The organism is Geomonas sp. Red276 (assembly GCF_054784495.1).
In genome coordinates this window covers 1-57,671 of the sequence record NZ_BLXW01000011.1, presented here as the reverse complement: position 1 = coordinate 57,671, position 57,671 = coordinate 1, and the positions used below count along the sequence as shown (strand labels likewise).

Below are 57,671 nucleotides of genomic sequence, written 5' to 3'. Positions count from 1 at the left end.
CGGCTCGACCTGCGGGTTGTCTCCGATGATCGACCAGGAGTCGTAGGTGGTGCCGTTCCACCAGTAGAGCCCGCCGCCTACCGTGCCCGCGTTGATGGCGTCGGCAAGGGACACCCCGTCGAGCTTCCAGACCGCGCCCAGATTGGAGAGGTTCTGCTGGGTCGGGTTGGAGATCATGGTCCATCCCGGCAGCAGGTTCACCGAAACCGGGGTGGAGACCGGGTTGCCGCTGTAGGCGAGCATGGTGCTGCCGTTGTTGGCCTTGACGAAGTAGCCGTTACCCGGCGCGAGCGAGGTGACGGTCCGGTAGGAGCCGAGGACGCTGTTGCTGCTCTCGGCGCTCGCCCCGGTGGGGATCCACTGGTAGACGGCGCTCACCGGGGTGGCGAAGACGCTGGCGGCGGTGACACCGCTCGTGTCGAAGGGGACGCCGACCACGTTCCACCCGTTGTAGAGCGGGGTGCGGATGGTGAGCAGGGGCGCGTCGCCACCGGTATCGGAGGAGACCGAGTAGGTGTAGGTGGTGTTGGGTTTCAGGGTGCCGCTGTCCACGAAACTGGTCTGGCTCCCGCTGTAGACCGAAACCGGGGCGCTACCTCCCTCGGAACGGGAGACGGTGAAGGTGGTGCCGGAGACCAGGCCGGCGAAGCTTGCGGCCGGCTGGCCCGTCAGGGCGGCGGTATAGGTGGCGCTCTTCACCTGCTCGGTCGCCGTGCCGTCCTGGGCGAAGTACTTGAGGGTGACGTTTCCGGAGACCGGGATGGGGGCCAAGTACCGCCTGGAAGCGGTGGACGGGGTGCTCCCGTCGGTCGTGTAGTAGACGTTGGCGCTCCGGTCACCGTTGACGAGCTGCACGAGCAGGGTCCCCCCCGCGTAGGTCCCGCCGGCGGGGCGGGCGACGGTGGTGAGGGTCACCGTCCCGGTCACGGTCGGGTCGGGGGTAAAGGTGGCGCTGACCGTGCAGTTGGCGGTCACCGCGGCGGTGGTGTAGACGTTGCCGGAAAGGGTGCCGCCGCAGCCGGTGACGGATCCCACCTGGTAGCCGAACTGCGGGGTGACCGCCAGGGCCAGCTGGTAGCCGCCGTAGATGGTCTGGGTGGCGGGAGAGAGGCTCCCCCCTGCCCCGGCCGAGGTGGAGACGGTGTAGCTCACCGGGGTGAGCCCTGCCAGGGTGAGCGCCTTGAGCGACCCCTGGGCAGAATTGCCGAAACTGTCGGTGGAGCCCGGGACGAGGTAGTAGGTGGTCCCCGGGACCAGGTTGTAGAGCGTCACCGCGTGGGTGGTGGTGAGGCCGGCCACCGAGGCCTGGGCGGTGAGGGCGCCGGCGTTGGTTCCGTAGTTGAGCAAGGTGGTGGCCGGCTCGTCGGTGGTCCAGGTGACCAGGATCTGGCTGGAGGTGACCGCCGAGGCGGAGATCGCGGTGATCACCGGAGGCGCCGTGCGGGCAGCACTCGCGGTGGTGAAGGTGTAGGTGGAGGAGACCACCGTGTTGTTGGACGGGTCGGTGGACTGGACCTTGAACTCGTAGGCGGTGTTGGGAGCGAGGTTGGTGAGCGCCACCGAGTGGCCGGTCACCTGCACGATGTCACCCGCCGTCTTCGGGGTGTTCTGTCCCGGCAGGCCGTAGAAGACCTGGGAGTCGGCGATCTTGTCGGTCGACCAGGTGATGTAGGCCATGGAGGTGGTGACGGCGGTGGCGGCCGGTGTCACCGTGATCACCGGCGGGGTGGTGTCCGGCTGGGAGGCGGTGGTGAAACCGAGGCTCCCGGTACTCCCCACCACCACGTCGCTCAAGACGTGGGCGAAGTTGAAGGCCATCATGGTGGAGGGCTTGCCCGCCGAGGCCACCACGGTGTTCCCGGCCATGTCGGTGCAGGAGACCTGGACGCTGTAGGAGGTGTTGGCGGTCAGGTTGGTGAGGGCGACCTGGTGGTCGGTGACCTTGTCGGAGTTGGAGGCGCGGTTGGCGGTCGACCCGTTGGGGCCGTACTCGACCACGGTGTTGCACGGCTCGTCGGTGGAGAAGGCGACCGTGGCGGTGGTGTCGGAGGAGTAGACGATCTCCCCGGACCTGGTGATCACCGGCGGTGCCGTGCGCGGGATGACGTCGGTGGTGAAGGAAGCGGTCTTCGAGTAGCTGTAGTTCCCCGCCGCGTCGGTCGCCTTCACCCTGAAGTAGTAGGTGGTCCCGGGGAGAAGCCCGGTCAGCGGGCGGTTGTGCTTGGTGATGAGTGCGGCCTTGGAGTCGCTCTGGCCGAGGTCACTGCCGGTGCCGTACTCGATGGAGCAGCTGGAGGGCTCGTCGGTCACCCAGTAGAGGTCCGCCGACTGATGGGTGGTGTTCTTCACGATCGGCACCTGGGTGAAGACCGGTGCCGTGGTATCGGCGGCCTGATCGGTGGTGAAGCTCTTGGCCGCGCTCAGGGTCGGCCCGTTACCCACCGCGTCGGTGCTGGAGACCACATAGCTGTAGGCGGTGGAGGGGGTGAGCTTGGAGATCACCACCGAGTGGCTGGTGGTGAGGGTCGTGTCCGTGTAGACGATGTAGTTGGTCCCGTCGTTGAGCGACACGCCGCTGGTGGCGGGCTCGTCGGTGATCCAGGTGATGGTGACCGAGGTGTCGGTGGTGCTCGTCCGCATCGGGCCGTTGGTGATCACCGGGGCCTTGGTGTCGGGAGCCTCCAGGGTGGTGAAGTAAATCACCGAGCTGTCGGTGGAGGGATTGCCGAGGTTGTCGGTGGCGGTGACCTTGAAGTACTGCTTGGTCGCGGCGTCGAGGCCGGTGACGGTGACGGTGTGCGAGGTGGAAAGGGTGGTGTCGCTCGCCGTCTTGCCGAAGAACGGGGTGGTTCCGTAGGAGATCACGCCGGTAGTCGGCTCGTCAGTGGTCCAGGTGATGGTGGCGCCGTTCTGGGTGATGGAGGTGACGTCGGGCCCCACGGTGAAGACCGGCGGCAGGGTCCTTTTGGTCTGCTCGGTGGTGAAGGAAACCACCTCGCTCGCCGCTGCCTCGTTGCCGGCGGCATCTTTTCCATAGACGCTCAGGTAGTAAAGCGTATTGGCGGAGAGCCCGGAGAGTATTGCCGAGTGGTTGGTCACGTAGCCGCTCTCCTCCAAGGTGGAGGTCGGGGGGTTGGCGGTCCCGTACTTCACCCCCCCCTGGGTTGGCTTGTCGGTCTGCCACTGGACCACCGCCCCGGAGCTGGTGATGGAGGAGGCGGTCGGCCCGGAGATGATTTTGGGGGCCGTGGTGTTCCGGTAGGGGAGGATGATGTTCTGCAGCGTGTTCCTGGTCACGCTGATGCCGCTGAGGATGGTCTGGGCGAAGCTCGCCGATGGGGGGGTGATCGTTTCCGAATACCCGCTCCCCGCGATGAGCGACATGCTGTAGTTCCCCGAGGCGTCCGACTTGACGGGGGAACTGCTGCTGTCGTTGTAGACGTTAAAGGAGCCGTTCGAGGTGGAGATGGAGCCGGATTGGGAAACGAGGACATTGGCGATTCCCACCCCGTTTGCGTCGGTGGTCTTGCCGCTGAGGGTCACGATGGGGAGGGTCATGTTTTGCGTGGTGTCCGCCGTCACCGTCAGGTTGCGCACGACATAGTAGCCGTAAAAGGTCTGCGGCGCCGGCACGTTCGGTGCGCACTGGGTGTAGCTGCCGTCGGTCCCGCAGTACCCCCAATACAGGCTCCCCCCGTACAGGTTGATGTAGTAGGTCCCCCCGCTCCCCACCTGGTAGGAGTAGTGGCCGTCGGCATCGGAGAAGCCTTGCGCCACCGTGGTGCCGCTCGCCTGGTCGCTGACCTGGACCAGGACGTTCTTCACGCCGGTGCCATCGGCGAGGGCCACCTTTCCGGAGAGGGTGACCAGCGACTTGAGCACCAGGTCCCTGGTGGTGTCGGTGGGGGCGTTTATCCCGCTCACGGCGGTAAGACCGACGCCTGCCCCGGAAGGGGGAGTAAGGGTCATCGAGTAGCCGTTGCCGCCGATGAGCGACATGCTGTAGTTGCCCGAGGCGTCGGACTTGACCGGGTAGGTGCTGCTGTTGTTGTAGACGTTGTAGGAGCCGGCCGAGGTGCTGATGGAACCGGCCTGGGCGATGACCACGTTGCCTACCGGAGCTCCGCCACCGCCGGTGGTTTTGCCGCTCAGGGTGACGATGGGAATGGTGATGTCTTGCGTGGTGTTGCCGGTCACCGTCAGGTTGCGGACCAGGTTGTACCCGTAGAAGGTCTGCGGGGCGGGTACGTTGGGAACACACTGCTGGTAAGTGGAGTTAGCCCCGCAGTATCCGTAGTACAGGCTCCCGCCGTACACGTTGATGGCATAGGTGCTCCCGCTGCCGACCGCGAAGGAGTAGTTGCCATTGGCATCGGTGAACCCCTGGGAGACCGTCCTGCCGGTAGCCTGATCGTTGAGTTGCACCAGCAGGTTCTGGATTCCGGTCCCGCCCGAGGTTGACACCTTGCCGGAGAGGTTGACCAGGGGATTGAGCGCAAGGTCCCTCGTGGTATCGGCGGTGACGCTGATACCGCTGAGGACGGTCAGGCCGACGCCGTTGCCGGCGGGAGGGGTCAGGGTCATGGAGTAGCCGTTTCCGGCGATCAGCGACATGCTGTAATTGCCGGAGGCGTCGGACTTGACGGGGTAGCTGCTGCTGTTGTTGTAAACCGTGTAGGAGCCGGAGGTGGCGCTTATCGAACTGGACTGGGCGATAACCACGTTCCCCAGCGGGTTTCCGCCGCCGTCGACCGTTTTGCCGCTCAGGGTCACGATCGGGATGGTGATGTTCTTGGTCGTGTCGGAGGCGACCGCGAGGTTGTACACGAGGTTGTATCCGTAGAAACTTTGGGGGGTCGGGACGTTGGGGACGCACTGGGTGTAGCTGCCGTCCGCCCCGCAGTACCCCGTGTACAGGCTCCCGCCGTACACGTTGATGGAGTAGGTGGCCGCGCTGACCGGGAAGGAATAGCCGCCGTTGGCGTCCGTGTAGACCTGGGCGACCGTCCTGCCGCTTGCCTGGTCGTTGAGCTGCACCAGCAGGTTCTGGATCCCCGTCCCTGTCGAGGTGACGACCTTGCCGGAGAGAAGGATGGCGTCGGAAACCAGCACCACGTTCTGGGTGACATCCGCACCGGCCACCGAAATCGCTTTCACCAGCGACTGGCCGAAGCTCGACCCCGAGGGGGGGGCGATGCTCAGGTCGTAGGTGCCGTCGCCGACCGTAAAGCTGTAAAACCCGTTGGCGTCGGTGGTGACCGATCCCACTTGGGCCGCGGTGCTCTCATTGCTGAGGGTAACGGTGGCATTGGGGAGCGCCCTGCTGCCACCGTAGACGGTACCGCTCAAGGTCGATGCCAACGCGGCACTGCCGGTGCCGAACGTCAGCAGAAAAAAGGCGACCGCCGCCAGAATCCCCCTCCCGAAAAATAACCTCATCACAGGCTCCTTATCGCATCAGGTAATGTATCGAAGTGATCACTTCTTGCGCTGCAACACCACCGCCACCTCGCCCCCTTGGAAAGCCTTCACGGGCAAGGTAACCGTCGAATAATCCTGGCCGTTGGGGGCCTTTATCTGGATCTGCGCGTGGGTAAGAGACTGATCGGCGAAGCTGAACCTTCCGTCGGCATCACACACGGCCACCACCTTCCCCTTCCCTCTGGGCTGGCGGTGGGGGGCTGCCGACTGGCCGGGCCCCCTGCCGTTGTCGATCGCGGACTGCTGGAACAGATCGAGTCCGGGGCCGTTCCCCGGGGAGGCGCTGTCATCGGCGTGGAGCATGATGATCCGGACTCTCGCCCCCACCGCCGGGGTACCGTCGGGGTAGCTCACCTTGCCGCCGAAGGCGAGGCAGGCGACCGGAAGCAGTAAAAGTAAAAAGAGCGCGGCTGCCGATACCGCTCCAATTCCGTATTTCCTCATGACGATTCTCCTTGGAATGTAAGGCGCCTCAACCGCTACCTGCGGCTTTTCCAGTACCCGTAGGCGGCCACGGCCGCGACGGTGAGGGCGGAAACTTCGGGGCCGCCCAGCGGGGTGACCGGGACCTGGGCGTTCACGACCGGGGGGGCGGGAGGGCCGGCCCAGACGGCGGCGGCCAGCGCGGTGACCGCCAGGGCGGCGATGGCTGCGATTTCGGCGATACGGATCAGTCTCTTTTTCATCGGTACTCTCCTTGTTGTTTCGATGTAGCTGATAGTTTTTCGCCCCGTTCCCGGCCGGGCATGAGGCGGTAATTGGCAATGATGTGGGGCGCCCCGGAGGTCCCGGAGCCCCCCCCCTCCCCTACTGGATGGTCAGCGTGTGGTCGACCGAGTCGAGGTTGAGTATCCAGTACCCCTTCCACGGCTCGATCACCGGGTCGCTCGCCACCGTCCAGGAATCGTAGGTGGTCCCGTTCCACCAGTAGACGCTCCCCCCCACCAGGTTCGCCGAGATGGCGTCGGCAAGCGGCATGCCGTCCACGAGCCAGCTCGACCCGATGCCGCTTCGCGTGGCGGCGTTGGGGTCGGCCACCATGGTCCACCCCGGCTTGAGCAGCACGGTGGCGCTCGCCGGACCCGCCTGGCCGCTGTAGGTCATGAGCGTGCTGCCGGTGGAGGCCTTCACGAAGTACCCGTACCCCGGGGTGAGCCCATTGACGGTCCGGTAGGAGCCGAGCACGGTGCTGCTCGACTCGGCGGTGGCGCCGGCCGGCACCCACTGGTAGATGGAGCCGACCGGGGTGGCGAAGAAGGCCGCCGGGTTGACCCCGGCCGTCTGGTACGGCACCGCCACGATGTTCCAGCCGTTGTAGAGCGGGGTGTGGACGGTCATGAACTCGGTCTGGGTCGGGTCGGTATCGGAGGAGACCGCGTACCGGTAGATGGTGTTCGGCTTCAGGGACGAGGTGTCGGTGAAGCTCGTGCTGCCGCGGTTGGCGAGTAGGGTCTGGTACGGGTTCCCACCCTCGGAGCGGAAGACCGTGAAACTGGTCCCGCTCTTCACCCCGGCCCAGCTCCCGCCGGGCTGCGAGGAGCTCGTCACCATGTAGAGCGCCGAGTTCACGCTCTCGCTGTTGTTGCTGGAGTCCTTGGCGAAGTACTTCACGGTCACCGCGCTCCCGCTGTTGATGAGGATCGGGGAGGAGTAGACCGCCGAGGACGCGGTCGGTGTCGAGCCGTCGGTCGTGTAGTAGATGACGGCGTTGTTGGTGGTGGCCAGGGTCACGAGCAGCGAGGTGCCGGTGTAGTTACCCGGGGCCGGGGTGGCCGTGGTGACCGGCGGTGCCGTGTAGGCTAACTTCGCGGCCTGGCATGCCGCGGCGCTCCCGCCGTTGGCCCCCGCGCAGCTCCAGCTCCACGGCCCGGTGCCGGACACCGCCGAGGCGGCCCCGGCCGAGCAGAGGTAGCTCTCCGGCATGGAGGTGAAGGTCCCGCCGTTGGCGCTTCCGCAGGCCCCGTCGGTCGGGGTGAGCGCCTCCACCTGCATGAAGGGGGAGAAGGAGGGTGTGTTGCCGCAGACCTTCCCGGTGTCGTTGGCGGCGTCGAAGAGCACCCGGGTGGTGATGTCCACCCATGACGCCACCGCCGAATCGAAGTGCATGATCTTCATGTTGTTCGGGTTGGCCACCGCGCTCGGACGGAAGGCCAGGCAGACCTCGGCGGTGCCGGCGAACGATACGCCGGGGGCCTGGATCTCGTACACCTGGCTGTTGTAGACCGTCACGTTCTGCGGGGGCGGAGGGGGGGTCACGGCGGCGGTGACCCGCACCCCGGCGGTCCCGGAGGTCGCCACCACCGACTGGAAGGTGACGTTCATCGAGGCGTCGGCGGTCGGCGTGACGCTCACCGAGGCGGTGCTCTCGGCCGGGGCGGTGACCGCGGTGAAGAGCTGCGGCTGCACGGTGATGGATGCCTTCACCGTCGAGGAGATGATCCCCAGCGAGTTCTTGAACTGGATGTAGACGTAGTTCACCCCGCTGGTCCCCGCGAGCTGCCACCCCGCCTTGGTGGTGGCGTACGGCTCCCAGGCGCTCCAGTTCCGGTCGTCGTTACTAAAGCGCATGGCGGTGAGCGAACCGGCGTTGGTCTGCCCGAAGAGGGAGAGGTTGACCACGTTCCCCACCGTGGTGGCGGCGCCGGCGTTGATGGTGGCGGTGCCGTTGGGGATGGAGGCGGGCAGGAAGGCCTCGATCCGGTTGTTGCCGGTGTCGGCCACGTAGACGGTGCCGTGGGGGCCGACCGCGAGCCCCTGGGCGTTTCTCATGCTCCCGTCGAGGACCGCCGACTTGTTACCCCAGTTGGTGACCAGGTTCCCCAGCGGATCGAACTTGTTGATCATCCCGGTGTTGTTCTCGTAGACGTACAGGTAGCCGGAGTTGTCCACCGCGATTGCGGACATGGTCCCGAGCTGCTGGTTGGCGACTACCCCGAGATAGTTCCCGGCGGCGTCGAACTTCAGCACCCTCCTAAAGCCGGTGTCCATCACGTAGAGGATGTCGCTTCCCTGGCTGCGGCTGTCGATGGCGATGGACCCCATCGAGACGTACTGGTTGAGATCGGCGACCAGGTTGGCGATGCGGGCCACGAACCGGCCGTTGCCGTCGAACTTGGTGATCTGCCCCGGCTGGCCGACGTAGAGGTTGCCGTTGCGGTCGAGGGCGAGCCGGCGGGGGTTGGAGAGGATGCCGGCGGGGTCGCCCGCCGCGTCACCGGCGGCCCCGAAGACGGCGGTCACCTGGCCGGTCGCCATCGCTATCTTCTGGACCCGGTTGTTGCCGCCGTCGAGCACGAAGAGGTTGCCGGCACCGTCGGCCACCGCGTCGAGCGGGGTGGCGAACTGGCCGGCGGCGCTCCCGGAGCCTCCCCAGCTCTGGAGCAGCGCCCCGCTCGTGCTGTAGCGGACCACCCGGTCGTTTTGCTGGTCGGTGACGAGGAGCGTACCGTCGGCCGGGCTGACCGCCACGCTGACCGGGAGGTTCATCCCGTCGGCGAGGATGCGCCCCACCGTGGCCGAGGGGGTCGCGGCGAAGCTCGGCCCGGCCACCTTGATAAGCCGCTCGTTGCCGGTATCGGCGATGTACATGTTCCCGGAGGCGTCGAAGGCGACCGACTGCGGACGCTTCAGCTGGCCGTCCCCGGCCCCGTAGCTCCCCCAGGTCGCCACCTGGGCGGCCCCCGCGCCGGTCTCGGAGCTCGGCAGCGAGTAGAAACGGATGGTATGGGCGGAGGCGTCGGCGATGGCGAGGGTCCCGGTGGCTTCGTCGAAACCGAAGCCGGAGAAGGTCGCCTGCCCCGACACGTTGTAGCTGTACGGGATGGGCCAGCTCCCGATCAGGGCGCCGTCGTTGTACTGGTAGACCTGCCCCCCGCTTCTCACGTAGACGCTCTTCAGGCTGTCCACCGCGAGCCCGGTTCCCTGGTAGGGCACCGCCCACTGGTCGATGAAGCTCCCGTTGTCGTCGAAGCGCTGCACGAGTCCGCCGCCGGAGAGGTAGACGATGTCGTCCCGGTCGATCGCGATGTCGTTGATCTGGCTCCCCACCCCGCTCCACCGGGCGACGAAGGCCCCGTCGGGGGCGAACTTCTGCACCCGGTTACCGATGTCGGCGACGAAGACGTTGCCGTGGCTGTCGGTGGCAAGCCCCCTCATGCTGATGAACTGGCCGTCGCCGGAGCCGCACCCGCCCCACTTCCCGGCGAACTTCAGGTTCTCGTCGAACTTCTCGATGCGGCAGTTGCCGGCGTCCCCCACGTAGATGGCGCCGTCGCTCTTCGACCAGGCGATGAGCGCCGGGAGGAAGAAGCTGCCGTCGCCCTGGTCGGCGCCCCCCCACTTCTGGTCGAAGAGGTAGGAGCCGGAGGGCTGGGTGGTGCCGGTCAGCACCACGTTGTTGAAGTAGGTGTTCCCCGGCACCCCGTTGGCGTCGAGGAAGTTGACGTAGACGGTCTTCAGCCCGTCGCCGGCGGGGAGCATCCAGCTCTTGGTGGTGGCGAACGGCTCGGGGGCGCTCCAGACCAGGTTGTCGTTGGAGAACTGCATCTGGGCGCACTTCTCCCCGAGGCTGCAGCCGAGGCTCAGGGTCACCGCGCTGCTCCCGGTGGTCGCCGCCCCGCCGTTGACCACCACGAAGGTGGTGGCGGAGTTGACCAGCGTGCCGGTCACCGTGATGGAGAAGGGGGCCAGCGAGGCGGTCAGCCCGTTGGCGGTGGCCGAGATAACGATGTTGCCGTAGGTCCCGACGTTCGCGGCCGCCGGTGTCCCGGAGAGGGTCCCGGTGGCGGAGTTGAACGAGGCCCAGGAGGGCTTGTTGGCGATGCTGTAGGTGATGGTGCCGCTGGAGACCGAGCCGGCCGGGGTGAAGCTGTAGATCACCCCGCTGATCGCCGAGGTGAGCGGGCTCCCCGAGATGGCGGGAGCGTTGTCGAAGGTGTAGACGAGGCTCTGTGGCCGGCTCATGTTGCCGCCGCCGTCGGTGGCGAAGAACCGGAGCGTGGTGGTGCTGGAAACCGGCACCTGCACCTGGCTCGCGTTGGGAGCCGCCTTGTGGGTCGGCAGCCAGGGATCGCTCCCGTCGGTCGTGTAGAAGATGATGTTGTTGGCCGCCCCGGAGTAGGAGAGGGTGACGGTCACCGGGGAGGTGAAGCTCCCCCCTGCCGGGGTCGCGGTCACGGTGGGGGGGACGAGGTCGGTGACGTTCACCCGCGGGGTGGTCGGGTAGATGAAGTCGCTCGTGTTGTGGACCCCGAGCTGCCGGGTGTTGTTGGCCCCCCAGCCGATGACCGAGCCGTCGCTCCTCAGGGCCAGCGAGAAACCGTCACCGGCCGCGATGGCGATGACGCCGGTGAGCGCGGAGCCGTCGATGTTTCTCACCTGCACCGGCACCGCGGAGTCGAGCTTTCTCGGGTCGTCGTTGCCGAGCTGGCCGCGGTAGCCGGCGCCCCAGGCCCACACGGTCCCGTCCCTTTTCAGGGCGAGGCTGTGGTCGTTGCCGGCGGCGATGGCGACCACCTGGGAGAGGCCGCTGACGGTGACCGGAAGGACCTCGTCCTGGGTGCTGCCGTCGCCCAACTGGCCGTGGCTGTTGCTCCCCCAGGCACTGACGCTGCCGTCTGGCATCAGGGCGAGGCTGTGGTAGCCCCCCGCCGCGACCGCATCCGCCCGCCCGGGAAGAAGAACGGGGGCCGGGGCGGAGACGGTGGTGATGCTGCGATCCAGGGTGAGCTGGCCGCTGCCGTTACTCCCCCACCCCATGACCGTGCCGTTTTCCAAAAGGGCCAGCACGTGGGCGTCACCGGCGGAGGCCGCCACCACCGGGGTGCCCCCCGGGATGGCGACCGGCTGCGGCGCGGAGTACGCTCCGGAGACCATCCCGAGGCCGAGCTCGCCGTTGTAGTTGGTCCCCCAGGACCAGACGTTGCCGCTGATGTCGAGGGCCAGGCTGTAGCCGTGGCCGGCGGCCACCTTGGTGAAGAAGGAGCCGGCCGGGGTCTGCACGGTGACCGGGGCGAAGCTCGAGACGGCGACGCCGTTGCCGAGGTCGCCGGTCGACCCTTCGCCCCAGGCCAAGAGCGAGCCGGTGCGGGTTACGGCCAGCACGTGCTTGGCTCCCGCCGCGACCCCGGTCATGCCGGAGAGGACCGAGTGCGGAGTGACCGGCTCGGGGTCGGTGGTCGCCTGGGCCCCGTAGGTGTTGTTCCCCCAGCTCCAGAGCGAGCCGTCGGTCTTGACCGCCTCGCCGTGGGAGCCCCCCGCCGCGATGGTGGGCGCGGTGGCGAGCACGTGCTCCATGGTAGTAGCGTTGAACAGTGCAAAGACCGGCCCGGTGAAGACGCCGGCCACCGTGCCGGACCCCCAGTAGGTCACCTCGTAACCCGGCTGGCCGGAAGCGGTATGGTAGCTTCCCGCCGCGAAGCCGTCGGTGACCCCGTCGATGGTGGTGGTGACCAGCGGGCTCCCCAGGGTAAGGGTCTCGTTGTCGTAACCGCTGAGGGCGACGGTGGCGCTCCGGTTGGTGGTGGTCACCGGTACCGCCGGGAGGGAGACCATGCTCCCCGGCGAGCCGGCGGTGGTGAAGAGCTGGTACTCGCCCGGGGTGGCGGCCCCGTCCATGCTGGTGACGTAGAGGCGGCGGCTCGAGTGGCCGGGCCCCTCCATGATGCTCACCGCATGGAGATCCCCCACCAGCGTCTCCCAGATCCGGTTGTCGTGCTTCAGCACGTAGACGATCCCCTGCTTGCCGGAGAAGTTGTAGGTACCGGTGCCGTAGGACCACCCGGCCCATTGCCCGGAGCCGATGGCGACGCTCCGGGTGATGGTCATGGTGTTGGGGCCGGGAAGCGCGCCGTAGCCTGAGAGGGTGATGGTCCTCCCCGTGGTGACCGTCACCTGGGCGGTCTCGGTGATGGAGGACTGGTTGCTGCTCGAGAAGACCTGCGACGACTGGTAGGCCGGGTTGGCGGCCTGCTGGTAGGTGATGTCGTAGTTCTGCACCGCCACCGCGCTGGCCGGGTTCGCCGGGCTCACCGCGTAGTACCTGAGGGCGGTGGAGGACGCGATGGATACCTGCCCGCTCGTGTTGAGGCTTTTGCGGGTGGCGCTTGTGGTCGGGTCGCTGCCGTCGGTGGTGTAGTAGATGGTGGCGCCCTTGTCGGCGGAGAGGGTCACCTGCTGGGCGGAGACGTAGGTTCCACCCGGCGGGTTGGCGCTCACCAAGGGGGCCTGGTTGTCGACCGCGGAGGCCACCACCTTGCGGATGCGGCCGTTGCCGGCATCGGAGAGGTAGAGGTTACCCTGCCGGTCGACGGCGATGCCGCGGATGCGGGAGAAGGTGGCGTTGAGCGCCGGGCCGCCGTCGCCGGAGAAGCCGTTGGCCCCGGTGCCCGCCACGGTGGTGACGATCCCGGTGACGGCGTCGATCCTGCGGGCGAGCTTGGGCGCGAGGCTGTTCCCGCCGCCGCTCACCACGAAGATGTTGTCCTGGGAGTCGATGGCCACGCCGCGGACCCCGATGACGGCCTGGAGGGCAGGCCCGCCGTCGCCGCTGGCGCCGGAACCGCCGTTGCCGGCCACCGTGGTGATGATCCCGGTGGCGGGGTCGATCTTGCGGACCCTTCCCGCGTCGAGGTCGCCTATGTAGAGGTTGTCGTGGCTGTCGACCTTGATGGACCACGGCCTGGAGAGGGTGGCGGCGGTGGCGGGGCCGCCGTCGCCGGAGAAGCCGTTGACCCCGGTGCCTGCGTAGGTGGTGATGATCCCGGTGGCGGCGTCCACCCTCCTGATCTGGTGGTAGCTGTTGTCGCCGATGAAGAGGTTCCCGGCGCTGTCGAAGGCGATGGCGCTCGCGAAGAGGGTGGCGCCGGTAGCCGGCCCGCCGTCGCCGCGGTTGGGGGTGTAGGAACCGCCCCCCGCCACCGTGGTGATGATGCCGGTGGCGGCCTCCACCTTGCGGACCCGGTTGGAGGAGGCGATATAGAGGTTGCCGTTTCGGTCGAAGGCCAGGTCGGTGGCGTTGCCGATCGCCGCGTTCACCGCCGGCCCGCCGTCCCCGTACACCTGGTTGGTCACCCCGTTACCGGCCACCGTGGTGATGATCCCGGTCGCGGGGTCGATCCTGCGGACCCGGCCGTTGTTGCCGTCGGCAAAGTAGACTACACCCGCATCGTCGACGATGATCCCGGAGGGGTCGGAAAGGCTCGCGCTGGTGGCGGGGCCGCCGTCCCCTGCCCCGCCGTCCCCCACCACCGTCGAGATGGTGCCGGAGGGGGAGACCATCCGCACCCGGCGGTTGCCGGAGTCGAAGATGTAGACGTTCCCCGCCCCATCGACGGTGAGGTCGTAGGGGAAGCTGAGGCTTGCGGAAGTGGCCGGGCCGCCGTCGCCGGAGAAGCCGATCATGTTGTTGCCGGCGATGAGGGTCGGTGCGGCGGTGGCGGCGTCGAAGCGCATCACCTGGCTCGTGCAGGACTGGCTCGCATAGAGGTTACCGGCCGCGTCGCTGCGCAGCGAAGAGGGGCAGTTCACCCCGGTGGCAAAGGCGGAGATGATCTGGGTGGTGAGATCCACCTTCCAGATCCGGGAAGCATCGGCGACGAACATGGAATTGCCGTGGAAGGCGACCCCGTAGGCGGATCCGAAATAGGCGCCGGTGGCCGGCCCCCCGTCGCCCAGGTTCGCCGTGTAATTGCCTCCCCCGGCCACCGTGGTGATGGTGCCGCCGGAGTCAACCCTCCTCACCCGGGAATACTCCACAATGTAGAGGTTGCCGGCGGCGTCGACGGCGATGTCTCTCGGGTTGGAGAGCGAGGCGTAGATGGCGGGCCCGCCGTCCCCGGTAGAGGCGTTCAGGCCGTTGCCGGCCACCGTGGTGATGACACCGCTGGCCGAGACCTTGCGGATCCGGTAGTTGTTGGCGTCGATTATGTAGAGGTTGCCCGCCCCGTCGAGGGCGAGCCCCTGCGGCTGGCTCAGGTTGGCGTTGGCCGCGGGGCCGCCGTCGCCGGAGTACCCCCAGGTGCCGTTGCCGGCGAAGGTGGTGATGATCCCGCTGGGATCGACCTTGCGGACCACGTTGTGGATGCTGTCGGAGACGTAGAGGTTGCCGAGGGCATCCTTCACGATCCCCTTGGCCCCGGAGGGGGCGGCGAGGTGGGCGGAGACGGCCGGGCCGTGGTCGCCGATGTTCTGGCCGGCCAGCGTGTAGACGTAGCCCGACTGCGCGGCGTAGGAGGGAGCCGAGGCTGCACTGGTGCCGGCCGCGTTGGTGGCGGTCACCGTGAAGCTCGCCGAACCGCTGACGCCGACCACGGTGTGGGTAAGCGAGGCCGATCCGGCGTCGAGGTCGATCCCCCCGGCCGGGACGGTGGCCACCGTGTAGCCGGTGATCGGGCTCCCCCCGTCGTTGGACGGAGCCGTGATGGTGACCGTCGCGGTGTAGCCCGAGACGGTCACCTGGCCGATGGAGGGGGCGTCCGGTTGAACGACGGTTACCGGGTGGAAGGTCGCGCTGTAGACGGCGCTCGGGGAGAGCGGCAGGGTGAGGCAGGCGTTCAGGGCGCCAGTGGCCGGTCCGGTCACTATCTCGTACTGGCAGCTTTGCCCGGTGGCGCCGGCGATCCCAACCACGGGGTCCAGGCCGGTGACGTAGCCTGACACCTCGCCCCCCTGCTGGTCGAGGGTGTAGGTACCCACCAGGAAGCCGTCCTGTCCCACGGCGGGGTCACCGAGCAGGACAAGCCGGTAGGACTCGGCGAAGGAACCGTTGGCAGTCCCCTGGAGCCGCCCGGAGAGCAGCAGCGGAGACTGGGTGCCCCTCACGATCAGCGGCGAGCCCTGGAAGAAGGTGGACTGGCCGGGGGTCTGCCCGGTGTAACGGAAATCGATCACCCCGGAGGAATTGGACCCGCGGATGCTGCTGACCAGAAGCCGTCCGGTCCCCTTCGAGCGTTCGAAGGTCATGGTGCCGTTGATATCCCCGATCCAGGTGGCGCGCGAGGCGGTCGGGGATTCGACGGTATAGGAGGTGCCGTTGTAATCGCCGAGCCGGTAGCTCCCCACGCTCAAGCGCCACCCGGTGAATTCTCCGCTGCCGATCACCACCTCGCGGGAGGTGGCGAGGGTGGAGCTCCCGTTGACCAGGCCGGAAACGGTGAACTGGGACGTGCTCCCCTGGTTGAGGGTGAGATCGGCGTTCTCGGTTACCTGCGCCGCCCCGGTGTGGGCAGGCTGTACGAGAGTGGAGATGTTCGCGGGGGTGGCCATATCCAGGTGGGCGGTGATGGGGCTTCCCGCGGCGGTCGGGACCACGTGGCTCTCCATCCAGGTGCCGAACAGCGGGCCGTCGATCATCCCGAAGCCGCTGGTGGCACTTTGCCCGTTCATGCTGTAGTGGACGAAGCTGCCGCTCCCCCAGTCGGACTGGTAGGTTCCCGTGGTGAAGCCGTCGCGCAGGCTGCCGTTGAGCCGGACCGTCTTGACGTTCCTGGTGATCTTCCCGCTGTAGAAGCCGGTCGCCTGCTCGGTCTGGGTGGCGACGTAGACGTTGACCTGCTGTCCGGTAAGTGTCGTGGTGACGCCGGGATCGGTCACCACGGCGCCGGTGAGGTCGACCACGCCGGAGGCCCTGACGCCACGGATGCTGGTGAGCTGCAACTGGGACTTCCCGGTCGCCAGGTCGCGGGTGTAGACCCCGTTGATGTCCCCGAAGTAGCTTCCCCACCACTTGGTCGGGCTGGTGACGATGTAGAGGGTCCCCTTGAGGTCTCCCAGCTGGTAGGTTCCCCACCGGGCCCCCCAACCCTGGTACGAACCGCTGGTGAAGGTGATGATCCTGTTGGCGTTGAAGGTCTGGGTGCCTTGCAGGGCGCCGGAGGCGCTGAGCTGGACGGTATGGTAGCCGATGGAGACGTCGGCAAGCTCACTGCCGGCGGTGGATTTGGCATCGTAGCTTCCCGCCACGTCCGACTCGTGGTCGCGGTCGGCAGCCACGATGGGGACCGCGGAGAAGGTGACGTCGCTCATGGAGGTGATGGTGACCGCCCCCATGGTGGTCGGCAGGTCGCTGATGCCGCCCAGGGAAAGGTTGCCGGAGACTGGCCCGATGGGGGATTTGAGGTCCCATCCCATCAGAGCCCCCTCCTCGAGCTTGAAGAGTGAGCCCGGGTTGGGGTGCAGGTGGAAGTTGACGATGTCATAGTTGATGGCGACCCCCACCATGGTCCCGGGGGTGGTGGGAACCACGACGCCGCTGCCGATGCCGCCGACCGAAATGGTCGAGGTCGCGTCGAGGAAGTAGGTACCGCTGGCCTGGTTGAAGCCGACCGAGGCCGGGTTTCCGGCGGTGGAGATGGTGAAGCGGGCATTGTTGAAGGAAGTGCCGTTGACCGAGCCCGAGGCGGTGCCGGTGAAGGTGTACAGCATGGTCGGAGCCGGGGGCGGCGAGACCGCGGTGGAGGAGGCGCTGCTGCCCACCGCGTTGGCTGCGGTTACCGTGAAGCTATAGGAGGTGCCGCCGGCAAGCCCGGTGACGACGTGGGTGAGCGAAGTGGAGCCGGCGTTCTGGTCGATCCCCCCGGCGGGGACGGTGGTAACCGTATAGCCGGTGACAGGATTGCCGCCGTCGAAGGAGGGGGGGGCTATGGTGACCACCGCCATCCCGTTAGAGACCGTCACCTGGGAGACCGACGGCGCCGCCGGCACCACAGCATCCCTGCTCCAAAACGAAGAAGGCGTGGTGGTCTGGAAGCTTGCCTCGATCATGTCGACCATCACGCCGTTGTCGTCGGGATGCCCGAGGACGTCGTTCACGAAGATCCTGCCATCGGTGGTGGTCTCGTTGTAGGAGGCAACGTACTGGGAGCCGGAAACACCAGGGAGGTATTTTTTCATTATGATGTTCCAGCTATTAGGGAGCCCGTTGACATCGAACCCAGTAATCGAGACGCTACTGATCAGGTTGTAATCGTTGTCGATCCCGTTGCCGCCGATGATGGTGAATTTGCCGGTATCGCACCCAAGGGCGTTGCAGGCCTGCGGCAGTGGCACGGTGCTGGCTATCGTGAAGGCCGCATAGTTGGCCCCTGAGTAGAGGGTGCCAAGGGATTGGCTCGGATCGAAGTTGCCTCCCCGGTACCGGTAGACGTAACGGGCGGTGGCAAAGACCTGCACCCGGCCATTGCCCGTGTCGGCGACGTAGAGGTTACCCAAGGCGTCGACCGCGACCCCTTGCGGGGATGAGAAGTGCCCGTTATCGGTGCCAAGTACCCCTGTGACCCCCAGGGTGCCCAGGTAGGCGCCGCCGGCGTCGAAGATCTGGACGCGGTGGTTGCCGGTGTCGGCCACGTAGACCAAACCGGCGGCGTCGACCGTTACCCCCTCCGGACTGCAGAAGTGATCGTTGTCGGAGCCGGGAACACCGCTCACCCCGAGGGTGCGAAGATAGGCGCCGTCCGCACCGAAGACCTGGACCCGGGCGTTGGCTGAATCGACAATGTAGAGCCGTCCTGCCCCGTCCACCGCGGCACTCCACGGTTTATAGAAATGGGCGTTGTCCCCCCCCGGTTCGTCGCTCACGCCGAGGGTGGCGAGATAGGCCCCGCTCGCGGAGAACTTCTGAACCCGTTGGTTGAAGGTGTCGCAGACGTAGATATTGCCGCCAGCATCGGTGGCAACACCGAAGGGGGAGGCGAGATGGTCGTTGTCGCTCCCCCAGACGCCGAATACGCCGATGGTGGAGAGATAGGCGCCGCCGGAGTTGAACTTCTGTACGCGGTTGCCTCCCGTGTCGGCCACGTACATGTTCCCCGCCGGGTCGACGGCTATCCCCTGCGGAGCATGGAGACTGCTGTAGGAAACGAAGCCCGCCCCGAATCCGCCGCTGTAGGTTCCATTGGCGTTAAAGCGCTGAACCACGTTTTGCTGGCTATCTACAACCAGCGTGTACCCTGCGCTGTCGATAGCCACCCCGGCTGGAGTGCTAAAGTACCCGCCACCAGCAAGTGTCCGCAGGTAGACCGGCGAAGTTCCGGCGTACGCCATCGTTGAACAGAGGATCGCCAGCACCAACCCGAAAACTGCGAGTACAATTCTTCGACTCATTCAGATCCCTCCACTATCAATTCAATGCAAAAAAAGTCAGCAATCCTCTCACGCAACCGGCACGGCGGCAGCGAAATCATGCGCCGGGGCCGCGAGGAAGGCCCGGCCGGGAGAAAACAAAAACGCCCGCTTCCGGATAACCGAAAACGGGCGTGCCGCCACAGGATACACCGGTAGCGGTCAAGGTCCCTCTTCGGCGGCTCGGCTGTCCGCCTGACGGACCCGTTGCTCTGCGTCCCTGGATCACTCCAGGTTTGCTCTTTTCGAAGATGCTTTGAGGAGAAGCGCCATTCCGACTGCGCTTTTGACTTAGATTAGAGGAGGGGTTCTACACATTTCGTGCCAAATAACTGGTAGGATGGAATCGACCACAAAACCGGGCCTTTACCTTATATTGGCGGTGATACACTCTTTCATCTTGCGTCATATGACTATAAGGACGCAGTGAAATAACGCAAAGACTGTTTGAAACGTTATCTGTACTGTTTGAGTCGAATTGTTGGTTTAGTATCTAGCCCAGATCTTTCATTAGAGACAATTTCCGGTGCTTGTAGATCATAGACAACAACCGAGGCAGATGCAGAGAGGAATGGCTAGGATGCTAATGGTTCCCATGATAACTTCCACGAGGCAGGGGTTAGGTCACCCAAGCCCCTGTCCCTCCCGTTCAAAGAGAGGGACAGGGTGAGGATGGGGCTTTAGGCAGGCTTCACCTTCGGGATGAAGATCTGCTCGGGATCGAGGACATTGTGGATCAGGTGGAGTTCCTCCCGGGTAGGAGGGAGCGTTTCGCCGGAGACGCGGCTCACGTCGAGGTCGAAGTGGCACATCTCGCGGATCTCCTCCGGGCTCTTGCCGGGATGGCAGGTATCGAGGTAGATCCGCCCCGTCTCATCGTCGAAGCGGAAGACCCCGGCGGTGCTGATCACGGCGGAGGGGCCGCCGCGGTAGGCGGAGCCGTAGAGCTCGCGGCGATGGACGAACTCCCCTTCCGGCCACTTCTTGACCCGCCATCCGGGGCTCGTGATGTAGCTCACCCGCGGGGTGAAACGGCGCTTCTCGTGGACCATGATGAAGACCGTCCTCTTCGCGAAGGAGTTGATGTCGGGATTGCCGCCGCTCCCGGTCAGTCTCAGCTCCGGGTTCAGGTAATCGCCGATGCAGGTGGTGTTGACGTTGCCGTACTCATCCACCTCCGCTCCCCCGAGGAAACCGAGGTCCACGTAACCGCGCTGGGCGATGCTGAAGGCGTCGCTCAACCCCGAGGCGCGGGAGGCCCCCATCTCGCAGCGGGCATCCCCCACCGAAGTCGGGATCTGGGGCGGCCGGCCGTCCAGGGTCCCCGCCTCGAAGATCAGCTTCAGGTTCGGTGCGTGGGTCTTCTGGGCCAGCATGATGGCCACCATGGGAAGCCCCGTCCCGGCGAAGACTATCTCGTTGTCCTGAACCTCGCGGGCGGCCGCGCAGCAGAGAAGATCCGCCAGCCCGAACTCTTCCGGTTTCGCATATTCCCTGGTCATCTCACGCCCCCCTCTTCACGCTGGTGGAGTAGTTGACGGCGGTGTTGGCCTTCAGGTTCAACATCCGCGGCCACCCCAGTTTCTCCAGGTAGCTCATGTGGTCCTGGCCGTAGATCCACTCCTTGGCGAAGGCGTCGAAACCTTCCTGGGTGCGGGTCTTGCCGTAGAAATCCTTGAGGAAGGCGCCGTCCACGTCGTAGCGCCCGAACATCCCGGTGGGATGGGCGCCGAACGGGACCTCGACGATGTGATCGACCTCGAAGCTCGTGATGGTGTTGCGGTCGGCTTCCCGCCGGAGATACTCCTCCGGTACGATCTCCTCAGCCATGACGATGGTGATGTCGGCGGCCCGCGCCGCTTCGGGATCGGAGTAGTACTGGCCGGCGACCCGGACGGTCCCCTCCTCCCCCACCTGCTGGACGCACATCACCGCCACGTCCACCTTGGCGGCGGGGACCAGCACCTGGGGACCGGCGTCGAAGAAGGGGTCGTGGGAAAAGACGTACTTTTGCTTGGGGAACCTCTTCCCGTCCCTGAGTCCCGCCCTGCCGAGGGTGTCGTATTCCGGGTTGTGGATGTCGGTCCCGAGCGAAGTCTGGGTCACCGCGTAGGGAGCGCCCGAGGCCGCCGCGGTGAAGCGGAAGAGCATCTCGGCGTGGCTGTAATCCTCCACCAGGATCTCCTTGTTCCCCACCTTGCGCGAGAGATTGGCGCCGTACTTCCCGTAGAGCTCATGCCCCACCCAGCACGACTCCCAGATGTCCACGCAGCCGGCACCGACCAGGAACTCGGTCTGGGGGCCGCCGTTCACCTCGATGAGGTGCAGCCCCTTGCGGTGCTGGCGGATCAGCTCGTAGATGATGGCGAAAGGGCGGCGCCAGATGGTGAAGCCGGAGAAGGTGAGGCTCGAGCCGTCCTTGATGATCTCCGCCGCCTGTTGCAGGGTAATGCGCTTGCTGTTGCCCATCGTGTCCCTCCTGTCTAGGACCAAAAGTGACAATATCCCCTCGCCCCTTCAGGGGAGAGGGGCAGGGGTGAGGGAGGTTCTAAAATCTTCCCTCACCCGGCCTTCGGCCACCCTCTCCCCCAAGGGGGGCGAGGGTATATGAAAAGGCATCCGCTCACCGTCTTCAATTAGTTGAAGTTTCTCAAAATCTCCCGGGAGATGATCACCCTTTGGATCTCGTTGGTCCCCTCGTAGATCGCGGTGATGCGGGCGTCGCGGGCGTAGCGCTCGACCGGGAAGTCGGCCGTGTAGCCGTACCCCCCGAGCATCTGGATCGCCTTGTAGCACGCCTTGTTGGCCGCCTCGGTGGCGAACATCTTGGCCATGGAGGCCTCCTTGGCGAAGGACTTCCCGCTCTGCTTGCGGAAGGCGGCATTCATCAAGAGGAACCGTGCGGCCTCCAGTTCGGTGTAGCCATCGGCGACCATCCACTGGATCGCCTGGAAATTGCTGATCTTCTGTCCGAACTGGGCGCGCTCGGTGGAGTACTTGGTGGCGTAGTCCATGGCTGCGAGCCCGACCCCCAGGGCAAGCGAGCCGATGCCGATCCTTCCGCCGGCAAGCTCGGCCACCGCCGTTCGGAAGCCGTCGTTCGGTTTCCCCATCATGGCGCTCTTCGGTATCCGGCAGTCCTGGAAGATCACCTCGTTGGTGGCCGAGGCGTGCTGCCCCATCTTCTTCTCCTCCTTGCCGATCACGAGCCCCGGGGTCCCCGCCTCGACGAGGAAGCAGCTGATCCCTTTTCCTTTGGGCGCCTCGCGGTCGGTGACCGCCCAGACGATGAAGACGCCTGCGTAGGGGGCCGACGTGATGAAGATCTTGGAGCCGTTGAGGATGTAGGAATCGCCGTCATCGATCGCCTGGGTGCACATGCCGGCGGGATCGGACCCGGCGCAGTTTTCGGTCAGGGCGAAGCTTGCGGCGGCGAACTCGCCGGAACAGATCTTGGGGATGTAGGCGTTTTTCTGGGCCTCGCTTCCGATTGCCTGGATCACCTCGGCGGCCATGTTGTTGACCGAGACGGTGACCGCGGTAGAAGCGCAGGCGCGGGCGATCTCGGTCATGGCGACGCTGAAGGCGACCGTGCCGGCTTGCGTGCCTCCGAACTCCTCCCGCACGTTCAACCCCATGAAGCCGAGCTCGGCCAGCTTCTTGAGGTTGGACAGCATGAGAGACCTGTCCCCCCCCTCGTCCAGTTGTGCCGCCACCGGTTCGAGCTCGCATCGAGCGAAGTCGCGGGCGGTATCCTGGATCAGTTTCTGCTCCTCGTTGAGTTCAAGATGCATCGTCCCCTCCGTAGTAGTTCGTGCGACTAATTCCGTCCCCCATCGCATTGGCAGTGGATTTATATCCCCTCGCCCCTTTAGGGGAGAGGGTGCAGGGGTGAGGGAAGATTTCAGCAGCCACGAAAACCGCCCTCACCCGGCCTTCGGCCACCCTCTCCCCCAATGGGGGCGAGGGTATATTGGAGTACGCCTATGGCCACCCTCTCCCCCAATGGGGGCGAGGGTATAAATGGTCAAACGGTCCCCGCCACCGCCACGATCGGTATATCCCGCTCCTGCGCCCAGGCCTCCCATTCCTTCGAGCTCCTGGCGCGGAAGGCCTCGCGGTAGTCGGCCGCACCGGTTGCCGAAAGCTCAACGTCGAGCCGTGACTTGAAGTGCGGCTCCAGGGCCGCCACGGCTACCCATCCCTCCCGGGTCTCATAGATGTTGTACTCGGGAATCCCCCCACCGAGGAGCGCACCGGCGGCGGTGGCCCCGTAACGAAGCGGCTCCGCCATGCGGGCAGCCGCCTCGGAAAGCGCCACTTCCGCGTACCCTGCCCCCAGCCCGCGCTCGCGCGCCAGAAGCAGCGACAGCGCCGCGGAAATCGTCTCCTCAGCCCCCGCCATATCGGCCATCAGGGTGCGCGGCATCTGGGGCGGCGCGATCAGGCCGAGGTTTGCCTGGTAGGTCAGGTCGTGCCCGGCCTCGTTCTCGCGCGGTGCGGGGAAGCCGACGATGGCCACCTGGCAAAGCTGCGGGAAGCGCCGGTGCAGGGTTTCCCAGTCGAGGGAAAGCCGGGCGAGCGCGGCGGGACGGTTGGCGGTGATCAGCAGATCGCATCCGGCCAGGACTTCGTCCAGAGCGCTGCGCCCCCCTTCACTCTTCAGGTCGATGGTCACCACGGCCTGCCCCTCGGCCATATCCCGGTACCAACCTTCGTGGTAGCTTCGCATCGGGTCCCCGGCGGGAGGCTCCACCTTGATGACTTCAGCGCCCAGCTCGTGGAACCGCCGGGCAGCTGCCGGTCCGGGCAGGTTCAAGGCGAGGTTGACGACACGCAGGGCGGCGAGCGGCTTCTTGAAGAGATCAGTCATGGCTACTCCTTTTCCTCACATTTCGATGCCGACCCGGGCCGGGACCCCCTGGCGGAAGTAATGTTTCACCTCCCGCATCTCGGTCACCAGGTCGGCGGCGTCCATCACCCGCTCGTCGGCGCTTCGGCCGGTCAGCACCAGCTCCACCCCGGCAGGCTTGGCGGCGATGAGGGAGAGGATCTCGTCGACGGTGACCAGGCCGAACCAGGCGGCGCCGTTGATCTCGTCCACGATCACCAGGTCGTACCGCCCGCAGGCGAGCGCCTTATGTGCGAGATCGAGCGCCAGCCGGGCCTGCGAGAGGTCCTCAGGATGGGGATCCCCCTTTCTGACCCAGCCGTCACGGCCGGTCCGGTGGATGGTGAGGTTCGGGAAGAGCCTTTCGGCAGCCACGTGCTCACCGTAATCGCCGCTCCCTTTCATGAACTGGACCACGCAGACCTGCAGGTCCCTTCCCACCGCGCGCAGGGCAAGCCCCAGCGAAGCCGTGGTTTTCCCCTTGCCGTTTCCGGTGTAAACCTGCACCTGCCCACCGACCTCTCTCATGGCCTTCCCTCCAGGCTGTCGATCACTTCCATGCCACCAGATCTTCTTTGAGCACTCCAGAATTTACCCTCGCCCCTTTAGGGGAGAGGGTGGCCGAAGGCCGGGTGAGGGCAGGTCGGACGAGGGGGACAGGTACCTGGCGGAGCCAGTCCCCTTTTCACCTCCACTTACCCCGCCGCCCGCACCGGCTGTCTTTCTGCTTCACCCTCCGCCGGCGGCTCGGCCGGCCGGTGCGGCAGGTGGATGACCGCGATCCGTTCGGCCACCACTTCCGCGAGGTCCCGCACGACAATCCCCCCTTCGAACCCGCCGGTCTTGATCCCATCCTCGAACATGGTGAGACAGAACGGGCAGTTGGAGATGAGAACCGGGGCGCCCGTGTCGGTGGCCATCTGCACCCTTTCCACGTTGATCCTCCTCCCGAGCTTCTCCTCGGCGAGGATCCGACCGCCCCCGGCGCTGCAGCAGAAACTGTCGTAGCCGGACCGGGACATCTCCTGGATCCGTCCCCCTGCCGCCGCCAGCACCGCGCGGGGCTCGTCGATCACGTCCATGTACCTGCCGAGATAGCAGGAATCGTGGTAGGTGGCGGTGAACGGTTCGGGGTGCAGGTGAAGGTCCCCTTCCTCCAGGAGGCGGTGGATGAAGGTGGTGTAGTGCTCGACCGGGACGTCGAGGCCCAGATCCCGGTAATCGCGCCCAAGGGTGTTGAAGCAGTGCGGGCAGGTGGTGACGATCTTCTTGACGCCGTACCCCTTGATCATCTCGATGTTCTCGGTGGCGAGCGTCTGATACAGGTACTCGTTGCCGAGCTTTCTGGCCGGTTCCCCGCAGCACTTCTCCTCTTTGCCGAGGATGCCGACCCTGATGCCGGCGGCGGTGCAGATGCGGAGGAACTTCTCGGCGATGGCGCGGTTACGCTTGTCGAAGGAGGCGTAGCAGCCGACGAAGTAGAGGACGTCGACCTCCTCCCCCCCCTCCATCAGCGTCGCGCCGTGCCCGATGGCCCAGTCGCCCCGGCCTGCGTAGGCGAGACCGAAGGGATTCCCGTTCACCTCGATGTTGCCGATCGCGCTCCTCACCTCGTCGCCGGGGAAGCTCCCCTCCATCAGCATCAGGTTGCGGCGCATCTCGATGATCTTGTTCACGTGCTCGTTATTGGCCGGGCAGATGTCCTGGCAGGAGCGGCAGGTGGTGCAGGACCAGACGGCATCCTCGGCGATGTTCTCCGCCAGCACCGCCTCCTTCCCGGCCTCGGCCGCCTCGCCGATCTGCTTGATCACCTTCATGGGCGAGAGCGGCTTATCGGTCGCGTGAGCGGGGCAGCGGTCCTGGCAGCGGCCGCAGCTCGTGCAGGCATCGGCGTCGAAGATGTCCTTCCAGGTGAGATCGGCCACCTTGGCGGCCCCGAACTGCTGGAGATCCTCATCCTCGAGATTGATGGTGGCGAGCGTTCCCTTGGGCTCCAGGGGTGCGAAAAAGGCATTGAGGCTGGTTGTTACGATATGTCTCAGGCGGCTGTACGGGATCATGCAGATGAAGCCGGCGACGAGCCCCATGTGGATCCACCAGAGGACCTGGTGCGAGGTGCGGATCGATTCCTCGGTGAAGGGAAGAAAGAGGTTTGCGGCGACCAGCCCGACCGGGGAGAAACGCGCGAGGGACGGATTCTGCACCACCTCGGTGGCGGCCATCCTGGCTCCTTCGATGAGGAAGCCGGTGGTTAGAATGGCGAAGAGGAGGAGGTGGACGCGGTAATCGTCGTCGGTGATCTCCAGCGAAGCGGGCTGGATCACGAAGCGGCGGACGAAGAGGCCTGCCAGCATGAGGATGGCGGAGAGACCGGCGAGATCGAGCACCATGGAGAAGCCCTGGTAGAAGGTGCCGGAGAGAAGGTTCACCTTGATGACCGGGGTGAGGTAGTCGGCCTGGGCCATCACCAGCAGGGTCCCGGCGAAGAGGGTCATAAAGCCCCAGAAGAAGAGGTTATGGAAGATGCCGCCAGCCTTTACCCGCGCGACCTTCTCCTGGCCGAGCACCTCGGTGACCATCCGTTTCGCCCGCTCCGGAAAGTGGTCGAAGCGGTCGAGCGGCATTCCCTGCCGGTAGTGCGGAAGCCTCTTGAAAAATCCCCAGCCGCAGACCGCGAAGGCGGCAAAGACCAGGATGTACATCGGGACCACCACCCCGTGCCCCACGTTCCAGTAGATTTCTCGTGTCATTTCCATGGTTGCGTACTCCAAATCCCTATCCCTCTCCCCCCGGGAGAGGGGCAGGGGTGAGGGAGGTTTTCGGTTTTCGGTCTTCCCTCACCCGGCCTCCGGCCACCCTCTCCCGGAGGGAGAGGGGCACTTACCCAAGCAGCATCTTCGAAATGACCACCCTCTGCACCTCGTTGGTCCCTTCGTAGATCTCGGTGATCTTCGCGTCGCGGTACATCCTCTCGACCTCGTAGTCCGCGATGTAGCCGTAACCGCCGTGGATCTGGACCGCCTCCTTGGTCACCCAGGTGGCCGCCTCGGACGCGCACATCTTGCACATGGCGCTCTCCATGGCGTAGTTCAGCTTGCTGTCCTTCATCCAGGCGGCCTTGTAGGTGAGGAGCTTGGCCATCTCGATCTTCGAGTACATGTCGGCGAGTTTGAACTGGATCGCCTGCAGATCGGAAAGCGGCGCCCCGAACTGCTTGCGCTCCTTGGAGTAGGAAAGGGCCCGGTCGAAGGCGCCGCCGGCAATGCCGAGGGCCTGCGAGGCGATCCCGATCCGGCCGCCGTTCAGCGTCTCCATGGCGATCTTGAATCCCTGCCCCTCGCTCCCCAGGAGGTTGGCAGCCGGGATGCGGAGGTCGTCGAAGGCGAAGGCGGTGGTGTAGCTCCCGCGGATCCCCATCTTCACCTCGTTCTTGAGGATGGACACCCCCGGCGAGGAGAGATCGACGATGAAGGCCGAGATCCCCTTGTGCTTGAGGCTCTTGTCATGGGTGGCGAAGAGGACACCGGTACCGAGGAAGCCGCCGTTGGTGATGAAGGTCTTGCCGCCGTTGATGACGATCTCGTCCCCCTCGCGGCGGTAGGTGGTCGCCATGCCGGAGACGTCGCTCCCGACGTCCGGCTCGGTCAGGAGGATGCAGCCGATCTTGCGGCCGGTGGCGAGGTCCGGGAGGTATTTCTTCTTCTGCTCGGGGGTGCCGAACCGGTAGATGGGATCGCAGGCGAGCGAGGTGTGGGCGGAGATGAGCACGCCGCTCGAGGCGCAGGCCTTGGAGACCTCCTCCACCACGATGGAGTAGGAGAGCATGTCGAGCCCTGCCCCTTCGTACTCCTCGGGGATGTAGCTCCCCATGAGCCCCATCTCGCTCATCTTGGCGACCAGCTCCTCCGGAATCCGGTGCTCCTCGTCGATCTTGATGGCCAGCGGCTTGATCTCCTTCTCGACAAACTCGCGTACCGAGTCCCGCAATACCTTATGATCCTGGCTCAGTTCGAAATTCATGGTGCTACCCCCTTTCGAAAATGGTTATTGGATTGAAGAAATTGGTCCTCTTGTCCCCCCTCCCCCATAGGGAGGGGTAGGTCGCGTTGAACAGCTCTACCGTGAAACGCGACGATTGCCCCAGCCTCAACTGCTGATGATGTCGCGTTTCGTTCCTCAACGCGACCTACAGTTTCTTCAGCGAATGGCCGAAAGCCGCATCCCAATTTACCCTCGCCCCTTCAGGGGAGAGGGTGGCCGAAGGCCGGGTGAGGGAGGTTTTCCGCCCGCTACACCGCCCCCTCACCCTGCCCCTCTCCCTCGATGGGGGCGAGGGAAGATATGTCGGGGAGGGGGTGGCCAAGACCGGGTGACGGAGGTTTTCCCCCCGTTACTTCCCGCTGAAGGCCGCCTTACGCTTGTCAACGAAGGCCGCCATCCCCTCCTTCTGGTCCTCGGTAGCGAAGAGAACGCCGAAGAGAGATGCTTCGTAGCGGAAGCCGTCCTCCTTTGTCATGTTGAGCCCGTTGGCGATGGCGTTCTTGGCGTAGGAAACGCCCAGCGTACCGACCCCGGCGATGGCAGTCGCCGCCTCTCTCGCCTTGGCCATCAGTTCCTCGGGAGCCACTACCTCGTTGACGATCCCCCAGGCCAGCGCCTTCTCGGCATCGATCATCTTGCCGGTGAAGATCAGCTCGTTGGCCCGATTGGGACCGATCAGCCTGGCGAGGTTCTGGGTCCCGCCGAAGCCGGGCATGATCCCGAGAGTCACCTCGGGGAAGCCGAGCTTTGCCTTAGTCGAGGCGTAGATGAAGTCGCAGGCCAGCGCCAGTTCGAGTCCGCCGCCGAGGGCGTAACCGTTGACGGCGGCGATGACCGGCTTGGTCATCTTCTCGATCAGCATCATCACCCGCTGGCCCTTGAGGCCGAACTGGTGCCCCTGGTACGCGTTCATCGCCGCCATCTCCTTGATGTCGGCGCCGGCCACGAAAGCCTTGTCTCCCGCACCGGTCAGGATCACCGCCTTGACCGCCTCATCCAGGTTGAGCTCGAAGAGAGCGCATTCGAGCTCCCCGAGCACCTCGCTGTTCAGCGCGTTCAGCGTCTTCGGGCTGTTGACGGTAAGAACCGCCACCCCGTGGGCAGCTTCAATGATCAGATTCTTGAATTCCATATTGGTCCCCCTGTCCGACTTCGCCTCAGTAGCTATAGAACCCGCGCCCGGACTTCCTTCCGAGGTACCCGGCGTTGACCATCTTCACCAGCAGCGGACACGGACGGTACTTGGGATCCTTGAAGCCGTCGTAGAGGACGTTGGCGATAGCGAGCACCGTGTCCAGCCCGATGAAGTCGGCCAGCGTCAGCGGACCCATCGGCTGGTTGGTCCCCAGGTTCATCCCCTTGTCGATATCCTCCACGGTGGCGATCCCTTCATAGAGCGCGAAGACCGCCTCGTTGATCATGGGGATGAGGACGCGGTTGACGATGAAGCCGGGATAGTCCTGGGAAACCGCCATCTCCTTCTCCAGCTTCGCCACCAGGGCCGCGGTCGTCTGGAAGGTCTCCTCGCTGGTGGCGTGGCCGCGGATCACCTCGACCAGCTTCATGATCGGCACCGGGTTCATGAAGTGCATCCCGATCACCTTTTCCGGACGCTTGGTCACCGAAGCGATTTTGGTGATGGGGATGGAAGACGTGTTGGAGGCGAGGATGGCGTCCGCTTGCACGACCTCGTCCAGCTTCCTGAAGATCTCCAGTTTGAGCGGCTCGTTTTCGGTAACCGCCTCCACTGCGAACTGTACGCCGGCGAGATCGGCGAGGTTCTGGGTGGTCCTGATCCGCTTCATGGTGTCGACGACCAGCGGCTCCGGGATCGCGCCCTTCTTGGCCTGCCGCTCCAGGTTCTGGCGGATGGTAGCCACCGCCTTCTCCAACTGCTGGCTGGCGATGTCGTACAGCATCACGTCGTATCCGAACTGCGCGAACACGTGTGCGATCCCGTTCCCCATCTGCCCCGCCCCAAGTACCCCAACTGACTTGATCATCTGTCTCCTCCTAAAAAAGAGCTTGTTTCAGCTAGCTTGTTACCTCCCCCCTTTCAGGGGAGTCATTCCCTCGCCCCTTCACCGGAGAGGGTGGCCATAGGCCTTTCATCTATATACCCTCGCCCCTTCAGGGGAGAGGGTGGCCGAAGGCCGGGTGAGGGAGGTTTTAGTCGGCCCCATGCCCTCACCCCCGCCCCTCTCCCCCAGGGGGGGTGAGGGGAGAAGGTTAAGAAGGGCCGGGTGAGGGAGGTTTTAGATCCTCTCAAACACCGCCGCCACCGCCTCGCCGCCGCCGATGCAGAGCGTGGCCAACCCGTAGCGGGCCTTCCTGCGGTGCAGTTCATGAATCACCGTCCCCACCAGCCTTCCGCCGCTCGCCCCGATCGGGTGACCAATGGCGCAGGCGCCGCCATTCACGTTGATCTTCTCCAGGGGAATACCGAGCTTCTTCATGGCGATAAGCGGGACGGTCGAGAAGGCCTCGTTGATCTCGAAGAGATCGACCTGGTCCACCGAGATCCCCGCCCTCGCGCAGGCGCGTTCGATGGCCCCCACCGGGGCCTCCGGGAACTCGTCCGGGTGAAGGCTGTTGGTGGCGGAGGCGACCATCCGCGCCTTGGGATGGAGGTTGTATTTCTTGAGGCCGGAGGCGTTGGTGATCAGCGCCAGGGCCGCGCCATCGTTGATGGTGGAAGCGTTGCCGGCGGTGATGGTGCCGTCCTTGCGGAAGACCGCTCTCAGCTGGGCGATCTTCTCGAAATCGACCTTGAACGGTTCCTCGTCGCGCCCTACCACCGCCTCCCCGTTGCGGGTTTTCTTGATAACCGGGACGATCTCGCCGGCGAAGAGTCCGCCGGTCACCGCCGCCTGGGCCAGGCGATAGGAGCGGAGGGCGAATTCGTCCTGCTCCTGGCGGCTGATGCCGTTGCGGACGGCGCTGTCCTCGCCGATCTCCCCCATGTGCCTTCCGGTGAAGGGATCCTGCAGACCGTCGTGGATCATCAGGTCGAAGAGCTGGTCGTGCCCCATCCGGTAGCCGTTTCTCCCCTTCTTGAGGATGAAGGGAGCGAGCGACATGTTCTCCATCCCCCCGGCGACCACCATTTCGGAATTCCCGACCCGGACCGAGTCCGCCGCGAGCATGATCGACTTAAGCCCCGATCCGCAGACCTTGTTGATGGTGAGGGCCGGGACGCCGTCGGGGATTCCCGCCGCGCGCATCGCCTGCCGGGCCGGAGCCTGGCCGCAGCCGCCCGAAAGCACCTGCCCCATGATCACCTCATCGACCGCCGACGGATCCACCCCCGACCGTTCGAAAAGCCCCTTCATTGCCGTAGCCGCCAGCGTCGGCGCATCGACATCGGAAAGAGCACCGTTAAACGAACAAAACGGTGTCCTCACGCAGTCAACGACGAAGATCTCTTCCATTTCCACTCTCCTTTCGTGCTTGGATGACCGGATTATATGGTCCGTTTACGTGAATGTCAACGATTTTTAGAACATATTTTTAGCCAAACATATACTTAGCCTCAATTCACATATTTATCCTTTGTTTTCAAGATGTTTAACAGGTAAAGCGGTTATATATACGCGAACACACCGGGAGGCGGGCAGCGTCTCGGTAACGCTTTCGCAACTCCTCGTATTGACCGAGGTTAACAACGCCGTTAACATTCCCGGCTGAAAAGGCGGATCGTCTTCTACACGGAGCCCGATGGACATTGCCCAGTTCGGGAATTTCTGGATAGCCTCCAAGCAAAGGCAGCACAGAAAGTCGTCTGGACACTTTCGTTGTTTGGGGAACTTGAAATCCTTCCTTCCACGTACTTTAAAAAGTTGGCAGACACAGATGGGATTTGGGAGGTCCGGGCTTCTTCCTGAAACGACGCCTAGCGCATTTTTTGTTTCTTCGCCGGTGACACCGTTGTCGTGCTGACACATGGGCTGGCTAAGAAAACTCAGAAGACACCCGCCAGGGATATTGAGCGGGCGCAGGCCTGTAGGCGCAAGTATTTGGCAAGGAGAGATAGCAAATGAGCGATTTGCAGAACTACATCGACGATAGGAAAAAACGTGATCCGGAATTTGCCCAAGATTTCGAACTGGGCTACCAGGAGTTCAAATTGGGAGTTATTGCTCCGTAAAGCACGCGAAGATGCCGGTCTTACTCAAGAAGAATTGGCCAGACGCATCAACACTAAGAAGACCGCTATTTCCCGAATAGAGAATCACGCCGAAGATATAAAGCTCTCGACGTTAGACAAGTTCGTGCAGGCCTTGGGCAAGACGTTACGGATCACCGTGACCTGACGACGATAAACACGGGAGGGGCTGCCCCCTCCCGCATCCTTACAAATAGACGATCTTGTCCGCCAGCGGAGTCAGCTTCTCTCCCCCATTGGCCGTTACCGCGAAGGTGTTTTCGATGCCGACCACACCGAGTCCGGGGAAGACGAACTTCGGCTCCACCGCGATGGTCTGCCCCTCGATCAAAGTAGCCTTGAACCCTTGGGCGAGCACCGGCACCTCGTCGAGTTCGAGCCCCACCCCGTGTCCAACGAAGCGGGCGTTCTCCCCGGGCGCTCCCATGAAATGTTTCCCGAGTCCCGCCTCCTCCGCCATGCGCGCCGCCAGGAAGAAGAGGTCCTCACAGATGGCCCCCGGCTTGAGCTCGGCCTGGATGGCCCCCTGGATGGAGAGCGAGGTGGCGAAAGCCCGCTGCAGTTCCGGCGCGAGCGTCCCCACAACGAAGATCCGAGTCATGTCAACGATGTAGCCGTCGAAGACCCCGGTGAAATCGACCAGCACCGGCGCATCGGCCGAGATCACCTCGCGTGAGGCACCGTGGGGGGAAGCGGCGGAGAGCCCGCGCCCGGTCACCGCCCCGTCAAAGAAACCGGGGTCCCCCGAGGTAGCCGATACCGCCAGCCCCTGGAAGAGCTCCTGGTTGAAGGCCCGCATCCGGACGTACCCTTCGCTACCCGACTTACGAAGCCGGCACTCGAACTCCGCGGCCAGGTCGAGCTCCCGCATTCCCGGTTTGAGAAATTTCGGCACCTCCTCGAAGACCGAGCAAAGTGCTCCCCCCGCCTTTCTCATCTTCTCGAGCTCCCACGGCGACTTCACCGACCGGATCTCCCGGTTGGCCTGCGAGATGTCGGCGAACTCCCGCCCGGGAAGGAGCTTCGCGTAGTAGTTGTACTGCTGCACGGGGAGGACGTCGAACGTCATCCCGATCCGCTTGATCTCGACCCCGAAGAGTACGGGGAAGTCCTTGCTGGAGGGAAAGGACCTGGTGTTGGTCACCTGGCTCTCCTTGAGCGCGCGGGAAAAGCTCTTACGCACCATCAGCATCGGCTCCCCGTTCGCCGGGACCCAAAGGGTGGAGTTCTGGCGGGTGCCGCTGTAGTAATAGATGTCGATGGGATAGACGATCAGGGCGCCGTCCAGTCCCGATCCCTGCAGCGAGCGCTGCAGGCGGGCGATCCTCTGTTCCGATTCGTTCCTGGTTAACATGTCGCGTTCCCCCACTGGTTGATGAAGGCTATCTCGGAGAGTTCCTTGCGCGGCCTCGGTTTCGGCTCCTGGTCGGGATAGCCGAGAGGCGTCACGCCGACCACCCGGAGCCCATCGGGAATCCCCAGCCCCTCCCTGATCTTCGGTTCGTCGTACCACCCCATCCAGCAACTCCCGAGCCCCAGCGCGTGGGCGGCCAGGCAGAGATGCTCGAAGGCGATGGCGGTGTCGGCCACGTAGTATTCGATGCCGTTCTCGATCCCCGATTCGGCGGGATCGGCGCAGACCACGATGATCACCGGCGCCGAGGCGATGGCCCGTTTACCGGGATTGTCGTCCGGGAAGGCGTCGAGCAGCGCCTGCCTCCCCTTCCCTTCCGTCAGCACCAGGAAGCGCCAGCACTGCATATTCTTCCACGACGGGGCGAGCCTCGCCGCGTCGAGCACCTGCTCGATCTTTTCCCACTCGACCGGCCGGTCCTGGTACTTCCGTATGCTCCGCCGATCCTTCACCACCTGAAATAGATCCATTACATGTTCCTCCGGTACTTCCCGCCCACCTCGTAGAGCGCCCGGGTGATCTGCCCAAGCGAAGCGACCTTGACCGTCTCCATCAGCTCCGCGAAGATGTTCCCGCCCGACACCGCCACCTCCTGCAAGCGCCTGAGGGCCGCCGGACCGGTCTCCCGGTTCTTCTCCTGGAAGGCCCGCAGGTTGACGATCTGCTGCTCCTTCTCCTCCTTGGTCGCCCGGGCCAGCTCACCCGGCACCTGGTACCCCTCCTCGCCCGCGCGGGGATTGAGGAAGCAGTTGACCCCGATGATCGGGAGCTCGCCGGAGTGCTTCTTGTGCTCGTAGAGCATCGACTCGTCCTGGATCTTCGAGCGCTGATACTGGGTCTCCATCGCCCCGAGCACCCCGCCCCGCTGGTCGATCCGCTCGAACTCGGCCAGGACCGCCTCCTCCACCAGGTCGGTCAGCTCCTCGATGATGAAGGATCCCTGGGTCGGATTCTCATTCCTCGCCAGCCCGAACTCCCGGCTGATGATCATCTGGATAGCCATCGCCCGCCTGACCGACTCCTCGCTCGGCGTGGTGACCGCCTCGTCGTAGGCGTTGGTGTGGAGCGAGTTGCAGTTGTCGTAGACGGCGGTCAGGGCCTGCAGCGTGGTGCGGATGTCGTTGAAATCCATCTCCTGCGCGTGGAGCGAGCGCCCGGAGGTCTGGATGTGGTACTTGAGCTTCTGGCTCCGCTCGTTGGCGCCGTACTTCTCGCGCATCACCACCGACCAGATCCGCCGCGCCACCCTTCCGATCACCGTGTACTCGGGATCGAGCCCGTTGGAGAAGAAGTAGGAGAGGTTCGGCGCGAAGTCATCGATATGCATCCCGCGGGAGAGGTAGTACTCGACGTAGGTGAAGCCGTTGGCCAGCGTGAAGGCGAGCTGGGAGATCGGGTTGGCCCCGGCTTCCGCGATGTGGTAGCCGCTGATGGAGACCGAGTAGTAGTTCTTCACCTTCTTCTCGATGAAGTACTGCTGGATGTCCCCCATCATCTTCAGGGCGAACTCGGTGGAGAAGATGCAGGTATTCTGCCCCTGGTCCTCCTTGAGGATGTCGGCCTGCACCGTCCCGCGAACGGTCTGGATCGTGCAGTCGCGGATCCCCTCGTACTCGGCGTCCGAAGGCTCCCGCCCCTCGCGCTGCCTGAAGAGCTCCACCTGCTGGTCGATCGCCGCGTTGAAGAAGAAGGCGAGCATCATCGGCGCCGGCCCGTTGATGGTGATGGAGACGCTCGTGTTGGGGGCGCAGAGATCGAACCCGGCGTAGAGCTTCTTCATGTCCTCGACCGTGCAGATGGACACCCCGCTCTCCCCCACCTTCCCGTAGATGTCGGGGGGATAGTCCGGGTCCTCGCCGTAGAGGGTCACGCTGTCGAAGGCGGTCGAGAGCCTTTTGGCATCGTCGTCCTTGCAGAGGTAATGGAAGCGGCGGTTGGTCCTTTCCGGGGTCCCCTCGCCGGCGAACTGGCGCTTGGGGTCCTCTTCGGCCCGCTTGAACGGGAAGACCCCGGCGGTGTACGGGAAGAAGCCGGGGGCGTTCTCCAGCATGCACCAGCGGACGATCTCGCCCCAGTCGGCGAAGTCGGGGAGGCAGACCTTGGGGATCTTCGTCCCGGAGAGGGTGGTGGTGTAGAGGTCGCTCCTGATCTCCTTGTCCCGCACCCTGGTGACCAGCTGGTCCTTGCGGTAGGTCTCCTTCAGGCAGGGCCAATCCTTGAGGATCTTCCTCGGCTCGTCGAGGAGCTTCTCCTTGTAGCTCGCGATGTGACGGTCGAGCTCGTCGGCGGCGGTCCCGACCACCTCCTTGGCCCCCTCGAGCTGGAAGAGGCGGCGGGCTATTTCCGCCTGCTCCTTCACCCTGCTGCGGTAGCCGCGGGCGGCATGGACGATCTCGCCCAGGTAATGGATCCGGTCGGGAGGGATGATGGAGGCGTTCTTGCTCCGGGCATCGGTAATGGCCAGCGAGGAGGCGAGCTGCAACCCCTTCTTCTCGTTGATCTTGTCGAGGAGCGCCCGGTACAGGACGTTGGTGCCGGGATCGTTGAACTGGGCGGCGATGGTGCCGAAGACCGGGAGCTCCTCGTCAGGGAGATCGAAGAGATTGCGGTTTCTCTTGTACTGCTTCCGGACGTTTCGCAGGGCATCCTCCGCCCCCTTCCGCTCGAACTTGTTGAGCGCCACCAGGTCGGCGAAGTCGAGCATGTCGATCTTCTCGAGCTGGGTGGGGGCCCCGAATTCGCAGGTCATCACGTAGAGGGCGACATCGGCGATACCGACGATCCCCGCGTCCCCCTGCCCGATTCCCGAAGTTTCCACGATGGCGAGATCGAAGCCGGCGGCCCGGACCACGTCGAGAGCGTCGTGGATGGCGGCCGAGAGCTCCGAGCGGGACTCGCGGGTGGCGAGCGAGCGCATATAGACCCGGTTCGTGTTGATGGCGTTCATCCTGATCCGGTCGCCGAGGAGTGCGCCCCCGGTCCGCTGCCGGGAAGGATCGACCGCCAGGATGGCGACGCTGTGATCGGGGAAGTCGCGCAGGAAGCGGCGGACCAGCTCGTCGGTCAACGAGCTCTTCCCCGCCCCGCCGGTCCCGGTGATCCCCACCACGGGGACCTCGCGCCCAAGGCCGCGGATCTGCTCGCGCACGGCGGCGTATCCCTGCGACTGCTCGTGGACCGACTGCTCGGCGAGCGAGATGAGCGTGTTGACCGCCCGGATGTCCTGGTCCTTCAGCTTGCCGATCTCCTCCTCGATCACCCGCTCCGGCGAGAAGTCGCAGAGCTCCAGCATGTGGTTGACCATTCCCTGCAGCCCCATCCGGCGGCCGTCTTCGGGAGAGAAAATCTTGGCGACCCCGTACCCCTCGATCTCCCTGATCTCCTCGGGAATGATGACCCCGCCTCCGCCGCCGAAGACCCGGATATGACCCGATCCGCGCTCGTCGAGGAGATCGCGGATGTAGCGGAAGAACTCGACGTGTCCACCCTGGTAGCAGCTCACGGCGATCCCCTGGGCATCCTCCTGGATGGCGGCGGTGACGATCTCTTCCACCGAGCGGTTGTGTCCCAGGTGGATCACCTCCGCGCCGGAGGACTGCAGGATGCGGCGGATGATGTTGGTGGAGGCGTCGTGCCCGTCGAACAGGCTCGTCGCGGTCACGAAGCGGATCTTGTGTGTGCTCTGGTAGGGTGTGGCAGCGGCAGTATGCATGAGGTTCTCCTTAACAAGAAAATAGTTCCCTTCCGGGTGCAAACCGCCCCCGGATCCAGGGCCCCCCCTTTGCGACGCGTCCGCTGAAGCCTTGGCGAAGGCGGAAGGGGTGACAGGGGGGATTTGCCCTTCCATCTCAACCACCGTCCCCGGTACCGCGTCCCCCCCTTGTCAAAGTGGGGACAGGAGGGATTTGCCTTTCGATGTGCCAACGTCCCCTCCGCCCGCTCTCCCTCCTCTTCAAGGGGAGGGGTGGGTGAGGATGGGGGACCTGGTCTCCGACCAAGGGGACAGGCACCTTGCGGAGCCAGTCCCCAGCCCCCTAGATAACGAACTCCCACGCGCACCAGTAGGTCTCCGGATGGGCGTCCGGGGGGCAGGCGATGCAGGTGGTCTTGATGCGCGGATCCACCGTGCGGGCGAATTCCGAGTACTCGACGATCCCGACGCTCTTGCAGGGGAAATCGTTCAGCCCCTTCCTCTTGCGGGCGGACTGGACGCGGCAGTCGAGCATCCTGAAGACCACCCGGAATTCGCTTTGCTCGATCACGTCCTGGAGGTTGAGGCGGGCGTAGAGGCGGTGCTTGAGGCACTCCACCAGGGCGGGGATGCCGCCACCGGGTTTCATACCGAGGCGTTCCATGATCCTCTTCGCCTCGATCACCGTGAAGTGGCGCCACGCCTCGCGGTCCGCGTCGATGGCCACCTCCATGCCGTGGATGCGTTCGATGGCCTGAAACCAGAGACCGTCGTGGGCGAGCCAGTTTTTCGCGTCGTCCACGATGATCCTGATGAGTTCCTCCTTGCTGAGGTCGTTGAGGAGGCGAAGCCCCTCGTCCCCGATCACTGCGTTTGCTTCCATGGGTGAGCACCTCCAATGAGTTGATGTAAGTTTTCGGCGATAAAGGGTGTTTCAGCCCCCCGGCGTCCCGCGGGGGCTGAAACAAGTGACATGACATGGCAAAGAACAGTGAGGCAACTTCAAAACCTCACCCGGCCTTCGGCCACCCTCTCCCCTGAAGGGGGGCGAGGGTATCAGAGTCCACATCCCCTCGCCCTCCGGGAGAGGGGCAGGGGTGAGGGAACCTTTTCTTTAATGCTCCGACGCCCCCGAAATCCCGAGCCCGGTAATCTGCCGGACCTCGACCTCGTCGAACATATCCTCCGCCCGGCGGTTCCTGAAGGCCAGCGCGCCGAACACCGCGGCGAAGAGCCCCAAGGGGAGCGAAACGATAGCCGGATTCTTGAGCGGGAAGAGCGGCGCCTTGAGCCCCACCATCGAGGTCCCGCCGTCGTTCTTCTTGAACTCGCCCCGCGCCTTCTCCAGCGCAGCCGCATCCTTCTCGGTCAGCGCGGTCCCCCCGGCCTGCTTCTTCTCCAGCGCCACCATCACCTTCTTGGCGTCGTCGGCGATCTTCTGCGGATAGGTCATGTTGGGCGACACCAGCACGAGCCCGATGGCGCTCACGGTACCGACCACGATTGCGCCGACGATGCCGGCGGTGTTGAACCGTTTCCAGAAGAGCGACAGCATGATGGCCGGGAAGTTACCCGAGGCGGCCACCGCGAAGGCGAGCGCCACCAGCGCCACCACGTTCTCCTTCTCGGCGGCGAGCCCCAGGCAGATGGCGACGACGCCGACGCAGAGCGAGGTGATCTTGGCGCACCTGACCTGGGTCTCCTGGTCCGCCTGGCCGTTCTTGATGATGTTCACGTAGACGTCGTGGGCGATGGCGGCCGAGGCGGCCAGCACGAGGCCGGAGACCACGGCGAGGATGGTGGCGAAGGCGACCGCGCAGATGAAGGCGAGGAAGAGGTCGCCGCCGATGGAGCCGGCCCCGCCACCCATCTTCTGGGCGAGGAGCAGGGTAGCCATGTTGCCCCCCTTGTCGACGGAGCTGATCAGCTGGGGAGTGAGGTAGAGCGCCGCGCCGAATCCGATCAGGTTGATCAGGAAGAAGAAGGTCGAGTTGATGAAGAGGGCGATGACGATGGACTTACGCGCCTGCTGCGCGTTCGGGACGGTGAAAAACCGCATGAGGATGTGCGGAAGCCCCGCGGCGCCCAAGGCCCAGGCGATCCCCAGCGAGATCTGGTCGAGCGGGTTCTTGAGGAAGAGACCCGGCTCCATGAAGCGCTGGCCGTAATGGAAGCCCGGCTTCGGAATGGCGTCCTTCATGACGTTCATCCTCACGTGCTCCTGGATGAACGGGCTGTTCACCACCGAGTCGAAGAAGCCGAACGGGTTCATCCCCGCCTTGGCCATGACCAAGACCGCGAGGAGCACGGTGCCGGACATCAAGAGCCCCGCCTTGATGATCTGCACCCAGGTGGTGGCCTTCATCCCGCCGAAGACGACGTACCCCACCATGAGGACGCCCACCCCGACCACCGAGACGCGGTAGGGGATGTCCAAAAGGACCTGCATGAGCTTGCCGGCCCCGACCATCTGGGCGATCAGATAGAAAAGCGAGACGGTGACGGTGGAGATGGCGGCCACGCCGCGCACGGTGCGGGGGGCGGCCCGGAAGGAGAGGATGTCACCCAGCGTGTAGCGGCCGGCGTTGCGGCACGGCTCGGCAACCACCAGCAAGATGGCGATGAATGAGAACATCGGCCCCACCGCGTACATGAAACCGTCGATCCCGTAGAGCGAGATGAGGCCGGACATGCCGAGGAAGGAGGCGGCGGACATGTAGTCGCCGGCGATGGCCCATCCGTTCTGAAGCCCGGTGATCCCGCCCCCCGCCGCGTAGAAGTCGGCGGCCGAGGTGGTCCTTTTGGCGGCCCAGACCACCACGCAGATGGTGACGCCGATGATGGCGAGGAACATGGTGAGGGTGATGGCCCGGTTGGGCTTCACCTTGACGGCGGCCGGGGCCCCCTTGGCGGCCGGGGCGAGGGCGGCGCCGGGGACCATGGCCTTCGCGGTCACGGCGGCGGCGGACGGCGAGGCCTGGCCGGCGGGAGCGGCCGGTCCGGCCTGGGCGGAAGGGGCGGCCTGGGCCCCGGGGGCCGACACGGCGGGAGTGGCAGCTCCCTGCTTGGCGGGCTCGGCGGCGAAGGTGGCGGTGGCAGCCGCCATCAGCAACGAAATTGCAACGAGACTCTTTTTAATCATGATCCCCTCCTTACCGGACCGCCTTGACCAGCTCATTGGTCAGGCGGTCGAACTCATTGGCCACGCGGGTGTAGTAGATCGCGACGAAGAAGGCCACCACGAACTGGGAAAGGATGAAGAGGTAGCCGAAGTTGATTACCCCGATCACCTTTATCCTGAAGAGATCGGGTGCGTAGCCGGAGAGGATCGGCAACAGGAAATAGTAGATGGTGGAGGCGATCCACCAGCCGAACAGGAAGTTCCTCTTCCTGCTCTTGAGTTCGATGTACTTGGGATGCTGCGCCACTTCGCTCCAATTGATCGTTGCACCAGCCATTGTGCGTTCCTCCTTTTTGTAAAGGGCCCCTATCGCAGTTTCTTGCAGTTGCTTGCAGTAACTCAAAGATTCAAGATTGATCCGCGTCGATCCGCTCAATCCGCGTCATCCGCGTTCTATCGGTTTGCGGTTCAGGTTTGTCAGTCCCAGTTCTTGATCTTCATGGTCCCGTGCTCGGCGAGGTGCTGCTGCATCTTGAACACCTTGAACAGCATGTGCGGCTCGTGGCCGATGTTCCTTTCGCAGCACTCGCGGCGGGAGCGCTCGAAGTATTCCTGCATGATCGGGCGGTAGTCCGGGTGGACGCACTTGGTGATGATCTCCTTGGCCCGCTCGCGGGGGGAGAGTCCGCGCAGGTCGGCCAGCCCCTGCTCGGTGACCAGGATGTCCAGGTCGTGCTCGGTGTGGTCGACATGGGTCGCGAACGGGACGATGCAGGTGATCCCGGTCGGGTCGCTCTTAGAGGGGCGGGTGGAGGGGCTGTGCATGATGGAGAGGTACGAGTTGCGGAGGAAATCCCCCGAGCCGCCGATGCCGTTGATCATCCGGCTCCCGTTGACCAGCGTGGAGTTGGCGTGGCCGTAGATGTCGAACTCGGCGGGGGTGTTCATGGCGATGACTCCCAGCCGGCGGACCGGTTCGGGGTGGTTCGAGTACTGGATGGGGCGAAGCACCACGCGGCTCGTGTAGCGCTCCCAGTCGGCATAGAGCCGCTTGAAGCCGGGCTCGGAGAGGGAAAGGGAGGTGGCGGAGGCGAAGTTCAATTTCCCGGAGTCGAAGAAGTCGAGCATGGTGTCCTGGAGCACCTCGGTCCAGACGTTGACACCGGAGAACGGCCCCTGGGCGAGCCCCCCCACCACCGCGTTGGCGATGTTGCCGACCCCGGACTGGAGCGGGAGGAGGTTCTTCGGGAGCCTTCCCGCCTTCACCTCGGCCTGGAAGAAGTCGAGGATGTGGGCGGCGATCCGCTCGGAGAGCTCGTCGGGGGGAGCGAGGGGACGGCCGCGGTCCGGCATGTTGGACTCGACGATGGCCACGATCTTGTCCGGGTCGCAGGGAACGGTGAGGGAGCCCACCCGGTCGTCGACCCGGGTCACCAGGTACGGCTTCTTGTTGGGCGGGAGCTCGGTCATCACGATGTCGTGGAGCCCCTCGAAGGAGGGGATCGCCGTGTTGATCTCGATGATGAGCCTGTCCGAGTTCTGGATAACCTCGGGCGCCACGCCGACCGAGCCGCAGAGGATGATCGAGCCGTCCTCGGCGATGCCGGAGGCCTCGATGAGCCCGAGATCGAACCCGCCTCCCCTCTCCTTCGTGTAGAAGCCGTAGACGAGGTCCTGGGCGTAGAGGGAGAGGTGCTTGTCACCCATCCGGACCGAGCCGTCGTTGACCTTCTTCTGGACCACCTTCCCGGTCTGGTAGGGCCAGCGCTTGTCGGTCATCCCGAGCTCAGCCCAGCGGTCCTCCACCTCCGCCCCGATGGAGGCGCCGATGAAGAGGTTGAAGCGCATCTTCCCCTGCAGCTTGTTCTGTTCGACGTAATCGGCCAAGGCCAGCGGCACCACCTTGGGGTACCCCACCGGCGTGAAGCCGGACCAGCCGAGATCCATCCCGTCCCTGAAGAAGGGGATGGTATCCTCCGGCTTCATGATCCTCGCGTGCAGGCTCTTCCTCCTGATCCTCGAATGCAGCTCCGACATGACAAACCTCCGTTCTATAATTTAGCCGCACCGTGAACAACCTCGTCATTCGCGGCCGGCTTACAGTCAGAAAGATTAGAGATCTCAGCAAGATCGAGGAGAACCAGGCACGCCGCAGCCGCTGCAGCTGCCACTAACTACCGGTACTACCACGTTAACAGGGGTACAGACACCCTTTTACGTCAACTGGAAACCACCATAGCGTCAGTTTACGTACATGTCAACAGAAAATAAAACGTATTTTTACCGAACTCAAACTTTTGACCTCCCCCGTCCCTCTCCAACGAGGCGACCGCCCGAGACGCCTCCCCTGTAGCGACTAGGAAACAGGGAGGTGTCTTACAGCGTCGGGCGCAACAAGACTCCAGGCAACGGGGTTATTTCGTGCAGAATCGACGGTCGAAAAACGGTGGGAGGAGGTTGAGGCGGAGTGGGCGGGAGGAGGCCCTTCTCCGCAGGGGAAACAGCCAGGCCTTGGCGAACGCGCTCCGGGGAAAAAAATGGCCCCTCCCCCCAGATGGGGAGAGAGGCCCAGGGTCGCCATCGCCCCGCCAGGGGGGCGAGAGACTTGACCGAAAAGGAGAAAAGGGACCGGCTGGCGGCGCGTGCGTCCGGCTCCGGGGCGCCACCCCCCTCTCCGGGCGGGTTCCCGGGACGACGGCATCCGCCGCCGGTCACATCGAATTGCGGGGCGCACGGATAGGGGTGCCACCAAGGCTCTCCGGGCCCGTGGCGGACCGGGAGAGCCTCGGTGGTCGGTCTCCCCTACCCTGCTCCTTCAAGAAAATCTATTTCCGGGACTTCCACACCCCGTAGGCGGCCACCCCGATCGCGGTGGCGAGGTAGACCACGGGCCCGCCGAGCGGGGTGACCGGGATGATGGCGCTGGAAGGGGGGGGCGGAGGCGCCCCCCAAACCGTTTCCGCCGCGGTTACCATGGCGAGGATGGCTCCCATTTCCAAAAGTTTCGATCTTTTCAGCATATGCACCTCCAGTTTCTCATCGGGCGTATCACTTTATGGTCAGGGTGTGGCTGACCGAGTCAAGGTTGAGGATCCAGTATCCCTTCCAGGGTTCCACGACCGGGTCGCTCGCCACCGTCCAGGAATCGTAGGTAGTGCCGTTCCACCAGTAGAGGCTCCCGCCGATCCTGTTGGCGGCGATGGCATCGGCAAGCGGCTTGCCGTCGATCTGCCAGGTGGAACCGATGCCGGTCTTGTTGGTGGTGTTCGGGTCGGCGATCATGGTCCACCCCGGCTTCAGGTTCACCGTCGCGCTGGCGGGACCTGCCGTCCCGCTGTAGGTGAGCATGGTGCCGGCGTTGACCGCCTTGACGAAGTATCCGTTACCGGGGTTGAGGCCGGAGACGATGTTGTAGGAGCCGAGCACCGTGGAGCTGTCCTCCGAGCTCGCGCCCGAAGGGACCCACTGGTAGATGACGCTGACCGGGCTCGCGAAGAACCTGGCCGGGCTGACCCCGGCGGTCTGGTACGGCACCGCCACGATGTTCCAGCCGTTGTACAGAGGCGTCCTGATGGTCATGAAGACCGTCTGGGTCGGGTCGGTGTCGGATACCACCGCGTACTGGTACACCGTGTTGGGGAGGAGATCCGAGGTGTCGGTGAAGGTCGTGTCGGTGGTGTTGGAGGCCAGCACCTTGGCTCCGGTGGCCGAGATGCGGCTCACCGTGAAGCTCGCCCCGGATTTAATTCCCGTGAAGCTGCCGGAGGGTGCCCCCCCCACCGCGGGTGGATTGGTCACCGTCTTGTTGGCGGTGCAGTAGGCGGTGGAGCCGCCACCGGTGCCGCTGCAGCTCCACCCCCACGGCCCGCTGCCGGTAAGGGCCGAGGCGGTGCCGGACGAGCAGAGGTTGGTGGCGGGTGCCGTGGTGAAGCTCTGCCCGTTGGCGCTGCCGCAGCTCCCGCCGGTCGCCTCGCTGATGGTCATGGTCCCGGTGGCGCGCCCCTGGTAGTTCACGTCATTGACCGTCGCCGCCACCGCGTAGCTTCCCGCGGCGCTCGGGGCTGCTGAGGTACCGTTGTAGGTGATGTCGACCGCCAGGCCGGCCGGGATGGTGCTGGCCGTAGCACTCCTGGCGCTGCCGTTGGAAATCTGGGAGAGCCCGCCCAAGGTGACGGTGGCGGTCGCCTTGGCGATGACGAGCGTCCCGACCGCCCCTCCTTCATACCGGGGGTCGTTGACGGTGGCGAGCACCGTATAGCTTCCCGCGGTGGCCGGAACGGAAACGTTCCCGTTGTAGGTGACGTTCACCGCGAGATTGGCCGGCGAGGTGGTGACCGTAACCCCCTTGGGTTGGCCGTCGTAGAGCTGGGCGAGGCTGCCGAGGGTGACGGTGGCCGCCAGCTTGGAAACCACGTTGATGGAGACGCTCGTGGTCGCGGTCGCGTAGTTGGTGGCGTCATCGGGGGTGAACTCCACCGTCAGCGTTTCCCCGCTTCCGGCCGGCAGGACGGTTCCGGCTGCCGGGGTGTAGCTGAAAGTGCCCCCCACCGGGGCGGATGCGTTCAGCTGGGTCGACGAAAGCGCGGTCCCGGTAAAGATGTCGGCCGGGTTGCTCCAGTTGATGACCGGGACCGCCTTGGTGACGGTGAGCTTCCCGTTCACGTAACTGAAGGCGTAGTTGTTCGAGGCGAGGTTTCCGACATCCGCGACGATCGGGTATTCCGCCACCGGGCTCGAGGCGTTCGCCCCGCAGGAAAGCGAGGGCGCCCCCTGCAGCGAGGCGGCGGTGTCGTTGTAGGCGAAGCCGCTGAAGCTTGCCGTGAAGAGCGGGTTGGAGCTTCCATAGGGACGGGTCGCGTCGGCGGCGGTCACCGTGATGGTCCCCTTGCCGACGTTGAGCGTCTGTTGCGCGCTCGCCGGGGCGAAGCTGGCGTTCCCCGCCTGGCTCGCGGTGATGACGGTACTCCCCGCGCCCACGATGGTCACCGTGCTCCCGCTCACCGTGGCGACCGCGCTGTTGGAGCTTGCGAAGGTCACCGGGTTCCCTGAGGCGCCGCCGGTGGCGGAGAGGTCGAAGGCCAGGTCGCCGTACACCTTGGCGGGAATGCCCCCGAAGTCGATACTCTGGCTCGCCTTGCCGACGCTGAGGAGCGCACCCACGTAGGAGAAGCGGTAGTTGGCGGCGGAGAGGTTCCCCGGGGCGACGGTGATCGGGTAATCACCCACCGGGCTGCCGATGACGGCGGTGGTGGAGATGGCGGGGGCGCCGCCGATGACGGTCTGGTCCTCGTTGTTCACGAAGCCGCTGTAGCGGTAGGTAAGCGGCGGGTTGTCGGTGTTGAAGGGGCGGCTTAGGTTGTCCGCGGTGACGGTGATCACCCCCTTCGCCACGTTGAGAGTCTGCTGTGCGGTGGCCGAGCCGTAGTTTTCGTTCCCGGCCTGGCTGGCGGTGATGGTGGCGGTACCCGCGCCCACGATGGTGACCGTCGTCCCGCTCACGGTGGCGACCGCGCTGTCCGAGCTCTCGAAGGTGACCGGCTGGCCGGAAGCCCCCGGGGTGTAGGAGAGGTCGAAGCTCCCTGCGCCGTAGGTTTTGGCATCGATGGGATTGAAGGTGATGCTCTGGCTGGCGAGCCCCACCGACAGGGTGCCGGTCACGAAGCTGAAGGTGTAGTTGGCTGCGGTGAGGGTTCCCTGCGCCGGCGTGATGGGGTAGCTCCCGACCGGGCTGTTCACGTCCGCAGTGGTGCTGAAGGCGGGTTCGCCGGAGAGGACGGTGGTGGTATCGCCGTTGAAAAAGCCGCTATAGCTCGCGCTGAAGGAGGGATTCTCCATCCCGAAGGGGCGCTGCTTGTTGTCGGCGGTGACGGTGAGGACGGCAGGGTCGACGGTGAAGGTCTGGGCGACGTCGGCGGCCTGGCTGTAGTTGTCGCTGCCGGCCTGGCTGGCGGTGATGGTGGTGGTACCCGCGCCGGTGATATGGATGAGCCCCCCGGAGGTGATGGTGGCCACCGCCGGATTCGAGCTCGCGTAGGTGACCGGGTTCCCGGAAGCGCCGCCGGTGGCGCCCGGCCCGAAGTCGGCGTCGCCGTAGCTCTTATTGGAGAGCGCGGTGAAGGTGATCGACTGCCCCGCGGGGGCGATCACCAGCGTACCGGTTGCGCTCCCCTGGTAGTTCGCGTCGTTCACCGAGGCGACCACCTCGTAGCTTCCCGCCCCGGCCGGAGCCGCGCTCCCCCCCGCATAGGTGACCGTGACTGCGAGGCTGTCGGGAGTGGTGCCGACGGTCACCGTTTTCGGGTTCCCGTCGTAGCTCTGGCTGAGTCCGCCGAGGGTGATGGTGGCGGCTGCCTTTCCTACTTCCACGTCGACCGCACCGGCTGCGGAGAGATAGTTGGCCGGATCGTTCGGGGTAAAGGTGATCGCCGCGCTGTAGGTTCCCGCGGCGGCAGGGACCGTGGCCGGCGCGCTGAAGGCAAAGGTACCCGGCACCGAGGCCTGGCCACCGGAGAGGGTCGAGGAGGAAAGTGCCTCTTTGAAGGTGATAGCGCTCGCGGTCGGGAGCGTGGTGATGATCGGGGTCGCCTTGGCGACTGCCACGTTCACGCTCGTTGCCACCGTGGTGTAGTTGGCGCTCTCCGGGGTGAAGGTGACGGCCGCGCTGTAGATCCCCGCCCCCCCCGGCACCGTCGAGGGTGCGGTGAAGGCGAAGGTGCCGGGGACCGAGGCCGCGCCGCCGGAGAGAGTCGAGGCGGAGAGCGGCTGGGTGAAGACGATCCCGCTCGCGGTGGGGGGCGTGGAGATCACCGGGGTCGCCTGGGCAACCGCCACGTCGACGCTCGCCGTCACCGTGTTGTAATTAGCGCTGTCAGGGGTGAAGGTGATGGCCGCGCTGTAGGTTCCCGCCGCACCCGGCACCGTCGAGGGGGTGGTGAATGAGAAGGAACCGGGGACCGAGGCCGTCCCGCCTGAGAGGGTGGAGGCCGAGAGCGGCTGGTTGAAGACGATCCCGCTCGCGGTGGGGAGCGTGTTGACGGCCGGCGTCGCCTTGGCGACCGCGACGGTGACGCTGTCGCTTACCGTCGTGTAGTTGGTGGCGTCGGCCGGGGTGAAGGTGACCGCTGCAAGGTAGTTACCCGCTGCCGCCGGCACCGTCGACGGTGCGGTGAAGGCGAAGGTCCCCTCCGTGGAGGCGGTCCCGCCGGAGAGGGTCGAGGCGGAGAGCGCCTGGGTGAAGATGATCCCGCTCGCGCTGGGGAGCGCCGTGATGGCAGGAGCCGCCTTGGTGACGGTAAGCTTCCCGTTCACGTAGCTGAAGTCGTAGTTGTTCGAGAAGAGGTTCCCGACCGTCGCGATGATCGGGTACTCCGCCACCGGGCTCGAGGCGTCGGCCGCGCAGGGGACCGAAGGCGCACCCTGCAGGGAGGCGGCGGTGTCGGTGTAGGCAAAGCCGGAGAAGCTTGCCGTGAAGAGCGGGTTGGAGGTCCCGTAGGGACGGGTCGCGTCGGCGGCGGTCACCGTGATGGTCCCCTTGCCGACATTGAGCGTCTGCTGCGCGGTGGCCGGTGCGAAGTTGGCGTCCCCCTCCTGGCTCGCGGTGATGACGGTGCTCCCCGCGCCAGTGATGGTCACCGTGGTACCGCTCACCGTGGCGACCGCGCTGTTGGAGCTTGCGAAAGTCACCGGGTTACCCGAGGCGCCACCGGTGGCGGATAGGTCGAAGGCCAGGTCGCCGTACACCTTGGCGGGGATGGTCCCGAAGTCAATGTTCTGGCTTGCCTTGCCGACGGCGAGTATCCCAGCCACGTAGGAGAAGCTGTAGTTGGCCGCGGAGAGGGTCCCCTCACCGACGGTGATCGGGTAATCCCCCACCGGGCTGTCGATGGCGGCGGTGGTGGAGATGGCCGGGAGGCCGGTGATGACCCCCTTATCCTCGTTGTTGACGAAGCCGCTGTAGCGGTAGGTGAGCGGCGGGTTGGCGCTGTTGTAGGCGCGGCTCTGGCTGTCCGCGGTGACGGTGATCACCCCCTTCGCCACGTTGAGGGTCTGCTGGCCGGTGGCCGAGCCGTAGTTCTCGTTACCGGCCTGGCTGGCGGTGATGGTGGCGCTCCCGGCGCCCACGATGGTGACCGTCTTCCCGCTCACCGTGGCGACCGCGGTGTTCGAGCTCTCGAAGGTTACCGGCTGCCCCGAGGCCCCCGGGGTGTAGGAGAGGTCGAAGCTCCCCGCGCCGTAGGTCTTGGGATCGATCGGGTTGAAGGTGATGGTCTGGCTTGCCAGGTCGACCGCGAGGGTGCCGTTGACGAAGGCGAAGGTGTAGTTGGCCGCAGCGAGGGTCCCCTGGCCGACCGTGATGTCGTAGCTCCCCTTCGGGCTGTTGATATCGGCGGTGGTGCTGAAGGCGGGGTCGCCCGAGATCACCGAGAGGTTATCCCCCTTGACGAGGCCGCTGTAGGTGGCGGTGAAGGGAGGGTTCTCCGTGCCAAACAGGCGCTGCTTGTTGTCGGCGGTGACGGTGATGACGGCAGGGTCGACGGTGAAGGGCTGGGAGACGTCGGCGGCCGCACTGTAGGTGTCGTTCCCCGCCTGGCTGGCGGTGATGGTGGTGTTCCCCGCACCGGTGATGTGGATGAGCCCGTCCGGGGTGATGGTGGCAACCGCCGGGTTCGAGCTCGTGTAGGTGACCGGGTTCCCGGAGTCCCCCCCGACCGCTGCCGGGCTGAAATCGGTGGCGCCGTAGGTCTCGTTCCCCAGCGGGGCGAAGGCGATCACCTGGGCCAGCTTGGTCGTGGAGGTGGCGCTCGAAACCTGGAGGGCGGCGTTGTAGTTGCCGTCCCCCGCCTGGTTGTAGTTGACCGTGCAGGTACCGGCGGTGGCCGACATGGTGATGGTGACCGTGGAACCGGCTCCGCTGCTCGAGCCGCTGCCGCTGCAGGCGCCGCTTGCGGTGATCGCCACCGGCAGCGACGAATCGGCGTGGGCCGCGACGTTGAAAGTGGCGTTGAGCGCCGCCCTCGCGGGAGCCGCGGTGTCGACGGTGATCGCCTGGCCCGCCTTGCCCACCGCCACGCTCACGTTGCCGCTCGCGGTACCGTAATTATTCGCATCGTTGGGTGTGAAGGTGATCGCCGCGCTGTAGGTCCCCGCCGCGGAGGGAACCGTCGAAGGAGCGGTGAAGGCGAAGGTTCCGGGAGGCGAGGCCGCCCCTCCGGTAAGGGTTGAGGCCGACAGGAGCTGCTGGTAGACGATTGGGGAAGCCGACGGCAGGGTCGTGATGGCCGGTGCCGCCTTGTTCACCACGACGGTCGCCGAACCGGTCACGCTGTTGTAATTGGCCGGGTCGGAGGGGGTAAAGGTCACCCCTTGTGAAGACGAACCGGCGCCCGGGGAGGTGCCCGGAGCGGTGAAGGTAAAGGTGCCGGTCGGCGTCGAGGTTCCGCCCGTCAGGGTCGAAGAGGCGAGGGTTTGGCCGAAGGTGATCGGGGAGGCCGTCGGCCAGGTGCTCACGCTGGGATTGGCCTTGACGATGGTCAGGGTGAACGTGCTGCTGACCGAATTGGTATCCTGAGTAACGGTTACCGTGTGGGCTCCCGCCGGAGTGGTTCCGTCTGTCGAACAGGACAGGGGCGCCGACGTCTGCCCCATCGGGACCGCTACTCCGTTGTTGAAGACGCAGGTGACACCGGCAACGGCGGAGGACGAGAAATTCGCGGCCCCTCCGGAACCGTTGCTCCAGGAGATGGCCAAGGTGGCATCGATCCCGCTGGTGGCGACCCCGTAGGCAAGGTTGTTCTTGGAGAGGGTCCCGACCGAAAAGGAAGAGATCCTCTGCTGAGCCCCCCAGATGGGTGTCGCCGTGACCCCCAGCAGCAGGATCGGCAGTACCGCCAGTGTCCACTTGGAACAGCACGTTTTCAGGTTCACAGGTACCTCCTTCGATAAATACAGGTGATGCATTACATAAAACCGGAAGCGTCCCCGGGCGAAACCAAACCGGGGGTGCCACCACCGCGACGCAAAGGGATCGGTGGCGGGTACGCTTCTCCCTGAACTCGGGCCTGGGAACAAAAAAAGGCCGAATAACGCCCGCGAACGGGTACATTATTCGGCCTCTTATTACGATAAGCCCAATACCAACCGACTAAAATAAATAACCTAAATCCCACAATGAAGAGCGGGCTTTAAGCAACCAAAGTCAGCGCAACTATCGTGCCGCGCTGCAATTACCTGGAAGCAGTGGGCCCGGTCAGCCGGGCTCCGGAAAAACCGGCGAGACGACGTAGCGGCGAGGTCATTGCACCTGCCCCGGTTTCCGCCAGCTCACGGAAACGTCAGTGAGCGGAACTGGAAGCGCCCTTCCCCGCATCCACCGCCAGATCCTGGACCGACTTGTATTCGATCTTGCGGGGATTGCCGCTGGCGTAATGGATGGTGACGCTGCCATGGAACTTGGTCTCTTCGAGTTGTTTCAGAATATCGCCCAAGCAAAGCTCTCTTCTTCTTTTAGCGCTGTTCATAGCCTTGCCTCCAAGCATGTATTTCACACACTTCACGGCGTCTTCGTTGATGACTGCATCTCAAAAAAATTCCCCGATTACTCCGTATTTGCTCTCATTGTGCGCAGAGTATTTGTGGATGTTTAATTAATTTTGTCGACTATAGCCTGCACAAACAGCGGAACAAACTCGGATGCATACAGTAATCGGAATTTTTCGATTGGTATTACTATGTGCCGATCCAGACTGTCAAGAGAAATAAAAATATCTCCAAAACGGCACAAACAGCCCCATTTATCGTCACAAATTCCATATAGGTGATTTTAAAACAGTGTAACAGCGCACCATCATTGACCTTCACGAAAGAGCCAGCATCGCCCGCCACGCGCAACCATTCTTACGACCTACAAATTAATTGCAATTTTTAATTTACCCCATACTGGAACGTTACCGTGGCACACTCCCCCCTGTCCCACGAGAAATTCCCGAGCTGGGCAGGCCCAAACCGCGTGTGCGCTGTAAGTGAACAACGGGACCATGGGCTACGAGTGTCTCCAGTCCCCCACCGCGGAAAAGATCTACAAGCTCCCGCTGGAAAACTACGACGGTACGAAGGGGGGCTACCACACACCCCTGACCAATGGAACGAGATCCTTAAGAAGGCACCGGTGGGAGAATAGTAGGAGTTGGAGGACGGCGGCAGGCACCCCTTCGGGCAGCCGCCTTCTATGTCGTTGAGGTAGGAAGGTGGGACCGATAACGGGGCCTGGCACCTGATGGCGCCAGGCCCCGTTATATGCTTTAAGGAGTGGGTATCCGGTAACCCAAGACCCTGCTTTTCGGATACTGGGCGAGGCAGACTCTGTCCCCCTGGTTTCCCCCCAGGAGCGTCACGGTCTCCGCCGACTCTCCCACGTAGAACCCGACGTGCCCCCCTCCCTCGCGGCTTAAGACCGCGATGCAGCCAAGGCACGGGGTGTCGATCCTCTTCCCCCACTCAAGCCACGAGCGGGCGGCGGCGCAGTCGGTCCCCTCGTACCCCGCCTTCTCCATGCAGTAGTTCACGAACGACGAGCACCACGGGGTCTCGTCACAGGAGCAGTACGGCTCCCCGAGGCTGGTCGATTTCAGGTACTGGACGATGCGGGCGTTGTTGGCGAATCCCGGCACCTCGTGGACCCCTTTCTCCCCCTCCGCGATCCGCAGCCAGAGCGGAGCGTCCGAGGGGGGAGAAAGCGCGGTCAGGAACTTGTGCGATGCCCACCCGACTTCGCCCCCTTCGCGGCGGACCTTGAACCAGTAGTTGTCTGCCGAGGCCTCCAGGAAGATCACCTGCTCCTTCTGCCTGAGGATGTCGAGGACCCTCGCGTTGAGACTGGGCCCCTCGCGCAGGTTCAGCGAAATTGCCGTCACCACCATTTTCTGGGTCATCCGAAACCTCCCTGCCTACTCAAATGTTGTGCGGGCCACCCCGATGCACTACCGGCAGATTCAGCTCAACGACCAATGCAAAAGCTCCATATTCCTCGGAAGGTGCACGGCGGCCTGCAGGGTACTTCCTCCACATTCATATCTTCAGCTTCGCCAGGATATCCAGCGCGTACACACCGACCCCCCCCATGGGGACCAGCAGTGCCTGGACCACGGGGTTCTGGGTGAACGGAGCGAAAGCACCGTCCCGGATCGCAGCGACCCTCTCGATGACGAACCGGATACGGCTCACCTCCGCCTCACTCTGGTCCTGCCTCGCCAGAGCCGCGGCCAGAAGGGAACCGAGCCTGTCGAGCGAGATCTTGCGGACCTTCTCGGCGGAGCGGCGAAGAAGCCAGGCACAGCTCCACGTGTAGACCGCGCTGAGGCTCATCACGACGGCGAGAGCGATGGGGGTTTTCCAGTTGTCGAAAAGGTCGAACCGCGAGAAAAGGATGAGCAGCCAGACGATGAACGGGTAGAATATGCACCTCCCAACCGTTTCCGTTCTCCTGGCCACGAGGTAGACAAGCATCCAGTGTGTCCAGACCGCCTTCGACTTTTCCGGGGGGAACTTGAGGACGTGCCGGAACGATAGCCCCCCCCATCGCGGCGCGCGTTCCGCCACCAGGTCGATGAAGCGGCGGCATGTTCTGATGACGTCGAAGACGCAGAAAACGAGCAGGGTGAAGCTGAGGACCATGGCGCCCAGCATGATCCGGTCGACTCCCATGCTGATGATGCCGCGAACCGGTGAGACCGGCATCGAGAGGCTGACGATGAGGCCGCACAGCGCGAGGTAACAGACGACGATCGGCGCAAGCCTTCTCACCCGGTAGTTGATCGAGTCACGCCGGCAGTACTCGCACCAGTAACTGTCCATGGTCGCACCCCGTGCCGGCTGGGAGATGTCCCAATCGTACCGGGCGATGTCGGCGAACTTCCTGAACATCCCGCGGACATCCCCGACGACTCCGGTCCTGTCCCCGCGTTTCCTTTTCCTGCGGTTGGTATCGCCACCATCCTTGCGGTTTCCGGCGCACCCCCTCTCAGCGCGGGGGGAAACCGTCGGGGGACGGTGCTCGTCGCCGGTCGCGAGACGGCCCCTGCGGCGTTCGGCGCCATCCTCGTCATCGCCACCGGACGCCCCAGGCGGACCGCCCTTTTCCCGGGAGTTAAACCGGAACTCCCTATGGATACTCCTCCTGTTGGCGGCCACCTGGACATGACGGCGCCACAGGAAAAATAGCGCGAGAGCCACGGCACATCCCCGGATTACTTCGGTCGGCCAGACGCTGACCCCTTCCACGAAGGAAAGCGGCTCCTCCTTGTGCGGGTTCATCAGGATGAGACGGTAAAAGAGCAGCACGACCGAGGCGTTTAGCGATATGAAGATCACCATCGCGGCACGGGTTCGCCTGCTACCCAAACCGCAGGCGAAAAACTGGCGCAGCCGCTCGCTGCTGAGCAGAAGGAGGGCCAGGGTCAAAAGGCCCGTGACGACGATCTTCCCGAGGAGCTTCCCGCTGCTGTCGGCTTCCCGATGGCGGGGATAGAAGCTTTTCGTGTTGGCGGGGTCCTCCGAGAGATCCACCGCCCGGTACCGCCCGATCTCGAAGACCTTCGGGTGCGGCTGTTGATGCATCACCTCGCGAAGGGACGGTTCGAGGTATCCGTCATTGGCGAAGGCGTGGAGGATGGCGAAGAATTCCGATGTCTGGTAACTGTCCCGAAACGGCGGCACGTCTCCCTGCAGGTTGATGTTGGGGTCGTTTCTCAGGCTGAGGGGGAAGGTAGAGGCAACGACGAGATTGCGGGTGATGCGGACCGCGTCGGGTTGCAGGAAACGGGCGTCGAGGTCGGAGGTGAACAGCACGGCTTGCGGAAACCGCTGCCGCATCGCCTGTATCACCAAATACTTGTCGTGGAAATCGGACCCGAGCACCCCGATCGCGCGGATGGTCCCCCCGTTCTCCAGCTGCTGCTCGAACTGGTATACCTGCTCGGCGAGCCGCCGCATGTAATCGAACTGGCTCAGTCCCGACGCCTTCTCGAGCCGGGTCGCAGAGGTGGACTTCTTGTCGCCGGTCCCCTCCTCCCCCTTGTCCGCGGCGCTCTTTTCCCCGGATCCCCCCTCTTCCGCCTTCCGGGGGACACCTTTTCCGTCGATCCCCCGCAGGTAGCTGAAGGTGTGCAACTGCTCCTTGATGTTGATGACGCCCCGCCCGAAAAAGACGTCACGGTAGGCGTCAGCCATGGCCCTGCCATACTCCGTGTCGCACTCGGAGACGAGCACGATATGATCCTTCCTGTTCCGGCAATCTATGCCGCGCAGGGTCAGTTCGTCGAAGATCTTCCCCGCCAGCTCGCGGTCGGTGCAAATGGTCCGCCGGAAGCGGAACTTGGTCTTGGCCAGCGAGAACTCCTCGGTGACTCCGGCCTCCTTGTTCACCGTCCTGCTTCGCAGCACCGAGAGCAGGACGGGATCGTCGTAGGTGGCGGTCGCCGAGTAGATTTCGATGTTGTGCTCGAGCGTGGCCGCTGCCGTCAGCTCTATTTTTGCCGGTTCTTTGGTTGGTTCTTTTGGCGGTCCTTTTTGCGATTCCTTGTTACGGGCTGAAGAACAGGTACCGTATGGCTGCGGAGCCGAAGGGCGATCGAGTCGCCCCTTGGCCTCCGCGGCCATCGACTTGAGGTTGGTGGCGCCCGCGGGCCCGATTACCTTCAAGGGATGCCCGTCGGGGGTGCCGACATTCGACCCCAGTGAGGCGGCCAGCTTTTCGAGCTTCGCAAGCGGTTGGCCCGTGAACAGGTCATCGTTTAGCCAAAGCAGCAGGATGTTTTCGTCCTCGTCCCTGACGTGCCGTAGCCATTCGAAGGGCATGATACTTCTCAGCCCCTTTTCACTGATGTTCTTGCCTTTCACAGAGATGTAACCGATCTTGTCCAGGTTCCGGGGCACGAACCCCAGCCTCCGGAAGGCCGACAACGCGGCATAGCGGTCGCGCACCCTTCTCTCCTCGTCCTCTGCGTAGGGGGTCCCGAAGACCATCATGGCGACGACCCTTAGGTGCTTTGCGTCAGGCTGCGTCTTCTCCTTATTGGCCCTCGTCCATGCCTCGGCCAGCAACCCCTTCACCTCTCCGGTTTGCGGTTCCTTCTGCGCCCCGTTTTGCGCCCCCTCCACATCGATATCGAAGGTAAGGGGAGGTTCGCCCCCGACTGTACCTTCCGGGCGCTCAGGGGCACGCTGCGGGGATTCGCGTCCCCGCAGCACGGCCAGAAACGGATCCTCCCAAAGTCTCGCCTCGATCTCCGGGTTGGCATCGAAGAGCTGGGGGGCCTCGGGCCTCGTCTCCTGGAAAGGAGTCCTGGTGAAGAACATCACGCTCAAGGCGGCCAGGGCCAGGATCAGCCCGGAGAAGGGGAGTATGCGGTTCCTGCTTCCGTCGTCGCTCATGGTCACTCCTTTCGCGCGCCCCTGGTTCGTTCTCCAGGGGGACGCGGGGAGAGTAGCTGCCAAAACAGGTGAAGCTGCAACCCGGCAGTTCAGAATGAGAGAGGAACTGTCATTTCCGGAGCCGTCCCGGAAACAAATTGCACGATACACGCTATAAGGGGGGGCATTGGTGAGAGTGTTGCGGTCAAACGAGATAATTGTAGCAGGAAGGCGAAAGGTTAACAGTGCCGGCGACTGGAAACGATCGGCAGAGGCAAGAAGATCGGTACAGTGAGCATTCGATGGGACCTTCCAGAACCTGATCCGTACCGGGAACGGGAAAGAGCTATTACGGTCGGACTGGCTTCGATGGAAACTCTACCGGCGGCACGAACCGACAGCAGCCACACGTATGACGTCGACAAAGCCGTGGCAGTGTACCGTATCGCTCCTGACTTTCTTGAATAAGCACGTTATCTGTACCGGCAACTGGTCGACAGAAGCAGGGAACTATGAATAATACCCCGAACATCCTGATCGAGCCGCATGACTGGGAGGAGGTTCGGCTACTCCAGATCACCATATTCCGGTTTCTAGTTCAGGTCGAGCAGCCGACCGTTACCCGTCGAATATCGAAAACCCTGCCGTGAACGGAGTGTTTTCCCCGCCAAACCAGCACCAACCTCTCCTCATCAGGCTCCACGATGCCGTGTCGAGCGCCATCGGTAACTCCAGCTCCGTCTGGTCGAAACGCACCGTTACCCGGGGCATCACCCCTGGCAGGGTAACCCGGAGCCGTCCGCGTTTTGCCGCATTGTCAACCAATACAGCCTCCGTACCGTCTAAATGGCGCGACGAGGTAAGCCCGGGGGCGGCCGCATAAAGGTATGGTTGGAGGTCCTCCGGCGGCAATGGGCTCCTGTTTTTCCGCCAGTTTATTCTAAATCTGACTGGAATTTAGACTTAGACGCAGATAAGTGGCTGGGCTCAACTAGCGAAATTAGTGAGGACTTAGTTTGGAAGGATGGTGATGGCGGGACTTTAGCACTGACCGTGTGAGAGTGAGCACAAAGCCAAGGGGCCTAGCCATTACGGCCAAGCCCCTCCTTGTACGAAAGTTTACCAGTTAGGTCGGTTACTTCTTATCTCTGAGAGTTTCACTGGCCTTCTCAGCAGCACTCTCCTTAGCTTCTTGAGCCATGGTGTCACCGTCACTTGCCAGTTGTTGCGTCTTCTGTAGAGCCTGCTGTGAGATGGTCACCGTGTCGGTCTTGGCAGCCTTAGCTGATTTCTGAGTGTCCTGGCTTACCTGTGCGGTGGCCGTGGCCTGTTCAGTCTTAGCTTGGGGATTAATGTTAGCTGGGGTAGCAGCCACGCTGTTACCCGAGATGGGGTCAATACTCATACCAATAACCTCCTCTGAAATATTCTTCTCTGTATACTTATCGGCTGAACCATGGTAAAACTTAAACGTAATATAAATTAGTTTGCATTTATTATTATTCTCACTACAATACCCTATGCTACTCCGGTACCAGGAGGCTACCATGGCTAGATGCACCTACATAGGCTCCTGCCCCTTCCCAAACGACAAGCTGGCTAACATGCCTGTTACGACAAGCTTTATGTCTGACAACTACTGCTACTGGAACTTCACTAAGTGCGGAATCTACAGGACGGCAGTTGACCTTAGGAGTCAAAACATCTCCAGTGATATGATCTCTGAGGGGAATTTCTTGTCGGATAAGATATTGAACTGGCTGATATGCGGGAGGATTGGTTGGTAGGGTTTACTTGATTTGAACTTGCATGAGGTAACCAGATGCTGGAGTGCTCTCTGGTCTGATGCTGCTAGGTTTGGCTATTGTCTGGTTCAGCTTGTATCTGTTCTTCATTTGGGAGGTTAGCTCTGTTACCATCCTGAAAATGGTTGGCTATGCCAGCACTCTTGCCCGCATCAAGGGAGGCGTAGACGAACTCGGCGGGCGGCAAAAGAAGTACCGAAAGTCATGGTTGGCAGGGCGGCAGATGTGCAACCGGTCCCGCCACGGCGAACCCGACAGTTTAGGACCGCCCCGCATGGAAATGACGGCATAGACGGGCTAAGCGTTCACCCCCTCCCGTATACGCAAGGGCACCTCCATTCACGGAGGTGCCCTTGCTGTTCCATTCAACCAAGGAGCCCCCCCTACTTCTTTGCAGGGGATGAATTCTAGTTCAAAATGCACCACCCTGAAGGAGGGGTAAAAAAGAAGGGACACAGTGAGTTTTTCTGGTAGTTTGGAAGCGCCAACGACCAAACCTCAGAAGGAGAACCCACCGTGCCCCACAAGCATCTTAGCGCAG

At 64.1% G+C, this 57,671-nt stretch carries 31 protein-coding genes and 1 riboswitch (1 of these 32 running past the window's edge); of the genes, 3 read left to right on the top strand and 28 right to left on the bottom strand.

Annotated features, from left to right (window positions below; translation table 11 throughout):
• The 14 genes from ACYVL5_RS09725 to ACYVL5_RS09660 form a co-directional block, all read right to left on the bottom strand.
• Window positions 1–5,439, bottom strand: the 5' portion of a protein-coding gene (locus ACYVL5_RS09725) for a fibronectin type III domain-containing protein (RefSeq protein WP_460595369.1). 60 nt of this gene lie to the left of the window's left edge; the window shows 5,439 of its 5,499 coding nt (coding positions 1–5,439); the start codon lies at window positions 5,437–5,439; its stop codon lies off the left edge, out of view.
• A gap of 39 nt (window positions 5,440–5,478) precedes the next feature.
• Window positions 5,479–5,925 (bottom strand): hypothetical protein, encoded by a 447-nt coding sequence (locus ACYVL5_RS09720; protein ID WP_460595368.1) that lies wholly within the window; start codon window positions 5,923–5,925, stop codon window positions 5,479–5,481.
• A gap of 35 nt (window positions 5,926–5,960) precedes the next feature.
• A complete protein-coding gene (locus ACYVL5_RS09715; protein WP_460595367.1) occupies window positions 5,961–6,167 on the bottom strand; it encodes a hypothetical protein in 207 nt (68 codons plus the stop codon).
• A 121-nt stretch (window positions 6,168–6,288) separates the two neighbouring features.
• Complete coding sequence (locus tag ACYVL5_RS09710; RefSeq protein WP_460595366.1) at window positions 6,289–18,579, bottom strand: RCC1 domain-containing protein; 12,291 nt, start codon at window positions 18,577–18,579, stop codon at window positions 6,289–6,291.
• Window positions 18,580–18,771: 192 nt separating this feature from the next.
• Window positions 18,772–18,848, bottom strand: a riboswitch (cyclic di-GMP riboswitch).
• A gap of 429 nt (window positions 18,849–19,277) precedes the next feature.
• Window positions 19,278–20,099, bottom strand: coding sequence for a CoA-transferase subunit beta (locus tag ACYVL5_RS09705; protein WP_460595365.1), 822 nt, complete (start codon window positions 20,097–20,099; stop codon window positions 19,278–19,280).
• 1 nt (window position 20,100) lies between these two features.
• The gene (locus tag ACYVL5_RS09700; protein WP_460595364.1) at window positions 20,101–21,066 is read right to left on the bottom strand and encodes a CoA transferase subunit A; all 966 of its coding nucleotides are present in this window, start codon (window positions 21,064–21,066) and stop codon (window positions 20,101–20,103) included.
• A 167-nt stretch (window positions 21,067–21,233) separates the two neighbouring features.
• Complete coding sequence (locus tag ACYVL5_RS09695) at window positions 21,234–22,391, bottom strand: acyl-CoA dehydrogenase family protein (RefSeq protein ID WP_460595363.1); 1,158 nt, start codon at window positions 22,389–22,391, stop codon at window positions 21,234–21,236.
• Window positions 22,392–22,624: 233 nt separating this feature from the next.
• Window positions 22,625–23,470 (bottom strand): CoA transferase family protein, encoded by an 846-nt coding sequence (locus tag ACYVL5_RS09690; protein WP_460595362.1) that lies wholly within the window; start codon window positions 23,468–23,470, stop codon window positions 22,625–22,627.
• Between the two features lie 15 nt (window positions 23,471–23,485).
• A complete protein-coding gene (locus tag ACYVL5_RS09685; RefSeq protein WP_460595361.1) occupies window positions 23,486–24,016 on the bottom strand; it encodes a cob(I)yrinic acid a,c-diamide adenosyltransferase in 531 nt (176 codons plus the stop codon).
• Window positions 24,017–24,183: 167 nt separating this feature from the next.
• Window positions 24,184–26,244 carry a heterodisulfide reductase-related iron-sulfur binding cluster gene (locus tag ACYVL5_RS09680; protein WP_460595360.1) on the bottom strand — a complete coding sequence of 687 codons (2,061 nt, stop codon included), beginning with the start codon at window positions 26,242–26,244 and terminating at the stop codon, window positions 24,184–24,186.
• 124 nt (window positions 26,245–26,368) lie between these two features.
• The gene (locus ACYVL5_RS09675) at window positions 26,369–27,508 is read right to left on the bottom strand and encodes an acyl-CoA dehydrogenase (protein ID WP_460595359.1); all 1,140 of its coding nucleotides are present in this window, start codon (window positions 27,506–27,508) and stop codon (window positions 26,369–26,371) included.
• Between the two features lie 370 nt (window positions 27,509–27,878).
• A complete protein-coding gene (locus ACYVL5_RS09670; RefSeq protein ID WP_460595358.1) occupies window positions 27,879–28,661 on the bottom strand; it encodes a Clp protease/crotonase-like domain-containing protein in 783 nt (260 codons plus the stop codon).
• A gap of 25 nt (window positions 28,662–28,686) precedes the next feature.
• Entirely contained in the window at window positions 28,687–29,532 is an 846-nt protein-coding gene (locus ACYVL5_RS09665) for a 3-hydroxybutyryl-CoA dehydrogenase (protein ID WP_460595357.1), read from the bottom strand.
• A 252-nt stretch (window positions 29,533–29,784) separates the two neighbouring features.
• Window positions 29,785–30,960 (bottom strand): thiolase family protein, encoded by a 1,176-nt coding sequence (locus ACYVL5_RS09660; RefSeq protein WP_460595356.1) that lies wholly within the window; start codon window positions 30,958–30,960, stop codon window positions 29,785–29,787.
• Between the two features lie 468 nt (window positions 30,961–31,428).
• Here ACYVL5_RS09660 and ACYVL5_RS09655 point away from each other — a divergent pair, with 468 nt between their 5' ends.
• Together ACYVL5_RS09655 and ACYVL5_RS09650 are read left to right on the top strand one after the other, a co-directional pair.
• Window positions 31,429–31,569: a type II toxin-antitoxin system RelE/ParE family toxin gene (locus ACYVL5_RS09655; RefSeq protein WP_460595442.1), complete on the top strand. Its 141-nt coding sequence runs from the start codon at window positions 31,429–31,431 to the stop codon at window positions 31,567–31,569.
• A 96-nt stretch (window positions 31,570–31,665) separates the two neighbouring features.
• Entirely contained in the window at window positions 31,666–31,842 is a 177-nt protein-coding gene (locus ACYVL5_RS09650; RefSeq protein ID WP_460595355.1) for a helix-turn-helix domain-containing protein, read from the top strand.
• A gap of 39 nt (window positions 31,843–31,881) precedes the next feature.
• Here ACYVL5_RS09650 and ACYVL5_RS09645 read toward each other — a convergent pair whose 3' ends face one another.
• The 14 genes from ACYVL5_RS09645 to ACYVL5_RS09580 all read right to left on the bottom strand — a co-directional run bounded on the left by ACYVL5_RS09645 (window position 31,882) and on the right by ACYVL5_RS09580 (window position 56,886).
• On the bottom strand, window positions 31,882–33,048 hold the full coding sequence (locus tag ACYVL5_RS09645) for a M24 family metallopeptidase (RefSeq protein ID WP_460595354.1): 1,167 nt from the start codon (window positions 33,046–33,048) through the stop codon (window positions 31,882–31,884).
• On the bottom strand, window positions 33,042–33,578 hold the full coding sequence (locus ACYVL5_RS09640; RefSeq protein ID WP_460595353.1) for a nitroreductase family protein: 537 nt from the start codon (window positions 33,576–33,578) through the stop codon (window positions 33,042–33,044). Before ACYVL5_RS09640 ends, ACYVL5_RS09645 begins: the two co-directional genes overlap by 7 nt.
• A complete protein-coding gene (gene icmF, locus ACYVL5_RS09635) occupies window positions 33,578–36,820 on the bottom strand; it encodes a fused isobutyryl-CoA mutase/GTPase IcmF (protein WP_460595352.1) in 3,243 nt (1,080 codons plus the stop codon). The genes ACYVL5_RS09640 and icmF overlap by 1 nt, the downstream gene beginning before the upstream one ends.
• Window positions 36,821–37,142: 322 nt before the next feature.
• Window positions 37,143–37,682 (bottom strand): DUF6125 family protein, encoded by a 540-nt coding sequence (locus ACYVL5_RS09630; RefSeq protein ID WP_460595351.1) that lies wholly within the window; start codon window positions 37,680–37,682, stop codon window positions 37,143–37,145.
• A 231-nt stretch (window positions 37,683–37,913) separates the two neighbouring features.
• On the bottom strand, window positions 37,914–39,941 hold the full coding sequence (locus ACYVL5_RS09625) for a solute symporter family protein (RefSeq protein ID WP_460595350.1): 2,028 nt from the start codon (window positions 39,939–39,941) through the stop codon (window positions 37,914–37,916).
• A 10-nt stretch (window positions 39,942–39,951) separates the two neighbouring features.
• Window positions 39,952–40,257 carry a DUF485 domain-containing protein gene (locus tag ACYVL5_RS09620; RefSeq protein WP_460595349.1) on the bottom strand — a complete coding sequence of 102 codons (306 nt, stop codon included), beginning with the start codon at window positions 40,255–40,257 and terminating at the stop codon, window positions 39,952–39,954.
• A gap of 140 nt (window positions 40,258–40,397) precedes the next feature.
• On the bottom strand, window positions 40,398–41,957 hold the full coding sequence (locus tag ACYVL5_RS09615; RefSeq protein WP_460595348.1) for an acetyl-CoA hydrolase/transferase C-terminal domain-containing protein: 1,560 nt from the start codon (window positions 41,955–41,957) through the stop codon (window positions 40,398–40,400).
• A gap of 788 nt (window positions 41,958–42,745) precedes the next feature.
• On the bottom strand, window positions 42,746–42,940 hold the full coding sequence (locus ACYVL5_RS09610; RefSeq protein WP_460595347.1) for a hypothetical protein: 195 nt from the start codon (window positions 42,938–42,940) through the stop codon (window positions 42,746–42,748).
• 28 nt (window positions 42,941–42,968) lie between these two features.
• Window positions 42,969–49,844: an MBG domain-containing protein gene (locus ACYVL5_RS09605; RefSeq protein ID WP_460595346.1), complete on the bottom strand. Its 6,876-nt coding sequence runs from the start codon at window positions 49,842–49,844 to the stop codon at window positions 42,969–42,971.
• 407 nt (window positions 49,845–50,251) lie between these two features.
• Window positions 50,252–50,404 (bottom strand): hypothetical protein, encoded by a 153-nt coding sequence (locus ACYVL5_RS09600; RefSeq protein ID WP_460595345.1) that lies wholly within the window; start codon window positions 50,402–50,404, stop codon window positions 50,252–50,254.
• Window positions 50,405–51,217: 813 nt separating this feature from the next.
• Complete coding sequence (locus ACYVL5_RS09595; protein ID WP_460595344.1) at window positions 51,218–51,847, bottom strand: TIGR02594 family protein; 630 nt, start codon at window positions 51,845–51,847, stop codon at window positions 51,218–51,220.
• Window positions 51,848–51,983: 136 nt separating this feature from the next.
• On the bottom strand, window positions 51,984–55,346 hold the full coding sequence (locus tag ACYVL5_RS09590) for a hypothetical protein (RefSeq protein WP_460595343.1): 3,363 nt from the start codon (window positions 55,344–55,346) through the stop codon (window positions 51,984–51,986).
• 597 nt (window positions 55,347–55,943) lie between these two features.
• Window positions 55,944–56,237, bottom strand: coding sequence for a DUF2169 domain-containing protein (locus tag ACYVL5_RS09585; RefSeq protein WP_460595342.1), 294 nt, complete (start codon window positions 56,235–56,237; stop codon window positions 55,944–55,946).
• Between the two features lie 223 nt (window positions 56,238–56,460).
• The gene (locus tag ACYVL5_RS09580; protein WP_460595341.1) at window positions 56,461–56,886 is read right to left on the bottom strand and encodes a hypothetical protein; all 426 of its coding nucleotides are present in this window, start codon (window positions 56,884–56,886) and stop codon (window positions 56,461–56,463) included.
• Between ACYVL5_RS09580 and ACYVL5_RS09575 the strand changes: the two genes are divergently transcribed.
• Window positions 56,873–57,112, top strand: coding sequence for a hypothetical protein (locus tag ACYVL5_RS09575; protein WP_460595340.1), 240 nt, complete (start codon window positions 56,873–56,875; stop codon window positions 57,110–57,112). The two genes, ACYVL5_RS09580 and ACYVL5_RS09575, sit on opposite strands and share 14 nt — an antisense overlap.
• Window positions 57,113–57,671 lie beyond the last annotated feature (559 nt).

Excerpts from the sequence above, each read along its gene's own strand:
- ACYVL5_RS09720 (WP_460595368.1), bottom strand. The coding sequence starts at position 5,925 with ATGAGGAAATACGGAATTGGAGCGGTATCGGCAGCCGCGCTCTTTTTA.
- ACYVL5_RS09715 (WP_460595367.1), bottom strand. The coding sequence starts at position 6,167 with ATGAAAAAGAGACTGATCCGTATCGCCGAAATCGCAGCCATCGCCGCC.
- ACYVL5_RS09710 (WP_460595366.1), bottom strand. The coding sequence starts at position 18,579 with ATGAGTCGAAGAATTGTACTCGCAGTTTTCGGGTTGGTGCTGGCGATC.
- ACYVL5_RS09705 (WP_460595365.1), bottom strand. The coding sequence starts at position 20,099 with ATGACCAGGGAATATGCGAAACCGGAAGAGTTCGGGCTGGCGGATCTT.
- ACYVL5_RS09700 (WP_460595364.1), bottom strand. The coding sequence starts at position 21,066 with ATGGGCAACAGCAAGCGCATTACCCTGCAACAGGCGGCGGAGATCATC.
- ACYVL5_RS09695 (WP_460595363.1), bottom strand. The coding sequence starts at position 22,391 with ATGCATCTTGAACTCAACGAGGAGCAGAAACTGATCCAGGATACCGCC.
- ACYVL5_RS09690 (WP_460595362.1), bottom strand. The coding sequence starts at position 23,470 with ATGACTGATCTCTTCAAGAAGCCGCTCGCCGCCCTGCGTGTCGTCAAC.
- ACYVL5_RS09685 (WP_460595361.1), bottom strand. The coding sequence starts at position 24,016 with ATGAGAGAGGTCGGTGGGCAGGTGCAGGTTTACACCGGAAACGGCAAG.
- ACYVL5_RS09680 (WP_460595360.1), bottom strand. The coding sequence starts at position 26,244 with ATGGAAATGACACGAGAAATCTACTGGAACGTGGGGCACGGGGTGGTG.
- ACYVL5_RS09675 (WP_460595359.1), bottom strand. The coding sequence starts at position 27,508 with ATGAATTTCGAACTGAGCCAGGATCATAAGGTATTGCGGGACTCGGTA.
- ACYVL5_RS09670 (WP_460595358.1), bottom strand. The coding sequence starts at position 28,661 with ATGGAATTCAAGAATCTGATCATTGAAGCTGCCCACGGGGTGGCGGTT.
- ACYVL5_RS09665 (WP_460595357.1), bottom strand. The coding sequence starts at position 29,532 with ATGATCAAGTCAGTTGGGGTACTTGGGGCGGGGCAGATGGGGAACGGG.
- ACYVL5_RS09660 (WP_460595356.1), bottom strand. The coding sequence starts at position 30,960 with ATGGAAGAGATCTTCGTCGTTGACTGCGTGAGGACACCGTTTTGTTCG.
- ACYVL5_RS09645 (WP_460595354.1), bottom strand. The coding sequence starts at position 33,048 with ATGTTAACCAGGAACGAATCGGAACAGAGGATCGCCCGCCTGCAGCGC.
- ACYVL5_RS09640 (WP_460595353.1), bottom strand. The coding sequence starts at position 33,578 with ATGGATCTATTTCAGGTGGTGAAGGATCGGCGGAGCATACGGAAGTAC.
- icmF (WP_460595352.1), bottom strand. The coding sequence starts at position 36,820 with ATGCATACTGCCGCTGCCACACCCTACCAGAGCACACACAAGATCCGC.
- ACYVL5_RS09630 (WP_460595351.1), bottom strand. The coding sequence starts at position 37,682 with ATGGAAGCAAACGCAGTGATCGGGGACGAGGGGCTTCGCCTCCTCAAC.
- ACYVL5_RS09625 (WP_460595350.1), bottom strand. The coding sequence starts at position 39,941 with ATGATTAAAAAGAGTCTCGTTGCAATTTCGTTGCTGATGGCGGCTGCC.
- ACYVL5_RS09620 (WP_460595349.1), bottom strand. The coding sequence starts at position 40,257 with ATGGCTGGTGCAACGATCAATTGGAGCGAAGTGGCGCAGCATCCCAAG.
- ACYVL5_RS09615 (WP_460595348.1), bottom strand. The coding sequence starts at position 41,957 with ATGTCGGAGCTGCATTCGAGGATCAGGAGGAAGAGCCTGCACGCGAGG.
- ACYVL5_RS09610 (WP_460595347.1), bottom strand. The coding sequence starts at position 42,940 with ATGCTGAAAAGATCGAAACTTTTGGAAATGGGAGCCATCCTCGCCATG.
- ACYVL5_RS09595 (WP_460595344.1), bottom strand. The coding sequence starts at position 51,847 with ATGACCCAGAAAATGGTGGTGACGGCAATTTCGCTGAACCTGCGCGAG.
- ACYVL5_RS09590 (WP_460595343.1), bottom strand. The coding sequence starts at position 55,346 with ATGAGCGACGACGGAAGCAGGAACCGCATACTCCCCTTCTCCGGGCTG.
- ACYVL5_RS09575 (WP_460595340.1), top strand. The coding sequence starts at position 56,873 with ATGGCTAGATGCACCTACATAGGCTCCTGCCCCTTCCCAAACGACAAG.